53 protein-coding genes and 1 tRNA gene are annotated in these 54274 nt (G+C 35.9%); 11 read left to right on the top strand and 43 right to left on the bottom strand.

Annotation, left to right across the window (positions count from 1 at the left end):
* Positions 1-175: 175 nt before the first annotated feature.
* The 14 genes from J3U73_RS10280 to J3U73_RS10215 form a co-directional block, all read right to left on the bottom strand.
* Positions 176-577: a PTS sugar transporter subunit IIA gene (locus tag J3U73_RS10280; protein WP_103753096.1), complete on the bottom strand. Its 402-nt coding sequence runs from the start codon at positions 575-577 to the stop codon at positions 176-178.
* A gap of 54 nt (positions 578-631) precedes the next feature.
* Positions 632-1450 (bottom strand): PTS system mannose/fructose/sorbose family transporter subunit IID, encoded by an 819-nt coding sequence (locus J3U73_RS10275; protein ID WP_103753097.1) that lies wholly within the window; start codon positions 1448-1450, stop codon positions 632-634.
* A complete protein-coding gene (locus J3U73_RS10270) occupies positions 1437-2363 on the bottom strand; it encodes a PTS mannose/fructose/sorbose/N-acetylgalactosamine transporter subunit IIC (RefSeq protein WP_267410380.1) in 927 nt (308 codons plus the stop codon). The genes J3U73_RS10275 and J3U73_RS10270 overlap by 14 nt, the downstream gene beginning before the upstream one ends.
* A 10-nt stretch (positions 2364-2373) precedes the next feature.
* Entirely contained in the window at positions 2374-2862 is a 489-nt protein-coding gene (locus J3U73_RS10265; RefSeq protein WP_220235165.1) for a PTS system mannose/fructose/N-acetylgalactosamine-transporter subunit IIB, read from the bottom strand.
* 165 nt (positions 2863-3027) lie between these two features.
* Positions 3028-4191, bottom strand: a complete 1164-nt coding sequence (locus tag J3U73_RS10260; protein ID WP_267410379.1) for an SIS domain-containing protein — start codon at positions 4189-4191, stop codon at positions 3028-3030.
* 9 nt (positions 4192-4200) lie between these two features.
* Entirely contained in the window at positions 4201-4920 is a 720-nt protein-coding gene (locus J3U73_RS10255; protein WP_220235163.1) for a GntR family transcriptional regulator, read from the bottom strand.
* 211 nt (positions 4921-5131) lie between these two features.
* Positions 5132-8518 (bottom strand): beta-galactosidase, encoded by a 3387-nt coding sequence (locus tag J3U73_RS10250; protein ID WP_267410378.1) that lies wholly within the window; start codon positions 8516-8518, stop codon positions 5132-5134.
* Positions 8519-8614: 96 nt separating this feature from the next.
* Positions 8615-8860, bottom strand: a complete 246-nt coding sequence (locus J3U73_RS10245; RefSeq protein WP_220232788.1) for a hypothetical protein — start codon at positions 8858-8860, stop codon at positions 8615-8617.
* Between the two features lie 26 nt (positions 8861-8886).
* The gene (locus J3U73_RS10240) at positions 8887-10305 is read right to left on the bottom strand and encodes a PTS transporter subunit IIC (protein ID WP_220269200.1); all 1419 of its coding nucleotides are present in this window, start codon (positions 10303-10305) and stop codon (positions 8887-8889) included.
* Positions 10306-10329: 24 nt separating this feature from the next.
* Positions 10330-10644 (bottom strand): PTS fructose transporter subunit IIB, encoded by a 315-nt coding sequence (locus J3U73_RS10235; RefSeq protein WP_220220761.1) that lies wholly within the window; start codon positions 10642-10644, stop codon positions 10330-10332.
* 16 nt (positions 10645-10660) lie between these two features.
* On the bottom strand, positions 10661-11167 hold the full coding sequence (locus tag J3U73_RS10230) for a PTS sugar transporter subunit IIA (protein ID WP_267393913.1): 507 nt from the start codon (positions 11165-11167) through the stop codon (positions 10661-10663).
* 199 nt (positions 11168-11366) lie between these two features.
* Positions 11367-11942 carry a galactose-6-phosphate isomerase subunit LacB gene (lacB, locus tag J3U73_RS10225; RefSeq protein WP_220269198.1) on the bottom strand — a complete coding sequence of 192 codons (576 nt, stop codon included), beginning with the start codon at positions 11940-11942 and terminating at the stop codon, positions 11367-11369.
* Between the two features lie 13 nt (positions 11943-11955).
* Positions 11956-12384: a galactose-6-phosphate isomerase subunit LacA gene (gene lacA / locus J3U73_RS10220; protein WP_267393914.1), complete on the bottom strand. Its 429-nt coding sequence runs from the start codon at positions 12382-12384 to the stop codon at positions 11956-11958.
* Between the two features lie 24 nt (positions 12385-12408).
* A complete protein-coding gene (locus J3U73_RS10215) occupies positions 12409-13164 on the bottom strand; it encodes a DeoR/GlpR family DNA-binding transcription regulator (RefSeq protein WP_220269196.1) in 756 nt (251 codons plus the stop codon).
* A gap of 394 nt (positions 13165-13558) precedes the next feature.
* Here J3U73_RS10215 and J3U73_RS10210 point away from each other — a divergent pair, with 394 nt between their 5' ends.
* Together J3U73_RS10210 and J3U73_RS10205 are read left to right on the top strand one after the other, a co-directional pair.
* A complete protein-coding gene (locus tag J3U73_RS10210) occupies positions 13559-15145 on the top strand; it encodes an ATP-binding protein (protein ID WP_267410376.1) in 1587 nt (528 codons plus the stop codon).
* 2 nt (positions 15146-15147) lie between these two features.
* On the top strand, positions 15148-15834 hold the full coding sequence (locus J3U73_RS10205) for a response regulator (RefSeq protein ID WP_267393916.1): 687 nt from the start codon (positions 15148-15150) through the stop codon (positions 15832-15834).
* A gap of 42 nt (positions 15835-15876) precedes the next feature.
* Here J3U73_RS10205 and J3U73_RS10200 read toward each other — a convergent pair whose 3' ends face one another.
* From J3U73_RS10200 to J3U73_RS10185, 4 genes are all read right to left on the bottom strand, one after another.
* Entirely contained in the window at positions 15877-16875 is a 999-nt protein-coding gene (locus tag J3U73_RS10200) for an NAD(P)-dependent oxidoreductase (protein WP_220269193.1), read from the bottom strand.
* Between the two features lie 13 nt (positions 16876-16888).
* Positions 16889-17968: an AEC family transporter gene (locus J3U73_RS10195; protein WP_267410375.1), complete on the bottom strand. Its 1080-nt coding sequence runs from the start codon at positions 17966-17968 to the stop codon at positions 16889-16891.
* Positions 17969-18236: 268 nt separating this feature from the next.
* On the bottom strand, positions 18237-19025 hold the full coding sequence (locus J3U73_RS10190) for a PTS mannose/fructose/sorbose/N-acetylgalactosamine transporter subunit IIC (RefSeq protein ID WP_267410374.1): 789 nt from the start codon (positions 19023-19025) through the stop codon (positions 18237-18239).
* Between the two features lie 14 nt (positions 19026-19039).
* Positions 19040-19468 (bottom strand): PTS sugar transporter subunit IIA, encoded by a 429-nt coding sequence (locus J3U73_RS10185; protein ID WP_267410373.1) that lies wholly within the window; start codon positions 19466-19468, stop codon positions 19040-19042.
* Positions 19469-19614: 146 nt separating this feature from the next.
* Here J3U73_RS10185 and J3U73_RS10180 point away from each other — a divergent pair, with 146 nt between their 5' ends.
* The gene (locus J3U73_RS10180) at positions 19615-20325 is read left to right on the top strand and encodes a GntR family transcriptional regulator (RefSeq protein WP_267393920.1); all 711 of its coding nucleotides are present in this window, start codon (positions 19615-19617) and stop codon (positions 20323-20325) included.
* Entirely contained in the window at positions 20318-21091 is a 774-nt protein-coding gene (locus J3U73_RS10175) for a GntR family transcriptional regulator (RefSeq protein ID WP_220269189.1), read from the top strand. The genes J3U73_RS10180 and J3U73_RS10175 overlap by 8 nt, the downstream gene beginning before the upstream one ends.
* 48 nt (positions 21092-21139) lie before the next feature.
* Here J3U73_RS10175 and J3U73_RS10170 read toward each other — a convergent pair whose 3' ends face one another.
* The 8 genes from J3U73_RS10170 to J3U73_RS10135 form a co-directional block, all read right to left on the bottom strand.
* Complete coding sequence (locus tag J3U73_RS10170) at positions 21140-22159, bottom strand: SIS domain-containing protein (RefSeq protein WP_220269188.1); 1020 nt, start codon at positions 22157-22159, stop codon at positions 21140-21142.
* Positions 22160-22183: 24 nt separating this feature from the next.
* Entirely contained in the window at positions 22184-23017 is an 834-nt protein-coding gene (locus J3U73_RS10165; protein ID WP_267410372.1) for a PTS system mannose/fructose/sorbose family transporter subunit IID, read from the bottom strand.
* Positions 23007-23798, bottom strand: a complete 792-nt coding sequence (locus tag J3U73_RS10160; RefSeq protein WP_220269186.1) for a PTS mannose/fructose/sorbose/N-acetylgalactosamine transporter subunit IIC — start codon at positions 23796-23798, stop codon at positions 23007-23009. The genes J3U73_RS10165 and J3U73_RS10160 overlap by 11 nt, the downstream gene beginning before the upstream one ends.
* A gap of 4 nt (positions 23799-23802) precedes the next feature.
* On the bottom strand, positions 23803-24279 hold the full coding sequence (locus tag J3U73_RS10155; RefSeq protein ID WP_220269185.1) for a PTS sugar transporter subunit IIB: 477 nt from the start codon (positions 24277-24279) through the stop codon (positions 23803-23805).
* A gap of 11 nt (positions 24280-24290) precedes the next feature.
* Entirely contained in the window at positions 24291-25418 is a 1128-nt protein-coding gene (locus tag J3U73_RS10150) for an SIS domain-containing protein (protein WP_267410371.1), read from the bottom strand.
* A 387-nt stretch (positions 25419-25805) separates the two neighbouring features.
* Positions 25806-25967, bottom strand: a complete 162-nt coding sequence (locus J3U73_RS10145) for a hypothetical protein (protein WP_220269183.1) — start codon at positions 25965-25967, stop codon at positions 25806-25808.
* Between the two features lie 251 nt (positions 25968-26218).
* Complete coding sequence (locus J3U73_RS10140; RefSeq protein ID WP_267410370.1) at positions 26219-27622, bottom strand: zinc ribbon domain-containing protein; 1404 nt, start codon at positions 27620-27622, stop codon at positions 26219-26221.
* Positions 27623-27633: 11 nt separating this feature from the next.
* Positions 27634-28464, bottom strand: a complete 831-nt coding sequence (locus tag J3U73_RS10135) for a DUF6574 domain-containing protein (protein ID WP_267410368.1) — start codon at positions 28462-28464, stop codon at positions 27634-27636.
* A 294-nt stretch (positions 28465-28758) separates the two neighbouring features.
* On the opposite strand from J3U73_RS10135, the gene J3U73_RS10130 reads away from it, so the two are divergent.
* Positions 28759-29721, top strand: coding sequence for a D-2-hydroxyacid dehydrogenase (locus J3U73_RS10130; RefSeq protein ID WP_267410367.1), 963 nt, complete (start codon positions 28759-28761; stop codon positions 29719-29721).
* 44 nt (positions 29722-29765) lie between these two features.
* Here J3U73_RS10130 and J3U73_RS10125 read toward each other — a convergent pair whose 3' ends face one another.
* The 4 genes from J3U73_RS10125 to J3U73_RS10110 all read right to left on the bottom strand — a co-directional run bounded on the left by J3U73_RS10125 (position 29766) and on the right by J3U73_RS10110 (position 35787).
* Positions 29766-29981 carry a hypothetical protein gene (locus tag J3U73_RS10125; RefSeq protein ID WP_220269179.1) on the bottom strand — a complete coding sequence of 72 codons (216 nt, stop codon included), beginning with the start codon at positions 29979-29981 and terminating at the stop codon, positions 29766-29768.
* 224 nt (positions 29982-30205) lie between these two features.
* Positions 30206-30475 (bottom strand): hypothetical protein, encoded by a 270-nt coding sequence (locus J3U73_RS10120; RefSeq protein ID WP_267410366.1) that lies wholly within the window; start codon positions 30473-30475, stop codon positions 30206-30208.
* Between the two features lie 1765 nt (positions 30476-32240).
* Positions 32241-34604 (bottom strand): family 78 glycoside hydrolase catalytic domain, encoded by a 2364-nt coding sequence (locus J3U73_RS10115; RefSeq protein ID WP_267410365.1) that lies wholly within the window; start codon positions 34602-34604, stop codon positions 32241-32243.
* Positions 34605-34611: 7 nt separating this feature from the next.
* Positions 34612-35787: an MFS transporter gene (locus tag J3U73_RS10110; protein WP_267410364.1), complete on the bottom strand. Its 1176-nt coding sequence runs from the start codon at positions 35785-35787 to the stop codon at positions 34612-34614.
* 143 nt (positions 35788-35930) lie between these two features.
* Between J3U73_RS10110 and J3U73_RS10105 the strand changes: the two genes are divergently transcribed.
* On the top strand, positions 35931-36821 hold the full coding sequence (locus tag J3U73_RS10105) for an AraC family transcriptional regulator (RefSeq protein WP_267393938.1): 891 nt from the start codon (positions 35931-35933) through the stop codon (positions 36819-36821).
* A gap of 622 nt (positions 36822-37443) precedes the next feature.
* On the opposite strand, the gene J3U73_RS10100 is transcribed toward J3U73_RS10105, so the two are convergent.
* The 5 genes from J3U73_RS10100 to rhaB form a co-directional block, all read right to left on the bottom strand.
* Positions 37444-37806 carry a sulfite exporter TauE/SafE family protein gene (locus J3U73_RS10100; protein WP_267410381.1) on the bottom strand — a complete coding sequence of 121 codons (363 nt, stop codon included), beginning with the start codon at positions 37804-37806 and terminating at the stop codon, positions 37444-37446.
* Positions 37807-37915: 109 nt separating this feature from the next.
* Positions 37916-38134 (bottom strand): hypothetical protein, encoded by a 219-nt coding sequence (locus tag J3U73_RS10095; RefSeq protein WP_267410363.1) that lies wholly within the window; start codon positions 38132-38134, stop codon positions 37916-37918.
* Positions 38135-38235: 101 nt separating this feature from the next.
* A complete protein-coding gene (gene rhaD / locus J3U73_RS10090) occupies positions 38236-39057 on the bottom strand; it encodes a rhamnulose-1-phosphate aldolase (protein WP_267393942.1) in 822 nt (273 codons plus the stop codon).
* 30 nt (positions 39058-39087) lie between these two features.
* Positions 39088-40356, bottom strand: coding sequence for an L-rhamnose isomerase (locus J3U73_RS10085; protein WP_220269173.1), 1269 nt, complete (start codon positions 40354-40356; stop codon positions 39088-39090).
* 324 nt (positions 40357-40680) lie between these two features.
* Positions 40681-42153 (bottom strand): rhamnulokinase, encoded by a 1473-nt coding sequence (rhaB, locus tag J3U73_RS10080; RefSeq protein ID WP_220269172.1) that lies wholly within the window; start codon positions 42151-42153, stop codon positions 40681-40683.
* A 237-nt stretch (positions 42154-42390) separates the two neighbouring features.
* On the opposite strand from rhaB, the gene J3U73_RS10075 reads away from it, so the two are divergent.
* Both J3U73_RS10075 and J3U73_RS10070 read left to right on the top strand, forming a co-directional pair.
* Positions 42391-43353, top strand: coding sequence for an AraC family transcriptional regulator (locus tag J3U73_RS10075; RefSeq protein WP_220269171.1), 963 nt, complete (start codon positions 42391-42393; stop codon positions 43351-43353).
* Between the two features lie 190 nt (positions 43354-43543).
* Positions 43544-44308, top strand: a complete 765-nt coding sequence (locus J3U73_RS10070) for a MerR family transcriptional regulator (RefSeq protein ID WP_267393945.1) — start codon at positions 43544-43546, stop codon at positions 44306-44308.
* A 171-nt stretch (positions 44309-44479) separates the two neighbouring features.
* Here J3U73_RS10070 and J3U73_RS10065 read toward each other — a convergent pair whose 3' ends face one another.
* The 3 genes from J3U73_RS10065 to J3U73_RS10055 form a co-directional block, all read right to left on the bottom strand.
* Entirely contained in the window at positions 44480-44785 is a 306-nt protein-coding gene (locus tag J3U73_RS10065; protein WP_267410362.1) for a hypothetical protein, read from the bottom strand.
* Positions 44786-45768: 983 nt separating this feature from the next.
* Positions 45769-45841, bottom strand: a tRNA-Thr gene (locus tag J3U73_RS10060).
* Between the two features lie 119 nt (positions 45842-45960).
* Complete coding sequence (locus tag J3U73_RS10055; RefSeq protein ID WP_267410361.1) at positions 45961-46719, bottom strand: NADPH-dependent oxidoreductase; 759 nt, start codon at positions 46717-46719, stop codon at positions 45961-45963.
* A gap of 147 nt (positions 46720-46866) precedes the next feature.
* Between J3U73_RS10055 and galE the strand changes: the two genes are divergently transcribed.
* Positions 46867-47859, top strand: a complete 993-nt coding sequence (gene galE, locus J3U73_RS10050; protein WP_267393948.1) for a UDP-glucose 4-epimerase GalE — start codon at positions 46867-46869, stop codon at positions 47857-47859.
* A 55-nt stretch (positions 47860-47914) separates the two neighbouring features.
* Here galE and J3U73_RS10045 read toward each other — a convergent pair whose 3' ends face one another.
* The gene (locus tag J3U73_RS10045; RefSeq protein WP_267410360.1) at positions 47915-48457 is read right to left on the bottom strand and encodes a GNAT family N-acetyltransferase; all 543 of its coding nucleotides are present in this window, start codon (positions 48455-48457) and stop codon (positions 47915-47917) included.
* A 191-nt stretch (positions 48458-48648) separates the two neighbouring features.
* Between J3U73_RS10045 and J3U73_RS10040 the strand changes: the two genes are divergently transcribed.
* Both J3U73_RS10040 and J3U73_RS10035 read left to right on the top strand, forming a co-directional pair.
* Positions 48649-50016, top strand: coding sequence for an amino acid permease (locus tag J3U73_RS10040; RefSeq protein ID WP_267393951.1), 1368 nt, complete (start codon positions 48649-48651; stop codon positions 50014-50016).
* Between the two features lie 160 nt (positions 50017-50176).
* Positions 50177-50863, top strand: coding sequence for a B3/4 domain-containing protein (locus J3U73_RS10035; RefSeq protein WP_103753120.1), 687 nt, complete (start codon positions 50177-50179; stop codon positions 50861-50863).
* Between the two features lie 47 nt (positions 50864-50910).
* On the opposite strand, the gene J3U73_RS10030 is transcribed toward J3U73_RS10035, so the two are convergent.
* From J3U73_RS10030 to J3U73_RS10015, 4 genes are read right to left on the bottom strand one after another with little or no spacing between them, the layout of a single operon-like run.
* The gene (locus J3U73_RS10030) at positions 50911-51273 is read right to left on the bottom strand and encodes a DUF956 family protein (protein WP_267410359.1); all 363 of its coding nucleotides are present in this window, start codon (positions 51271-51273) and stop codon (positions 50911-50913) included.
* Between the two features lie 6 nt (positions 51274-51279).
* Positions 51280-52194: a PTS system mannose/fructose/sorbose family transporter subunit IID gene (locus J3U73_RS10025; RefSeq protein WP_220220725.1), complete on the bottom strand. Its 915-nt coding sequence runs from the start codon at positions 52192-52194 to the stop codon at positions 51280-51282.
* A 27-nt stretch (positions 52195-52221) separates the two neighbouring features.
* Positions 52222-53028, bottom strand: a complete 807-nt coding sequence (locus J3U73_RS10020) for a PTS mannose/fructose/sorbose transporter subunit IIC (protein ID WP_267410358.1) — start codon at positions 53026-53028, stop codon at positions 52222-52224.
* A gap of 17 nt (positions 53029-53045) precedes the next feature.
* Positions 53046-54050 (bottom strand): mannose/fructose/sorbose PTS transporter subunit IIA, encoded by a 1005-nt coding sequence (locus tag J3U73_RS10015; RefSeq protein ID WP_267393954.1) that lies wholly within the window; start codon positions 54048-54050, stop codon positions 53046-53048.
* Positions 54051-54274: the final 224 nt, after the last annotated feature.

Raw genomic sequence — 54274 nt, 5'->3', positions numbered from 1 at the left:
AAAGGACTAACTCCGCTTGAATATCGGAAGTTAGTCCTCAGCTAGCAGCTAATACAAAGTGTCCTAATTTTGGGGTTCATATCATAGGCTAATCCTATTTTATTTAGTTAATCATACATAGTAAAAAGCCTAACTCTGATAATTCATCGAATTAGGCTTTTTTACTTTGGTAATTTTATTTATTCATTTTAGCCAACATTTCGGTAACATCGACCATTCCTGCTTTCCCGGCAGTGATATAGTCAGATTCTACCCCGTTCATTTGACTATTTAGCCATTCAATTACAAGTGGAAGATTCATTCCTGAAATCAAATGAATTTTTTGTCCACCCATAATCATTCTACTAACAACATTTGCAGGAGTTCCACCCATCAAATCAGCGAAAACAGTAATATCAGCAATATCCATTCCTGCTATTTCATTCTCAAATTTCTGCTTGAAATCCTCTGGTCCTTCGGATGGGAGTAAACAAACTGTATGTACATGTTCTTGTTCGCCCATTATTAATTCGGCACTGGCTTTTACGCCTTCTGCCATTTTTCCGTGACTAATTAGTATTAATTCTTTTTCAGCCATATAAGTTCTTTCTCTTACTATCGTTTCATGACATTACTGCGTTAAAGCGGCTTGCTAGACTTTAGCAATAATTCCAGCACCGCCTAAGATAATGCACAGAACTAAAACAATTAAAATTGCCTTAGTCGAAGTCATACCTTTCTTACCTAATAACCAGTAGACAAAGCCAACCACTGCAGCTGGGAGCAGTTTTGGAATAATCATATCAAGATTATTTTGAATATTCATTGAAACCTTACCGATTTGTGGTGTCCAAGCAAATTTAATGTTAACCATAGTTGCTACTAATGCACCAACCATGAAGACACCCATAACCGTAGCTGAATCAGTTAATGCGTTTAACCGATCCCGCATATCAGTTACCAATGAAACACCTTTATCATAGGCAAAATGTAATTGTTTCCAACGGAAAACACAGATTAACAAGCAGGCTGCAACCCATATAATAACACCAATTGGGTTTCCTTCATGAGCCATCGAAGCTGCTAAAGCACCAAAAATAGTTGGAATTAGTGAAGCAAAGATTGAGTCACCAATAGCGGCAAATGAACCCATCAACCCAACTTTCATACTCTCAACAGTATCTTTACCGGCAATTCCCTCATTTTCCTCAACCGCAAGGTCGATACCAGTAATAATAGTATTGAAGAAGTTTGAAGTGTTGAAGAATTGCATATGAGTCTTCATCATTTCTCTTAATTCTGGGGTATCGTCACCATAGATTTTTCTTAATTGCGGCAAAATCGTGTACAGATAACCACTGTTCTGCATTCGTTCATAGTTCCAGCCTAACTGGTAACCGAATAATGATCTCCGGTTAATCTGATTAAAGTCCGCATCAGTTAATTTATATTTAGGTTTAGAGTTCGTCATCAGTGATCTCTCCTTCATCATTATTAACACTTGAACTTGCTTCTTCATTGCCTGCACTTTCAGCGCTCTTTGCTGGTGCAGGTCTGCTAATCGAGATGTTCTTGTAATGTAAGATTGCAAAAGCTAAGCCCAACATTGCAATTGCTAACATTGGTAACCCATTGAAGATGGAAGTAAAGCCTTTATTAACAGCAGCAAGACCAGTACCTAAAGTCTGCAGACCAGTAAATAGGACTGAGAATAAGGTAGTAATAGTAAAACCAAGAATTAAGTAAGCCACATGTTTCTTAACTGGTAAGTAGCGAAGCAAAATCGCAAAACCGACTGCTGGAAGCGTAGCACCTGCAACAGTTAAACCTTGACCTAGCCATAAGAACTCGCCATTTAAAGCATTGGCAATGCTTTGAACTAATCCTTGACCAAAGGCTAAGGCGATAAAAACGGGAATCGCACGAGATAATGACCACGGAATTGCACCATAAAGGACATTTCTTTCAACGGCTTTATAGTTAATCTTATCTTGATCAATTAAGTGATCGATTCTGTGAGAGAAGTAAGTATTAGCAAATCTTGCTAATACGTCCAGCTCTACCATGATTGCTGCTACAGGAACAGCAATTGAAGAAATAGCTGTTTGGGGAGTCATGCCCTTAACAGTTGTTGAAAAGGCAGTTGCTAGGACCGTACCAGTAGTTGCATCAATTCTTGAAGCACCACCAAAGGTACCAACACCTAAAACCATTAACTGCATTGAAGCACCGATAAATAATCCAGTAGGTAAATCACCCATAATCAGACCAGCAATTAAGCCGGCGCCGACAGGAGTATTTAAAGATGAATAGATTTGCAATTCGTCAAGAATTTCTAAGCCTGCATACAAAGTAAGCAGTAATATTTGCCACCAAGCTATCATTTTTTTCCTCCTACTTTATCTTCTCGTCAATCAGTTTCATAACATTGGTTGCATCAACACTTGGATTCACCTGTGCGATTATTTCAACACCCTGATTGGCAATTTGGTTAAAAATCTTAACATCATCTGGCGTGACATTTACCTGCTTAGTCAGTTCTGTCGTATTTTCTTTGCGTGACATATTCCCTAGATTGAGCGAGTTAAATTTAACACCAGCATTAAGCAGTTGTAAAAAGTTTTCTGGCTCTTTTGAAACTAAAAATAGTCTCTGCTTGCCATAACGATTTTTTAATAAATGATCAGCAGCAATTTTTGTTGGTAGAACACTTAGCCTCGTCGTCATTGGCGTTGCCATTCTAAGACCACTTTTCTGGATATCATCCTTAGCCGCTTTTTCATCTAAAACAATAATTCGTTCCACTTGCAGCTTCGGTGTCCAAAGATTAGCAACTTGACCATGAACCAAGCGTTCATCAACTCTTGCACCCACAATATTCATATATCTTCCTCCATATCTTCAAGGAAATCAAAACATTTTTAAAACGCTTTCACAATTACATGGTAAGGTACCAACCAATTTTTGTCAACCTGTACTTTTAAATTAATAATAATAACTTTATTGTTATGTTATACAAGCTTTTATTATATAAACAAAGTAATGGCGCTAAAACTTATGAATAGTGACGCCTTTAACGACCCGGTTAACGGTTCCGGTAGGCGATGGTGTATCTGGTTTGTTATTTACTTTAATTGAAGTTAATAATGCAATGGTCTGACCAAACATGACATCTGGTAGAGCTAAATATGCATCTGGCAAGAGTTTCTTTTCCGCAAAAGTAAATGTTTGACCAGCAAAGTCTTGACCATCTTTTTCTTGGCCAACTGCCATTACCAGTGGCACGATTTGATCATCCCTAATTTCATTGAGAATATCCAAATCATATTGTCTGGTGTACGAATTATTGGAAACAAAATCGAAAACAATCGTCTTTTTATCCAAAAACGACTTAGGACCGTGACGTAAACCCATCGATGTGTCAAATAATGCAGCAACTTCGCCAGCAGTTAATTCTAAAATCTTTAACCGGGTTTCTTCAGCAAGTCCACCTAAACAGCCACTACCGATATAGGTAATTCTGTTAAAATCTGTCTTGACAAGCTTTGTAATCTCGTCTTCTCTAGCAATCACGCTCTTGCCCATTACAGCAATTTGCTTAATAATCTGTTCTTTTTCTTGATCACCAAGGGTATCAAAGACTAATAATGCTGCTAAAGTCATACATGAAAATGATCCCGTCATGGCAAAGCCTTGGTCAAGTGATCTTTCCGGCATTAATAAAACTAGCCCCGTTTCATCGCCTTGTAAGTCTTGAGCTAAATGACCTTCAGGAGCACAAGTAATGGCAATTTGGTATAAATTTTTTACCAGCTTTTTGGCTAATTCAACTGTCGCAACCGACTCTGGCGAATTGCCACTACGAGCAAAGGAAACTAAAATGGTAGGCGTTTCCGGCTCAAGGTAATCTTCTGGAGTAGACACGATTTTAGTAGTATCAATTGCCGTAAAATCATATTTGCTGCGATCACCATGTTTTTGTAAATACGGCATAATTGTGTTACCAACGTACGCACTGGTTCCTGCACCTGTAAAAATTACCCGTACCTTGCCACATTCAGCATTAACCTTGGCAAGAAAATCCTTAATTTGGGCTTTATTACATTGGTAAATTGACCAAGTTTGTTGCCATAATTCAGGCTGTTGCTGAATTTCACGGGTAGTAATCTTGGCACCCATCTTTTCAAGTTCTGCATCTGTCTTTGTAAACATTTGTTCTCCTTATTTTGCTAAATCGTTATATTGTCTTGACCGATATATAAACTTATCTCCACGCGCTAAAGAAATAGTGAACTCAATCGGAATATTTTTATCATTAATTGTTTTTCGGTAAATTTTTAAACTAGGCGATCCAACTTTTTCAGCTAGGTATTTACTCTCTAACTCATTTAAACTGACGGCTTGGACATCTTCAAATGCTATCACGGACAACTGATTATATTTTTCTTTTAGCACTCCATAAAGCATTTTATTTTTCAAATCTACTATTTTCAATTTAGGAAATAGTTTTTCTGGTAAATAAGTCGTACTAAGCATTCGTGGATGGCCATTGGCAAGACGCAAGCGAATTAGCTTATATGCCTGTTCTTTTTCAGCCAGATTAAGCTGCTCAGCTATTTTTTTTGACGGAGTCACTAATTCTAAGCTTCGATTCTGCGTAGTTGCTTTTTGACCTTCTCGTGTAACTTCTTCAGAAAAAGAGTAAATTCCACCAATATTCGGTCGATCTAAATAAATGCTCGAGACAAATGTTCCTTTACCATGAAGTCGGTAAATTAGTCCCCGCTCTTCTAAGTTTTGCAGTGCTAATCGAATAGTATTGCGACTGACACGATATTTAACCAATAATTGCCGTTCACTTGGTAGCTTCTCATTGGGTCTCATCTTTTTGATTAACTTTTCTAAGTCGAGAATAACCCGCTGATAAAGTGGCTTTTGCATTAACATCTCCTCCTTTTTAACTGGTTGATACCACTTCGAGTGTAGCAAAGAAAGCGGTTAAATACAATTTGTTTTTAAAAATAAAACTATTTTCCTTAAAAGTTCTAATTTATTACTCTTACTAAGTTTGGACAGATTAGCCAACTAAATAAACACACAATCAATTATGGGTGCGATTAAATTTCTTGCTCTTTTCTCTATCAATCTTTATTTAAGTAAAATTTTTTGCTTTTACAAACTTATTTAGACCAATTACAAAATAAACTTTATTTCTAATTAAGACTTTTCCACCATAAATTAAAATTTTCTCTTTCTTACTTAATATTTTTTTACTTATTTTATTTCCCTGCCTATTATAAATATACGCATTATGTTTTAATTTCTTAAATGTGCCATCAATATTGCTAGCAACAATATACTTGTTTGGACTTAACCTATAAAATTTGCGTCGATGCACTAAAACCTTTCCGTAAGTTAGAACTTTAGTTCCAGCTTTTACATAACTTGATAAGATTTTTTGTCCTTTTTTATCATATAAATATGCATTATGCATAACTCTTTTTAGCTTACTTTGCCACTTCTTAGACTTGCTATTAGTATTATTTTCTCTGTTCTCTGAATATTTTACATTCGAAGTATCTTTAGTTATTTCGTTAACAGCTGAGTTATTTTCTTGGATTTTACCAAAAATATCCTGGTACGTTGCGGCTTTAACTTTTTCAACTTGATTAGATGAATTATAAATTCCGTTGCTAATTAAACTTACTTTCCCTAGTTTTGTACTCTGATTATCTAAACTCCAAACAGCTATCGAAATTAAATTATGTCCCTGTTCATTTAGCAAGCCAGCTGGTAGATAAAAGTCTTTTTGCGGTCCTGCATTATTTATATATTGGCCATATAGCCAACCATTAATATAAATATATGCCCGATATTTAGCCCCATTTGTACCAAAAGTATCATCAGAAATTTCAAGTGAAATTGGTACATCGTAATTTTCTGGCATGTTTAAGTCAAAAGACGTATTATACCAACCTACACCAGCAGATTTTCTGCTATCAGGCAAAGTAACTTTTTCCCATTTTGAATCATCAAAACCAGGTAAATACCAACCATGTCTTTCTCCGTATAGCCCACCAAGGTTGTATGAACCTCGTGATGAATCAAGAACTTTTTCTCCACCTATATTGCCCTGCAATTTCCAAGTAATTTCAGTATCTGTACCATCTTTTCTTTGCAAATTTGCACTTATAAGACCCCGGGCAGTTTTATGTGAGTCTTTATTATTCCCATCTTCATCATGCCCCATATTAGCAACTAAGACAGAAACAACATTATCTTGGTTTTTTCTTAACCAAGCAGGATCTATGCCAAAATCCTGTTCTTTGCTTTCTTCCTTTTCCAAGTCACAACTTCCCAAGAAATGTCCATTCAACCATGCTGAATACGCACCATAGTTACCAGTAATACCGTTTAGTTTTAAATTACTTTCATGACCATTAGATGTAAAATGACCGCGATACCAGACATTACCATGATGGAACCCGTAATCATCAGCAAATAAAACTTTTTTACTAGTAAACTTAGTTATACTGTTGGAAGATTCCTTATCAGCAACTTGCCAGGTAGAATCATCAAAATTGAGGTTGGATTCTGGATTTGCATCATGATACTGCCAATCTTTTAATTCTGGTAATTTGATTTTTGCTTTATCTACGCCTGGAATATTTGTATTAAACCAGCCGGCATCTTCTTTCATCGTTAGCTTTTGGCTATTCCATCGAATTTCATTAATGTCTGCTGGACAATATACTGCGAGATTCGTGTCTGAATTCGTATCACCACTTAAACTTAACGTTTTCCCTTGAACTTCGGCTTTGCGAAGTAAATACGGACCATTCACTAGAATTGTTCCAACAGAAGTCTTTTGCTGCCATAAATTGTTCATTTGCTCATATGAGCCCATGATTAATCTTAAGGAACCACCTTTTGACTTTATTTGAACATTAGCTAAACCATCATACTGATTAGTTAAAGTTAAAGTTTTTTTGGCTTCATCCCACTTTTTATTTACTTTACCAGTTTCAACACTTACTTCTGGCTCTGTGTCATATTTCAAAACCGTTTGATTAGGATCATTCTTATCTGAATAAACAACCAAGGTATCTTCATTATCATTTGAAAACTGCGTAAAAATCTCATTGGTAGAATATACAAGATGCTGCTTGCCAAAATTATAATTTGCAGTAATTATTTTTGAAGTTTGACCATTTATCCGAACAGAAACTTTAGTATTAACTTCATCGGTCTTGATTGGTAAGCTATACGTATCATCACCTGTTGAATTAGTTTTATTATGTCGAACGAAATAGAACTTGGTTTTATTATCTGGATTTTCCCTTTCAATAATGTAAAAAACATTATTAGTTGAAGCTTGCTCTGATATTCTATCTGTTTTTGCTATCGGCTTGACACTTTGCAACATTAAACCAATCTTTTTTTGTTGGGCTGTTTTATCGTCAAGCTGTCTTTGTTCATTGATTGCAGCACCATAATCATAAGAAGTATAACCTCCGGGGAAAGGCAAATATCCCCAAGAAGTACCGCCATATGTCATGTATGAACTTATTATTGTACCTCCTTCTCCTATAATGTGCTTATTAATAATGTTTTCAGAAGAAGTACCGCGTTGATTTCGCCAGTAATCATAACCCCTGCCAGCCCAAGGATCGAACCAGCCATTACCGAGTTCTGCTAAAAATATTGGTGACTTCGCTCCCCAACCTTTTGTATGAGGATCTTCAAACGTATTTGGTAATGCTCCGATGTTACCAATACCGGGATATCTGTCAAAAGCATACATATCTGGTGCACCCTTGCCATTTGCCCAGGTCCCTTGCGGACCACTTTTATCATTATGGAAAGTCGGAACATCGATTCCGTCTGCTTTTACTTTACTTTTTAGATCTTCCATGTACTGAGAATCACGGTGCCATCCAGTATATTCATTTTCAATCTGATACAGAATTACACTACCACCATTGGTAATTTGATGTTTGGCAATAATTGGATCAATATGATCTAACCATTCTTTATAACTTTTAGTATAATCCGCATCTGATGAACGTGCGCGGCCTTTTTGAGTTAAAAGCCAATCTGGAAAACCACCAGCATCTGTTTCCGCATTAATATAAGGTCCTGGTCTAGCAATTACATATATGCCAACTTCCTCGGCAATTGTTAAAAGTTTGTCTACATCTCTAACTCCAGAAAAGTCATAGACCCCTTCTTTAGGTGAATGGTAACCCCAATTAAAATAAATTGTGACAGCGTTGAAGCCTTCAGCCTTCATCTTTTGCATAACATCACGCCATAATGAAGGACTAGGTAAACGCCAATATTCAAATTCGCCAGAATAGATTGGGGTTCTGACACCATCTATCATTAAAGAATAACGATCAAAGGTGACTTTAGCTTTTTGACCTATTGGAGGCAATTCAGATTCTGCAGCCAACAAATTTCGTGTTGGTATTAAGTTAAAAAGGCAGAGAATAAACAGTATTGCTAAAAAGTTTGAAATCTTATAATGCTTTTTCATTATTTATTTTCTCCTATTTAAAATAACTAGTTATCTTAAATTAAACTAATTATGCCATTAGATTTTTTGAATCTAATGGCATAATTTAATACTCTTTTATTTCTTCAATTTTTTACCTTGCCAATTATAATATTTTTGGCTAAGGCGATTTCGGGGATTATCATAAACAACGATTCGGTATAATGCATAAATTGTGCCAACCATGGCCACTATTGTAGTTAACCAGTTTTTGCAGATCAGCTGTAAAAAATTTATTGCAATAACGAATATTGCCCATAATAAAATGCCGTTTCTTCGTGCCTGTTCTTTTGCTGACACCTTTACTTTTTTCAATTTAATCACCTTGAGCAAAAATAACTATTTTTAACCTAAGCTTTTTTAGCTGCTGCAGCATATTCTGCATTTCTCTTCTTCATTTGCTTAGCGTACCAGATGAATAAGAGCAGATAAACGGCTAAAGCAATTAAGGCATAAACGATGAACATTCCCTGTTGTTTCCAAGCATTACCGACAAGATAAGCTAAGAATTTTTCTACTGGGCCTTCCATCGTGGTATCTGAAACTAGAGTATGAGCCGGAATAGCTGCACCAACAGAGTGCGCCATATTAGTGACAAATGGACCAACCATTGTTCCTGCCCAAAGGAAAATTGGTAATTCAATTGTTCCGATAATAATCATCCGAATAATTTTTCCTCTAGTAACTACTAGCAAAGCTGGGGTAACACCCATTGCAATGATACCGCCAAGTGGCATTAACCGATTACCAGGTAAGACCATTGCTTCAAGCATCATAATTGGAGCTAAGACGTTAGCTGCTGCCCAAATCTCTGAACGTCCTGCTAAAAATGGCCAGTCGAGACCAATATTAAAGGTCCGACCAGAAAACTTCTTGGTAGCAAAATCGGCAATTCCTTGTGATAAGGGCTCAACTGACGCAATAAACCAAGAACCAATAACTGAGAACAGTTCAATACAAGAGCCGCCAATAAATGATAGTGTGAACATATCTTTCCAACCCTGTTCGGTAGCAAAATTGTTGCCGGCAAGCAAAGAAACAAAGATACCTAAGTAGACACCGATTGCAAATCGACTACCCCAAAAGCCGATTTTTTCATTTAACTTAGTTGAGTCAAAGTCAAATTTATCAAGCCAAGGTAGGCATTTATCAAAAAACTTATCAAAGAGCATAATGATCGGGTTCATCATGTAGTTCATGTGCGTAGTCGTCATTGGGTTGCCTTCAGGCGCATCCAAGAGGTCGTTAAACGTTGGCTTCATTAAATCTGAATTGATGATTTTCATCGTACCAATAAATAAAACCAAAATAGTTGATAGCCAAAGCGGCGCACCGACATAGACACAAAACAAACCAACAAAGGCTAGGTGCCAGACATCAAAAATATCAACATCTAAAGTGTTAGTTTTATTCAAGAGTAATAAAACAACATTTAAAATAATTAAAACTAATAGATAAAACAGTGTATAAGGTGAGCCCCAAGTAATTGTAGCTAACGGTGCCCAGCCCATATCCTGCATATCCATATGAATTCCCGTATGCTTGACGAATTGCAACATTGGCTTTTGAAAAGCCGTCGTCAGCATATTCATAATATTGCCAATTGCTGTAATCGCAATCGCTAATTTTAGACCACCTTCGAGCGCTTTAGTAAACTTTACCCGAAATAGCACTGCAATCAGTGTTAAAACGATTAGCATGATTGTTGCCGCCCCCATGTCAATTAGGGGTTTAAAAAGAGAATTAGCGAAATTAATTATCCCATTCATTTTTTTCTCCTTTCAAAAAAAGAGTTACTTAGCGTTAACGTCCTTTACAACTTTTTCGACTTCATCATAGACTGGCTTAGCCATCGCAGGGATTCGGTACAAGATTGCACCAGCTTCAATAAGCGGTACTTTTGGCTTAAATGAAAGATCGGTTTTGGCAATTGTCAAATAGCCATCATAATTGGAAAGCAAGTCTTCGTTGACATCTTTCACCATATAAGCATCAACTTTAACGTTGTAGCCTCTTTTTTTCATTTCTTCTTCGACCGCATCCTTGATTTGATGGGACGAATTAACTCCTGCACCACATGCAGCAATAAATTTAACTTCTCTACTCATCAGAAAAACCCTCCTATTATTTAAAATGCTCACTTAGAAACCGGTAAATCTTATCGGGTTCAGTCAGCTTAAATAACTCTTGTAAATTGGCAACAGGTGTTAATCGCAGAAAGTCCATAATTTTCGCCAAAATGTTTGCTTGTCCAGCTGGATCATTATTTAAAATTAAAAATAAAAATTTCACGAGCAATTCCTGATCAGGATCAATCATATTTTTGAATGGTACTGCAGTCATTAGGGAAACTGGAACAATCAAACGAGTATTGACAAATTCACCTTCAGTATGTGGAACTGCAATATTAGGTAAATTTTTATTAACAGGCGAAAGATCAATTCCAGTTGGATACTTTTCTTCTCGCTTAATGATTTCAGGTAAAAATTGCTTTTTAACCAGTTTTTCTGCACTAAGCTGGTTGGCAACTTCATGAAAAATATCGGTCACACTAGTTGAATTACTGACAAAAACAGCATTCGGTAAAAACAAGCTATTCTCACTCACAGCATTAACTCCTTTTGCATTCATGGCAAGCTTTCCTTTTTGTTTATTTATGTTTGAATTTGTTCACTTGCCTATTGCTATTATAGGTAAATATAATTGGAAATGCAAACGCTTTTTTAGAAAAAATAATTATGCTGGGAGTATTAAAAAAGTCATGACAATTGCCGTCATGACTTTTAGTGTGCGATTAATATTTTCTTTTATTATTAACAATTATTTCCACTTAATCGTGGTAAACACCCTCAGCCCACTTTTTATTTTCTTCATCAAAAAAGTGAACATTATCTTTTTGGTCTGGATTTGGTTTAGCAATAGCCGCGATTTTACTAATCAATTGCTTATTTTCTTTGCTTGGCTCATAAGCAGTAGTAAGAAATGAATCGACAATATCAAAAATAAAGTCGCGTCCTAACACTATTCCGCCAAAGCCAAGAATATTAGCATTTAATTCGCGCCGAGCGTACTGCGCTTGTGTAACATCACCAACCATCGCAGCCCTGATGCCTTCATTTTTATCAGCAGCTGTTGAAATACCAATTCCTGTTCCGCAAAGAACAATACCAAAATCAGCCCGGCCAGAAGAAACATCCTCGGCCACCCTTTTGCCGTAAATTGGATAATGCGTCCTTGTATTATCATGGGTTCCTTCATCAATTACCTGGTAGCCTTCCGCCTTTAAGTGATCAGAGATTGCCATTTTAACTGTAGTAACAATATGGTCGTTCCCTAGAGCGATTACTTTTTGCTTATCAATTTTAGGATCAACATATTCTGGTTGAGGTCGATCATTATCTAACATTTGCCTATCCCTCCTAAATCATTTTTTCTAGCATATCGAGCCGAACTTGGTGACGACCACCAGCATAGTCTGTATCAAGGTAATGTTGAACAATTGAGTAAGCTAATTGCTCACCAACTATCCCGCTACCAAGTGCAATTGCCTTTGCTCCATTGTGCATTGCCGTCATATGAGCGGTACGCTCCTCGTTAACATTTGCGGTAACCATGCCCTTAACTTTATTAGAAGCCATGGCAGAACCGACCCCATACTCGTCAAACATAATTGCCTTTTTAATACCATTATCAAGTACTTCATGCGTAACTTTTAAGCTCGAATCAACAAAGTCCTCTGTAGGCTTTCCCGTCACATCCAAAACTTCATAGTCATGACTTTCAAGATACTTTTTAACCTTTTCTTTTAAAACAAAGCCGCCTTTATCGCTGCCAATGACCACCTTCATCGCTATGTCTCCTTTCCCTAACAACTACTTATAAATAGTTGTAAATTGACTGTAATGTTTTTCCAACTCAGGCTCAATTCCATGGTTAGTAATCAGACCGTCGACCTTGCGCAAATCATAAAATTCATGAAAATCACTGTGGTCAAGCTTAGTATAATCAGCTACCACAAATTTTATTTGTGAACGATCCAGCCCGACTTCTTCGGTTTGGCCCTCTTCTAAGTTAGCTGTTGTCAAAGAAGCATCCTTAATGCCATTAACTCCTACAAAGCCAACAGAAAATGACATCGTCTCCAGTTCACTATTAGCCAAAGCCCCCAGAAAGGCACCACTAATTCGGCGATAAGAACCGCCAACCATAATTAAGTCATAGTCATTTAGATTATTTTTGGCTGCTTCAAAAACAGGTAGTGAATTGGTAACAATTCGCAAATGCTTGATCTTTAAATTAGCAACCATCAATTCCAAAGTTGTCCCTGGTCCTACATAAATAGAATCATTTTCATGAATTAAATTACAGGCACGCTTTGCAACTTCAATTTTTTCCTTAATATGGATTTCGCGCTTTTGCTGGTAGCTCTTCTCAATTCTACTTTGGTCTGTTAACTGCTGAGCTCCGCCATGAACTCGCAAAATCTTATTTGCCTTATGCAATTCATTGAGGTCACGTCTAATTGTCATGTCAGAAACTCTTAGCGCTTGTGCTAGTTCGTCAACTGTAACAAATTTTTGTGTGTTAACTATTTGTAAGATATTTTTTAGTCTTTCACTTTTTAGCATTGATTACCTACTTTTTAAACTAGATTATGCAACTAACTTAGTTCACCTTTAGTATAAATGTTCTTTTTTGTTTGTCAATGTTTGAATATGTTTGATAAGTGAATTAAGAGTAATTAGCTGCAAGTTATTTCTTCTTACTAAATCTATTCTAGATCATGTTGTTCAAAAAATTATTAAATCAGTTTCTTCTTTACAAATAAACAGCAAAATTAAGGTTTAATCAACTATTTCTTTTTTAACCAAAATAAAGTCTACAGCAGATCATAAACTTCATTCCGATATTAGTTTTAACAATAGATATTGATAAAATCTTTCTTTAGGTTATTAAGCTTTTTTTCTGATTTAGTAGTTTATACTAGTAGTAATAAGTTGTAACGATATAAAAAGGAAAAACATGCCACGAAAATCACGCTTTAGCTTACGAACTAAATCTGTTTTACTAGTTTTTTTAACAACAGTTATTTTTGTTATTACTGCTGGCAGCATCGCTTCATACCACGTCAAACAGAATCAAAAGCAAATAATCAAAGAGGAAATCGCTGGGGTTGCTAGAATTGCTGCCCAGGATACAACCGTTAAGGAAACCCTAAAAAAGCATCCCCAGCCCACCAAAAATAATTCATTGCAAAAATATGCCAATCAAATTACACAAGCATCTCGGGTTGATTTCGTTGTAATTCTAGACCGGAATTTAATGCGCTACTCCCACCCTGATACTAGTCGGATCGGCAAAAGATTTAGTTCTCCGCAAGATGCTAAAAAGTCAAGCACTGGTAAAAGCCATTATTCACATCGCAAAGGTATTTTAGGAACGGGTTACCGCATCTTTGTTCCTGTTTTCAAGAACAAACAGCAAGTTGGCATTGTCTGCGTTGGCCTAACCGATAGCTCAATTAACCGGGCAATTTTATCTGCTCAAAAAGCGGTTATTCTTGGATCATTATTTGCTTTATGTGCTGGCATAGTTTTGGCACTTTTTTTAGCGCAAAGGATTAAAAAATCTCTTTTTAATATGGAACCAGATGAAATTGCTACCAAGCTGACGGAACTACACGCTATTATTGATAGTATTGATGAAATCTTAATTGCCGTTAATGAACAAAATATCGTAATTACAACCAATTATTTAGCTAAAAAAACATTTCCAGCAGTTAAAGTGGATACTGTACTAGATTCCAATTTAGCTAAACTGATTTTTAATCATAATCATTCACAAAATAAGACCAATGTTCCGCTCTTAATTAACGCTAAAGAATACATTGTATCCACTAGTAGGCTTGTTTATCATGACAAAACTTACGGCCAAATTGCTCTACTGCAAGATCAATCCAAATACCAAAAACTGTCTGAACAATTAGCTGGAAGTGAGCAATACATTCAAGCACTCAGAGCGCAATCGCATGAATTTCGCAATAAATTACAGGCAATTTACGGTATGATTGAATTAAAGCAATATGATAATGTTACTAACTTTATTGGCAAAGTTAACGCTAATTACCAGCAAGAGTTTGGCCAGCTAAACCAGCAGATTGAATCACCAGCTTTAGTCGGGTTTTTAACCGGTAAAATTAATCAAGCTAAAGAGCAAAAAGTGACTTTGACACTTACTCCTGATTCCTATCTGCCAGAAGCAATTGTTTCAGACCAATTAAATCTTGATCTGATCAAGATATTGGGCAATTTAATCGACAATGCCTTAGCTGCCATTGATACCAGTGGTACCATTAAACTCGAACTTAACTATGATTCCGAGAGTACAACCCTGATTATCGAAGTGACCGATAACGGTAGTGGTATTGCGCCTGCTGTCCGTGAACAACTTTTTAAGCAAAAATATTCGACTAAAGGTAAAGATCATGGCTACGGCTTAATGCTGGTTAAGCAGATTGTCGATAATCATCACGGCTATATTGACATTACACCTTGTGACCCACATGGTAGCAATTTCTATCTTGAATTACCGATTAACAGCGAGGAGTAAAAATGTTACAGATTCTCATTGTGGAAGATGACCCAATGGTCAGTTCAATTAATAAACAGTACCTAATGAAAATAATTCCGCCTGCAAAAATGAAGCTTTTTCAAGTAGATAGGGCTGACAAGGCATTAGCACTTGCGCAAAATTTACAGCTTGATTTGGTCTTACTCGATATTTATTTACCCAAAATTTCAGGTACTGAACTTCTTCATTTATTTATTGAGCACAATCTTCATCCGAATGTAATCATGTTATCAGCTGCTAAAGATAGCCAAAGCGTTAACCAGGCGTTAAACTATGGTGTACTCGATTACTTGGTAAAACCATTTTCTTTTGAGCGATTCCATAAGGCAATTGAGCATTTTCTAAAATATAATAAGGTATTAAACCAGGATCGACAATTATCGCAAAATGAACTCGATCAGGTTTTCATTACGCAAGATTTTGCTGGAGAAAAAGAAATGACTTCCTTACCCAAAGGACTATCAAATTTTTCTCTTAACAAAATAAAGGCGGTCATTGCAGAAACACCCGATTATTTTTCTAATCAGGAGATTGCCCGGAAGTCTAAACTCTCGCGGATTACCACGAAAAAGTATTTAGACTATTTAGTAAAAACTAATGAATTAACAATCAAAACACATTACCTAAAAGTAGGTCGACCAATTAAACTTTATAAAGCTAATAAATAAAAGCGAGCTATCAGCTGATAGCTCGCTTTTTTGTGTATTAACTTAATCTAACTTAACATCATTATCGGTCTTGCCGGTCTCCAAAACTTGGTGGAAGTTTTCATAGCTGACTGCAATCATATCGGTTAAAGCTGGACTGGTGTAAGAACCAATATGTGGAGTTAGTAGAACCTTAGGATATAAATCAACTAACTGCTTAGTCAGTTCATTAGTGATATTGCCTTTAAAATCATGTCCCAGCACTTCAACTTCGTCTGGTAAAACATCACTAGCAAAACCAGCGATTTGATTTTGCGTGATTGCCTTAATAATAGCAGGATAATCAGCAAGTTGTGTTCTCGCCGTATTAACCAAAACAGTAGTTGGTTTCATTTTCTTTAAAAAGTCCGCATCGATTAAACGATCATTTTGACCTGGGAAATACGGCACGTGGATTGAAACAATATCTGATTTTGCCAGCAATTCATCCTGCTCAACAAATTCAACATATTGTTTAGCAAAGTCGCTTGGATAAGGATCATAGCCCAAAACCTTGGTTCCCATTCCGCTATACAGCTGCGCTTCAGTCGCACCAATTCGACCTGTTCCGATAATTCCCACAGTACTTGAATGAACTTCCCCAGAAAAAGTGGCGGTCGAAACACTAAAGTTTCCTTGCCTGGTCAAATCGGTTGCCAAGGCGGTATGTCTAAAGAGCATCATTCCTAGGGTCATTGCCAATTCGGCTACAGCGTATGGTGAATATGCCGGAACGCGGGCAACTTTCATTTCATATTTGGCTGCGGCCTTAAGATCAATATGGTTAAAGCCGACTGTTCTAGTAAAGACGTATTTAATGCCCCACTCATTTAATTTTGCCAAGTTTTGTGCGTCTGCCTTACAATTGGCACGTAACAAAACAGCATCCGCACCTTTAGCAGTTTCAATATTATCGTGAGTTAACAATTCAGATTCCAATTGCACATCATAATGATATTTATTTAATTTCTTGAAGTAATCTACTTCATTTTCACGTACGCCATAAGCAACAATTTTAAACATAAAAACCTCCTAATTAATGAAATAATCCGCTTTGACTAAGAACACCGAGAAAGGCGATCCAAAATGGCATTGCCACTACCGCTAAAATTGTCGATACAAAGGATGCATTGGATGATAAGACCGCTTCACGATCAAAGCTAATCGCATAAGACGAAGCAACGGCAGCGGTTGGCGTAGCCATCATAATAATGATTGTACCTAAGGCAACATAGCTAATCGGTAAGATGTTAGTCACATTTAAGATGACCAATATTACCAAGTTAAGCAGTGGTACCAAGACAACCTTATTAAAACTGTAGTACCAAGAAGTCTTGTTTTCCGCAGCTTTTTTAAATGAAGTCGAACCTAAGGTAGCACCGATTGATAACCAAGCAAGTGGTGATGCAAGGTTAGCCAGATATTGCAGTGGCTTGTACAGCCAAATTGCAGTCTGATCAATTCGGTAAAAGGCAACCTTAATTATTGGTGCACCAGGATTAATTACGCCATTAACAGCTTGTCTTACAGCTACCTGTGGCATGTAATTTTGTACAAGCCACATAATCAGTCCCAAAAAAGTAGCAATTACGACCGGATTGACAAACATTTTTTTGATATTGCTTGCCTTCATTTTTAAGCCAGACATCTTAATATAGGCATAAGAATATAAAAAGATCCGGTAGCCAATATTAAAAATCGAGCTATACATTATGCCCTTGGTGCCAAAAACCGCACCAACAATTGGAATCCCAAAAAAGGTTGTCGAACCAAAAGTGGTTAAAATTGCTAGAACATTTCGTTTATCTTTAGGATACTTGGCATAAGAAATTGGGGTTACCAAAATCAAAATAATATAAATTGCAATTCCCCAAATTAACACATTCATCCCTTGCGAAAAAGTTTCGCCATTAATCGGTTGCATAAATGAATTGAATGCCAAAGCCGGAAGCGCAACTGTTAAAACAATCTTAGATAAAAGCTTACCATACTTTTCTGTAAAGATATTACGCTTACGTAAATAAAAGCCCAATAAAATAATAAAAATTGTTGACGTTATTGAGCTAACTATCGCAGCATTGGAAAATGTCACTTGAATTGCTTTCGCAATATTCATCTTTCTCCTCCTACTTAATTACATATTTCACAATATATTTTAGTTTTAACCTAAATTTTTGATAATAATAGTAAATTAATGTAACCTTTTGTAACTTATGTAAGCGAAATCAAGTGAATATAAATGAGAGATTTTACCAGTAAAGTGACTGGCATTTGTCGGAAAATTCAAGCTAATAGAATATGTGAATAAAAAGACAAAGCTAAAGCATCCTATTTTAATCTTCATAAAATAGGATGCTTCTTAACATTATTTTTGTATTAGCTATTTAAAATTCATCAAATCCGTCTTCTTCTTGCTCTGCTACATGGCTTACCTTCTTATGAACTGGCGATTGCTCAAAAAAAACATACATAATTGCTGCCATTACTACAGCAAAAATCGCTACACCTGTTGTGGTAATTCCACTGTAGGCTACTAGGAAAAAACCTAAGAAAAAGAAAGCCGCAACTTTTTTATTCATCATCATTTGTGCTAACATTGCAAAACCTAATAATGGTAGTAATCCTGCCGCGACATTCATTCCATCCTGTACAAAAGAAGGAATAATATTAAGCACTCTGGCTACAGTTGATGAACCAAAGTAAAATGCCAAGGGAATAAAAACAATACCTGGCCAATCTTGGATATAACCTGCTATTAACATGTTTCTCGTTAACGCATGCGTATTTCCTTTTTCAGCAGCACTATCACATTTATGGATAAAAGCTAACATTAACGGTTGCCCCGTTGCCAAACCTAATGCCTGCATAATAGCCGCGATTGGTATACCTAATGTTAATGCTGCTCCAGGTGCTGCATGAGTTTGAATTGCCAAAGATATGCCAATGATTGAACCAGAAACTAAATCTGGAGGATCATAAGCTCCGACTGAGACAGCACCAATCATTGCCAATTCCAAGGTTGCTCCCATAATAATTCCGTCTTGGATATCGCCCAAGACTAAACCAACAAGTGGTCCCAGAATAATTGGGCGTTGTAGATAGCTGGTGCCGAGTAACCATTCAGAATAGCCTAGAAGTCCAACTAAAAATATTAAAAATGTTTTTAAAATCATTATCCTCACACTTATCAAAAACTATCAAAGCCATCTAATTCATCGGTTTGAATAGTATCATCCAAGGTATCATAATTAACAATCCCACTTTTAGCAGCCTGAGTACTTTTAGCAAGATTGTCAGCTACATTATCATTATTTAAAGTTAAAAACTGAATTAAAAATGGTAAATTGATGCCTGCAACTAAGTGTAACCGATTATTTCCGGCCACAAATTCTTGCAAATCGTTATTAACACTGCCCCCAACGATATCCGTACCAAAAATAATATCTTCTTGATCATATTTAGCAATCAAATCTTTAACAACTTTATGAAAATCCTGGCATTCCGAAGTATAGGCACAAATGGCAAAGAGATTCTTCTGCTTTCCTAAAATAAATTCAGTCGACATTTTTAAGCCTTTTGCTAGATATCCATGAGTTGCTATTACAATTTTTGTCATTTTATCCTCCATAAACAAATTTCAGCTCTATTTCAATTATTACCTTGTAACTTGTCTTTAGAATTATTAGCTCACTTCCAATTGCTATCACGCTAGTCTTAAGCTAAGATTAAGTTAATTAATATTGACAAGGAAGAGCTATTAAAATGTTCAATATCATTAATAAAAGTGAACTAATTGCAAAAGATCTTGAGTTTTTGATTTCACAACAAGAATACGTTAAATCTATCCCCTCCGAAAGAAAATTAGCTGTTAAATACAATGTATCACGTAATACGATTAGAGAAGCTTTAGAAATATTACAAAATAAAGGTATCATTTCTTTAGCATCAAATAGTTATCATATAAACAGTCCTAAAGAAGACTATGATTGGCTTGAATTTTTTGGTAAAAAATCTAATCATCGCGTTAAAAACTATTTAATTAAGAATACTGTCACAGAGGCAAACAAGAAAATTGCTCAAAAGTTAAAAGTTCCTTTAGCAACTCCAATTCATTACCTAATTTATAAGCGTACTATTAATGAACAAGAATCTGCTAAGACTCTTTCACTAGATTATATTTATGCGCCAGAGAAATTAGTAGAACATTTACCGTTAAATAAATTATTAGAGCATTCATTTTGGGACTTATTGGTTAAATCTTATCGTGGTACACCTATAAAGGAATATCAAAATCTGTCAATTGAATCAGTTAATTTTGAAGAAGCGAGTCTTTTGGCTATTCCTGTCAGAGCAAAAATTTTGCAACGCACTTCGATTGTTAATCTTAATAACAATTTTATTTATTTTGTTTCAAAGAAAGTTCCAGAAAACGTTTTGTTAATGCAAGTAGATAAGGATAAAAATAATGAGTAATCTTTTTCATGCACCTTTATACATTCAAATTGAAGATTTGCTTGAAAAGAAAATTTTAAGTAAGGAATTCCTCCCCGGAGCAAAAATACCAAGTGAACGTGATCTTGCCCAACAATATGGCGTCAATCGAATGACTGTAAAAAAAGCAATCGATGCTCTCAGGAAAAAAGGTCTTTTGTTTCGCAAACAAGGTAGCGGTACATTTGTTACTGCTAAAAACATTGATAATAGCAACTTATACTTTAATCTGTCGTTTACTGATAAAAACTCAAACTCCGGTATTACTGAACTTTTAACTAAAAATGGAATTAACTTTACTAATGAAGTTGTTGGCACAGGAATTTTAGCTGGAAATTCATTTTTTAATCAGAAATTACAACTTGACGATAATGATTCTGTTTTTGCTCTTCATCGAATTAGAAAGATTAAAGACAAGCCTTTTACCGTTGAATATAATTATCTTCCGGCCAACTTATTTCCTAATGCCGAAAAAATCAATTTTAAAAACGTAAGTTTATATGATTACATGGACTCTGTTGGACATCGACCTATTTATTTTTCTCAATTTATTCAGGTTTTACCTGCTTTGAGTAAAGAAGCTCGCTTATTAAAAGTAAAAAAGGGTAATTTGCTGTACAGCATTATTTATCTTGGTTTTGACGCAGAAAGTAAAGCCGTTGAGTATACCGAAAGCTATCTGGACTCTGACGAGCTCAATCTTCAATTCACTCTCAATGGTATTTTAGGCGAAAAAGAAACCTATTAGTTTAGGCGAAGGAGTAGTATTGATTCTTGTCGATTTCTTGAGGACACTTTAATACTCAAATTGACGGTAATAACGACGAAAATTAAGGTCATGACCAGTGTATTGCTGATACCACGAAGCTAATCTGTCCGTTAAGAGTGACGTAATAATCATTGGTGAACAAATTTGCCGAAAATCATCATCAATTCCTTCAAAAACATAATCTTTTGTATCAAATACTTCAAAGCTATTGGTATGCTTTGGTAAAAAGCGTTCGACTCTCTCATCTAGAGCTCTGTATTCGTCTTCTCCTTTAATTAAGTAAACTGGCAAAGTATCATCAACTAGTTCTAAGGCACCATGGAAAAAGTCGGCTGAAGTTACTGGCCTAGTTCTGACCCACTGCATTTCTTCTAAGATACACATTGAGAACATACAGGTTTCTCCCCACAACATCCCTGAGCCAACCGTCATTGTTAACGGTGCATTATAATATTTACGTGCTATGGATTTTGCTCTTTCTTCAAATTCCTCTCTAAATCTTAGTAAGTTTGGATACAAATTCTGCATTTGATCTGCCCAACGGTTATAATCCTGATAATAACCCCAATCCTGGTAGAGTCTCAGTGTCAACATAAAGTACATTAAGTAAGCATTCTCGCATTCGCTAAGAGAGCCATTAATTGATTCTTCAAGAAGTAGTCCCAATGAAGACTCAGGATTTTTAGTGAAGCCATAGACTGAAATACCACGTTGATTGCAATATTTAACAGCATCTAAGATTTCCTTTGTATCCCCAGAATCTGAAGAAGTTAGCACTAGAGACTTATCGGTCAAGTAATCAAGATCCTTCTTAACCAGTAGTTCTCCCGCATTTTCTAAATATACGGGAAAATTCGATAAATGGCGTAAATATTCAGCTACTGGATACCATTCCATCCAAGTACCGCCGATACCTATTAACACAATGTTTTGATAATCATTTTTAGCTAATTTATCTGCCAGATTTTCAATATTCTTTCTTTGAGAATATACATCACGACCATTTTGTAAATACTTTTCAACATCGAAATTCTTTAATATTGTCATTTTTTACCTCTCTTAATTTTTGACTTAAGCTCCTAAAACTTTAAAGTATGTTGCTGCAATGCTTACAATTAGAATAATTAACATAATCAGCAACGGATTGAGCTTCTTTTTTAGCATCCAATAAGTTATGCCAAATAATGCCAGTGTTGCTATGCCAGGGAAAATTCCATCAAGAAGCGATTGAACGGTTGAAGCACTTTTCCCAATACCGATCTTTGTGATGAACTTTACACTGACCATTTCTTTAGTCATTGCGCCCACCACCATCATGCCGATCATGGACGCGTATTTAGTAATTTTGTCCATTACGCCCGAGTTTTCCACGTTATTAATAACGTTAGAGCCCAAACTATATCCTAAAAATGTACCGTAGTACCGAATAAGATAATGGGGAGTATTGAATACTAGGAAAAACAATATTGGTCCTAAAATACTGCCTTTTAGTGCCAAAGTAGTACCAATTCCAGTTGCTAACACTCTAAGAGTTCCCCAGAAAAATGAGTCACCTATCCCTGACAGTGGCCCCATCAATGCTAACTTAACCGCTGAAATTGAACTTTCATCAAAATCTTCATTTGTCGCATTAGCTTCTTCCATTGCAGCGGATATGCCTAACGGCAATGTAACAATGTAGGGCGTCATGTTATACAATTCCAAATTACGTTTTAAAGCATGCGTAAATCTTTTCTTCTCGGGATAAAGCTTTTGTAAAATTGGCATTAATGCCCAAGTAAAGCCAACGTTACCCATTCTTTCGTAATTCCATGAATGCTCATACGGTATGCTTCGCCAAAATAACTTGACTAAATCTGACTTATTAATCTTTTTGTTGTAAGTTGGTTTTAAATTAAAATTCATCGAATCCGTCACCTTCCTGTTCTGTTGTCTTTTTTTCTTCAACTTTATTTTGGGTGTCATGTTCAAAGAAAACATACATAATGGCAGCCATAACTACTGCAAATATTGCTACTCCAGTAGTAGAAATGCCACTGTATGCCACTAAGAAAAATCCGAGAAAGAAAAACGCTGCTACCTTCTTATTCATCATCATTTGTGCCAACATCGCAAAGCCAAGCAATGGTAATAATCCTGCAGCGACATTCATTCCCTCTTGCACAAAAGGTGGAATAATATTTAATAATTTAGCTACCGTAGCTGCCCCAAAATAAAATGCTAAAGGGTTAAAAATTATGCCAGGCCAATTCTGGGCCCAACCAGCCAAAAGCATATTTCTAGTGATTGCATGAGTATTGCCTTCATCAGCGTTATGATCAATTCGATGAATCAACATTAGCATTACCGGTTGCCCAACCGCAGTATTTAAGGCTAGCATTACTGTTGCAATAGGAATTCCCAATGTTAGAGCAGCTGCTGCATTTGCATGGGACTCAATTGCAAGGGAAATTCCTAAAACGGTTCCCGCAATTAAATCAGGAGGATTATAGGCACCAACAGAAACTGCACCGATCATCGCTAACTCCAGTGTTGCGCCCATAATAATTCCATCTTGCAAATCTCCTAGCACTAATCCCACAAGCGGACCTAAAATAATAGGTCTTTGAAGATAGCTAGTTCCAAGAAGCCATTCTGAATAACCTAAGAAATTAATCAAAAAGATTAATATTGTTTTTAAGAGCAAGGTATTATGCCTCCTTTAAAAACTTTTTGGCATCAATCTTAGTTTCATTAGGTACCATTTGGACAAACAAATCAATTCCAAGATTAGATAAATCTTGCAAGATTGCTACATCCTTTTGATCTAAAAATATGCTTTTTGAGACCTGCTTTTTATCTTCTGCGAACGGCATATTACCTAGATTTAACGCTTTAACGCCAATTGCCTTAACAAGCTTTGCCGCAATTGGTAAAGTTTCACAAATAATAAACAAATGATATTTGTCTGTTATCCCACTTTGTATTTGCTCAATAGCTTCGTCAGTAGATTTAATAACAACTTTTGTTCCCTGTGGTTTGGCCAGGCGCAATGCCTTCATTCTTAAAGGATCATTCTTGACAGTGTCACTTACTAGCAATAATGCATCTGCTCCTATTGCTTGTGTCCAAGAAAATGCAACTTGTCCATGTAACAACCGATAATCAACACGAACCATCTTAATCATTTTGATACCTCCTAATTTGTTTTATTATGATTCTCAAGCTGCCATTTTTGCTTAATTTCAATCAATTCTTGGTCATAATTGGCAGTTTTGATAGCGATTTTCTTATCAAATCGGTCGAAATATGAATGAGGCGGCCAAGTATTTAACTCATCAGCCATTTTAGCTGCAACTAACTGAATAACTGGTAAGGAATAATACAAACTTAGAATCCAATTATTAACGGCGCCCGTTTTGACAACACGCCTATCTTGTTCAATTTGACTTGAACTGGTTATTAAAAATACATTTGGTGTGACCTCTTTTAAAGCAGTGAATACTTCATGAAAGCGTACGTGCTTTTTTTGAACCATATCATCAATTAAAAAAACAGTGTAATTAGGCGTCAGCTGTATATCTGGTCCATGAAGAAATTCTTCAAGTTCATAGTACATAGCCGGTCGCTTTAATGTTTCTTGAAATTTCAAGGCTCCTTCTTTGGCTACACCTAAGTTCGGTCCGTTACCACAGAAAAAAGTTGGATTATTCATCGCTAACGCAAAATGATTCTGTTTCAAAAATTCTTCAGTAGTTTTCAATAATCCAGGCTGATCCTCAATTACTTTTAGCAGTTGTTCACCAAAAGCAGATTTTCGACTCTCCGATAAAGTACTAATGTTATTGGCAAAAAGTAAAAAGTATTCAACCAAGGTCTGGACACCCATAGTGACATAATCGACATACTCATTACCTACACCGTAATCAAAAATATTTGTTGAATAATCAGCCATTGGGCTATGAATATTTCCTGTGAGAGAAACAAATGAAATTTTTCTTTTCAGTAAATATTTCTGACAACTAATAATATTGGTCGACGAGCCACTTTGTGAAACTATTATCACAAATGTATTTGACCATAAAGCACAATTACACTCTTCAACATGCTCCGGAGTGTATAAATAAACCGGAAGACGGGATAACTCTTGTAAAGCATCTTTAACCATCAACAAAGAATTGTACGATGAGCCAGAAGCAATTAAAGTAAAACTTTGATAATTTTCATTTTTAAAAATCCGGGTAATTGGACCAACTAATTCATTTCTATTGTCAAAGTTTTCCTTTAGCTTTGTCGCTGAATATCGGACATAGTCTTGCATTTTCATCTAAGCACCTCCAATTGGTTTCTTATATATACCACTTGTTAATTTAACTATACCATTTAAAAGATGTTTTGCAAGCGGTTTCTTAAAAGAAATAAATTATCATTTTAGATTAAAGTGACAAAATCTAAGCATAATAGGAATTACAAGGATAAAAAAAGTAGATAACTTTTGGTTCAAAGTTATCTACTACTATGTGATAAATATTTATTACTGACTATGAAAGTGCGGTTATTGTTGGGTTGGCCAAATGTTATTTAACCCGGAAACTGAATTTACGTAAAAATCATCTGGTTGAAGCCCGGTTATTTGACAAAATTTTTCAGTTAAACGCGGAAGACCTAAACGAGACCATACCCGTAAATTGGTTTGGTCATTCACCTTAATCCACTACCCCAATTTATTAAGTTCAGGATAGTCTTGAAGATCGAGTTTTCGCCCATTTTTTAATGAAAATATATATGCAGTATTCCAAAAAAGAAAATTTCCGTTAAAAAAAGAATGGAACGATGATTGCTTTTCTTCATGATAATTCTTAAGCAATTTATTCATTTTAAGTCCTCCTAGCTTTTTGAAGTTTAACAGATTGATGATATTTTTATCTTGGTCAGTTTACTTTATGTTGCTATCATAGCACCATTTGAGCCAATTAGATAGCTCTAGCTATTTTGGCAGATTGTTATTGAATAAATATGTGCTAGTCCTAGGCTTAAGTAATAATGAATATTATTTTTTACTTAATTTAATCATCAATGTAATCTGAAACTAAATAAGGCGCATCAAACATGATGCACCTTATTAGTCTAGTTATTATACTTCTTATCGCTAATGATTTTTCCATTACCGATTGATCTGATTTTTTGTGAAGCATCATCGTCATCACCATTTTGGTGGAAGACGCAACCAGAATAAAGCATTACTTGTTTATGCTCATAATCATCATGCTCAAAAGTGTAAGTTATCTTATAGACAACATTACTACTATTATCTGGCGCAGGCGAAATGGAAACAATGCTACAATCCATATCATAAGAAATTATCTCGTCATTATCATTAAAGTTACCGATCTGCTCGTGCAGTTCTTGGTAACCCTTATTCTCCGCGCCACCAACAAATGCATCTTCATCTGGATCTTCGAAGTTGTCTTCCAAGATACTTTCGGCATCATCCTCGCTGATTAAGCCCGGCCATTCAGGCTTAACGACATTGCTACTACTATCACCGTCATCATCAAAGCCTAAATCATCATAATCAATTACCTTTGATCTGATCGCCTTGCCATCAACTTTCATCATGACATAAATCTTCATGTCATCCGTAGCAGGATATTCTTTAAATACTTTTTCACCGCTCTTATCTAGCGTACCAACTTTTTTCTCGTTAATATAAACATCCGCACCAGGAGAGCTTTTAACCGTAAAATTGACAGTCTTGATATTCATATTAATTGCACTATTTGAAAAAATATTGGCGCTTTTATCAGCAGTTAACTTATGACCTGCAGCAGTCGATTTAACTACAATATGGTATTTTCCAGGAAACAATGGTTGTACCTGCTTATAATAATTTTCGCCACTACCATTAACCCCACCAATTTTCTCATCATTAACATAAATTGTCGAATTGGCATGATTGGTCTTAATATGCGGCGTAAAAGTCTTAAATTTTAACGTATATTTAGGGAAAAGCAGTAAATACCGTCCTGACTGTACTAACGAAACGTCTTCATAAGTATCACCATATTTAAAAGCTTCTGCCATCTTATCGGCATCGCTACTATGATCAAAATAATAATTTTGCGTTGGCTTCAAAGCCGCATTAGTGACATGCACACTAGGATTATCCGAAGTAACATAATCTGCTAAATTTTCCCGCGGATTTTTTAAATACGCAGTAATCTGATCAACTTGATTTTTCCGTTGATAATGATTTGATCCCCAAGCATAAAAAGCAATGAAAGCAACAACTAAAACGCCCACAATGCTCAAGATTATCTTAGTTTTCTTTTTCATCGGCTGGCGCGGATTATTCACAGTCTGTACTTGGTTTTGCGAATTATTGTTAGCAGCTTGCCGGTGAGTCTGATCCGTTCGGTATTCTTGCCGGCTTTGCTTATTATTAGATAGCTTTGCACCACAGTTGGAACAAAACTCCTCGTTTTCGTTAACTCGTCGTCCACAATTTGGACAAAATTCATTTTTATTCATCTTTACACCATCTACATTGAACCATTAAAACCTGAAATAATTTGATTAAAAACTGACCGTAAAACGGAATTATAAATAAGCGAGTTCATTATCAAACTACAAACAAAAATAATGCCAAAAGCAAGCAAAGCGCCATATGCTTTGTCCCGTCGAGCACCATCATTTGCTAGTAAGGCAACTTCTTGACCAATAAAGAATAAAACAAATAATAGTAAAACTAAAAATAAAGTAAATCTGATACTGTTAAGTCCTAAAACCATTAATAAAAAGAAAATGACCGTCAAAATCAAATTTAGGTTACTAGCATGAATCCCGCGGTTGACAAAATCTAGTAGATGAACTTGCTCATCATAAATAAATTTATAGGCCGCAAAGTGACTAGCAATCACAATCACTTGGAAAATCAGGACGATTAAAAATACCCGAAAGACAATGCTGAAAGAAATATCAAAATTGCCCCAACCTCTGGTATCGACCCCGAAATGATTGACTAAGCCAATTGCACCGGTAATAACTGACTTGGCAAAGAAATATAATCCAGTAACAAATAAAACATCTTCAATTAAAATTGTTAACCAGCCGTACCAGCTTTGAGCAGTTAAATTACTGTCTGCGGGATGTTTCCATGATTCAACCAGCCATTCCCAATAATTTTGCAAATAACTACCAGAATTAACATGCTGTTGATTAACTTCAGCCACAACTGGTGCAGTTTTTTCAGTTGCAGTATTAGCCTGCTCTGGCTCTTTTTCTAACGTAATTGAACGTAAATCACTACCGCATTTAGTACAAAAATTAACCCCATTTTCCATTAGGGCACCACAATTAGGGCACTTTTTCATTACTTGCTCCTTACATTTATAACAACATTATATGTCTATTAACTACTTTCATCAGCTCCCAAAATCTGGAATAGCAGTACTGGATAGTAAAACACATTCTTCCCACTTTATCTTTTACCCAAATAACTAAACTATATATAAAAAAAGCTAAAAAAGCAGAACACTAATTCATTGTAAAATTATCTATTTTTACTGTCAAATTGTAGTTTTAGACTATAATGAACTGTTTCATAGTTGGTACTTTTTCAAACTGTAGTAAACTAGAGATTAAAAATGAACAAATGAGGTTTAAAAATGAAAATTGTGAATTTGGATAGTTATGCCTTAAACCCCGGTGACCTTGATTGGACACCCCTTAAGCAGTTGGGTGAATGTACCATTTATGATCGAACACCAGTCGATGATGATGCCGAGATTTTGCACAGAATCGGTGATGCTGAAATAGTGTTAACTAATAAAACATCATTAAATCGAAGTGTTATCACCAAAGCACCTAATCTTAAATACATTGGTGTAACCGCTACCGGGTACAATGTGATTGATACTGCAGCTGCACGGGCAGCTAACATCCCCGTCACTAACATCCCAACTTATGGCACGGACGCAGTAGCACAGTTCACTTTCGCCCTTTTACTTGAAATTACTAGCCAAGTTGGTTTGCACAATAAACTGGTTCACGAGGGCCGCTGGAGCAGCAATCCTGATTTTACTTTCTGGGCAAAACCATTAATCGAACTGCAAGGTAAAACAATGGGACTAATTGGCTTTGGTAGCATCGCACAAAAAGTCGCCGAAATTGCTCATGCCTTTTCAATGAAGGTCATTTTTTATAATCATCGGCCAAAAACAAATCTTCCAAACTACGTAAAACAAGTTAGTCTGGATAAATTATATCAACAAGCCGACATTATTAGTCTTCACGTGCCACAAGCACCTGAAACAACCGAAATGATTGACCGAGAAGCAATTACCAAGATGAAGGATGGCGTTCTATTACTTAATACAGCACGCGGGGGCTTAATTAACGAGCAAGATGTTGCCGACGCTTTGAATAATGGCAAAATTGGGGCAGCTGGTGTTGATGTTGCCACCAAGGAGCCAATTCCTACTAACAGTCCGTTATTAACGACAAAGAACTGCTACATCACACCCCATATTGCTTGGGCACCGCGCGAAACACGTGATCGGCTATTAGGAATCGCCATTGATAACCTGAAGGCCTTTTTAGCAGGCAAAGAGCTTAATGTAGTTAATTAAACTGGTAAAGTACTTAATTACTACTACATGAAAAAGGCATAGTCCTATTTTGGACTATGTCTTTTATCTTGATTTTTAACAGTTAAACTAAACGAGCTAATTTGTTTCATATCCATCTTCATATTAGCTGGTTTAATCAAAATATTATATGCACCATATGTAGGGCTACTTGGATTGACATCAATATTTGCCCCAATTTGATAACCCTTAAAGTCATCATAATGCTTCTTAGTTTCCGTTAACTGCAGTAGCCTGTTCACTATAATAAACTTTTTCTGGTAATTTCGGCAGTTCTGCCTTTGGTGGAATCAAATAAACCAGCGTTTTACCATAATTTGTTTTCACTGCGTTAGCAGCCATATTTTTATCTTTGTTAGTTTTCAGTAACACGTAGACGCCGATTTTATAACTAGCAAAATCAGTGAACTGCTTGTTTTGTTTGGTAAGCTCTTTTAATACATATTAGCCAAATGAATTATCGAATTTAAATAGTATTATTATCCTTTTTGCGCGACACAACAAATTTATCAATTAAGAAATAAAGTCCGACCAACAATCCGGCCTGAATAATACCAACAATATAAAATATCAAGCTAAGAGCTGGTACCTTAATAAAGTAGAGTACAATTAACGGACCAGCAATAATCACTAAAGCAGCGGGCAATAAATATTTATTAACTAGTTTCAAATAATCTTTTTCTTGACACTCAATTAAGGCTAACAACGAAAGCAAAATTAAACTGATCCATAACATTTTTCGGCCTTTCTGGCTTTTAACCGTAACATTTAATAAAACAAACAGCCATTTTAGAAATAAACTGGTTGTTAAAAACAAAGTGACCCTAAAAATCTTTACTAATAGCTTTCTGTATTTTTGTAATCGGTTTCATTATAGCATATTTTCTATACAATTTTAATTGAAACAACAAAAATAGTTAAATAAAAAATATCTTTATAATACATTTTCACTTTTATAACCTATTATCAAAAATGATGTAAATACCTAAACTAGGACAAATTAAATGCTTTTATTTTGACTAAATTATCTAAAATCAATATCTTTAATCTTTGGCGAATGACCTGGCTCTGACTATAGATTGGCCTTAAGTTATGGTATTAATAATCTGCTTAATCTCAATAACGCAGCAGCTTAGTTTTTTGAATCTTTCTCATACTGAATATTCGCCTGTATTTTTAAAAATAAGCCTTTATTTTAATATTAGTTCAGCATGAATCTGTTTATTAGGTAGTTCTTAATCTAGATTTAAAAATAGTTACGTATGAATGATTTGGATTCACAGTTACCAGCAAAAATGAATATTATATTCCTTTATCTACTAGGAAAAACAAACAACTACTTGGCCAAAAGAAAACAATGAACATCATAAGATCATAATAAGCGCTTACATTAAAAAACATAAGGCTGAATCTCAAAGAACTTCGTTATGGCTATCACCGGATTATTCTGAGTGCAATTGTATTTAGACGAGCACAAATTGAAGCTTAATACCTTACAATCTTTGTCTTAGTTAACTACAAGCCTAACGCAAGTATCTGACTTTAAATAGCCTTATCTTTTCGTACATATCAGAGCTGGCAGTACCAGCATCCTAATCCTAAATTCTATTCTAGGCTAAACGTTTGCCTAAATTAACAACGACAGCAACTCCGGCTGTTACAGACACAGCTTTTGAAAATGAAGAAGCAGTTTACTATGCTAATCTCCTAAAAAACTTGATGCACAAAGAAAGTCAGTAAGCATCAAAATGTCTGCTTCAGCAAGCCATTTACCTCACTAAAATAGAAGTTTTGGCAATTCAAACGCCCATAATGCCTTTGTCAGCGTTAACTCGCGTTACTATAAATCCGCTAAACCGGTTTTGTCTATCATATCGGTATAAAAGGGGGAGGCATTTTTTTAACAAGTCACTGTATCACGGTATCAGCCAGCTTGAAGCAGTCAGCCACATACAACAACTCTACCGTATGCCGATTATTACGACAGAAGAAAACAATCTTCTCGAGCACAATGTTTTAAGAAGATCACAATCTCAGCTACCCATGAATGCTTAAGATTGCTTACCACCTAAACAGGTTTGACCAAGCTTATAATTACAATACGATTAGTTAACAATTGTACTTTACCCTTACTAATTTGCTCAAGTTCTTTAAATAACAGCATAGCAATAAAATTAGACTCTACTTGTGTTGCACTAAAGGAGCTAGTTAAGAAAAAGGAAAGTAAAACAATGGATAATCAACACTGATTTGAGCAAAATTGTAAGATTAATCAGTGATATTACTTGATCTTATATAAAAAGAGGACTAGCACCGATTAAATATCGGAAGTTAGTCCTTAACTAAACTCCTTAAACTGTCCTAATGATAACATCAGCGTATAAGCTCACACTTTTTATTGAACTAAGAAAACAGTTTTTTCCAGACTGTTAATATACCACCTTATGCATTTTACGTTGTTACATGACATTGTCAGTTTACAATAAACAAACTTTATAAACTTAATAATGCCAGTGATATGTACCCGAATTTATGAAAATTCCTGAATTTTTGGCTTGGGCTTCAGGATAGTCTTTTAAGAACTGAGAAGAATTAGGTGGATAGACTGTTGCGGTACATCCTTCAGGAATAGTAAATTCGTATTTGCCATCCTTAAGCTTGATCAAAAATAATCCATTCTCACTTAAAAACTTCATTTTAAAATCATTAACCAGATTTTTAAATTTTGGTGCAATCTTAACTTCTTTAAAACCTGGCTTGACCACATTTAAGCCGACAACCTGTCTGATAAACCAATCAAGTATACAGCCCATTGCATAATGGTTAAATGAAAATGTACCCACTTTATTATCAGGCTGAATTCCGGCCCAGGATTCCCAAATAGTTGTTGCTCCATGATCAACTTCGTATAGCCACGAAGGACACTTATCCTGCAAAAACAGTTTCTTAGCTAAATCGACTTGTTCATTATCAACTAATACATCTAACAAATAGGGTACAGATAAAAATCCAGTATCAAGGCAATCGTTGTTATTATGAATTAGTTGTACTAACCTTTTTAACAATTGTTTTTTCACTTTGTTGTCAGCAACCATCTCAAATGCTAATGCAAGAACATAACATCCCTGATAATCAGAGGTTAATTTGCCTTCTTTGACAAATTTTTCTGCAAAAGCTTTCTTAACTTTATTAGCATACTCAATGTAGTCGTTACCTTCTTCACCCAAAACACTGCTTATTTTAGCAAGAAGTTCAGAAGTGTGTGCTAGAAATGTAGTAGCAACCAAATCTTTGGTTACTTCGGCTGACTTCATTGGATTTGGATTCCTTATCATCATACTGGGAAACATCCAATCACCATAATGAAAGGTCGTATCCCAAATAAAACGGTCATTGCCCTTTTTATCTGCAGCAGCACTTCTTACGCTATAATTGTGCCACCTTTTCATCGCCTGATAGTTTTCTTTCAGAACTTCCTTATGTCCATATCTTTGATACAAAGTCCACGGTACCATTACGATTGCATCGCCCCAACCCGCTGAACTCAAGGTACCCTTAAAATCTAGCGTACTTTGGTAAAAATCTTCAGGGGCAGGAGAATAATCAATAATTTCTCCATCCTTTTGCTGATCAATCCGCACATTCTTTAACCAGCGACGAATCAAACTTTCTGTATCGTAATAAAAAGTAGAGGCAGGAGCAAAGATTTGCATGTCACCAGTCCAACCGACCCGTTCACGTTGTGGGCAGTCAGTTGGAATTGACAACATGTTACCCCGTTCACTCCATTTAATATTTTGAAGTAAACGATTAATTCGTTTATTTGATGTGCTGACTTCACCCGTTCTTTTCATATCACTAAAAATAATAATTGCTGCCAGTTCCTTAATATCTACTTGGTTAAGATTAGTAATTCTTATATATCTAAAACCGTGAAAAGTAAAGTCAGGCTCAAAAGTTGCCAAGTCGCCACTACCAATTATATGGTCTTCTTGATCTTTATTACGACCAATTATATTCTTAAAGAAATGTCCGTTTTGGTCCAAAGCTTCAGAGTGCTCTATTTTAATATCAGCACCTTTTTTAAAATTAGCTGTCAGTCGAATTCTCCCAGCAATAACCTGGCCAAAATCAGCAATCAGCTTATTGCCTTCCTGCCAAATTTTTTTAACCGTTAATGTTTGCATTTTTTTCACTTGGGGACCATATTGTGAAGACAAGCGATGATAATCTGCATCGATTACTCTGGCTTTTTCAGGAAAAGGATCCACATCAGTTAGCTTATTCTTAATGCGAAGATCTTGCTTTTCACCAATGACAATGTCTGAATATTTCCATTTACCCGTGCCCACCGAGAAGGTTTCATCCGTACCAATTTTCACCTTACTATTATCAGTATATTCAATAGTTAAATCAGCAAGTAATGCTAACTGATTTCCATACTGACAACTTGCTCCTGAAACTGCAACTCGACCGGCATACCAGCCATCAGCAACGACTGCAGTGAATACGTTGTGACCTTTAACTAACAACTCTTTTACACTATATGTTTGATATTGTAAGTACTCCTGGTACTGTGTATAATCAGGAGTAAAAATGGCATCGCCAATTTTTTTACCGTTTAAATATGCCTGATACAAACCCTGTGCTGTAATTTCTAATTTTGCAGATTTGACTGGCTTATTTAAATCAAAAGTCTTTTTAAAAACTATCGGAGCATGCAGTCTTTCTTCAACGGGTTTAGGAATAGGTGCTTTTTTACCGCTAAACATATCTGCCAGTGAAAATTTTGGCTCTTCACTGACCTTAGCAAAACCTGAGCTTATCCATTTCCCTATCCATTCACTTTCACTATTCTTGTTCATTTTTCTCCTATCCTTCTTTTACGGAATTTGACATAATCCTTTTGCCTAGATTTGCCAAAATACAAATTAAGCCAATTACAAAGCAGCAAATGCAACCAAATGTAAAGGAACCTTCACCTGCTTTAATATGTAGTAAATTTAATAAAACTGGACTGATAAAGCCACCGATTGAATTCATAAACTGAAAGACCATCATTGAGACAGCAAGTTCATATTTGTGTGAAACAACTGACATATAAAAGGGTATTGTCGACATGATCATTGACATCGCAAAACCGGATAAGATGCCGCCAATACAAATTAAAACTAGGCTATTTGCAGTTCTACCCAATAGGAAAGTAATTCCTAAAGTAATAAAGCCGCTAGCAATTATTTTATCCTTAAATATCTTGTTTAAATATTTTAAACTAAAGCCGGCAATAAAGCCGCCAGCTGTACCAACGGCATTAACAATACCAGTTATACTTGTACTTCCTAACTGTTTTTGATCAATAACGATTGACAGGTTAGTTGGATAAATTGTATAAAGAATACCCATTAAAAGGGTTACTAAACCTATTAGCCAAATATACCCATTTAAATTGCCTAAAATTCCAAAGACATTGCTATTGACGCTTTTTTCATTATAGTCTACTTTATCAGTAGGCAAAACGAACAATACTAAAAGAAAAACGAAGATGCCTAGCAGAAAGACCCAATAAGAGTTGACCCAACTTTTAGCTCCCAAAAGTCCGCCACCAAACATCATTAAAATAGATCCTAAACTATTCATAGCAGTATTTTTACCCATCATTTCATTTCTTTCTTCTCCTTCAAAGAAGATCGAAATGAGCATAGGAATTAAGGTGTTAACAAAGCCCAAGCCGAAGCCCAGGATAAAAGCACAGCCTATTAAAACGTCGACACTACCATGAATTACTAAGGGCAGCAGCCCACCAACTGTAGTAATTAATAATCCAATTAACGATAAAGATTTTTTGGAATACTTAACACCTAGAATACCAACTACTATTGTGGCAATTAAGGTTCCTAAAGATGGCACTGTTCCTATCATTTGAATTTTTGCTACGGGAACATTCGGAAAAGATTTTGTCATCGCTCCAAATGCATTGGTAATTACTAAAAAGCTCATTGTTAGTAAGCTCATACTTAAAATGCTTATTTTTAGTTTTGGTTTATTCATAACAAATACCTCTTATCATATAAACGCATTCACTAATAGGCCTATTTATTTTGCAAAATCATATTATCAGTTTGTTGTAAGCGTTAACAATATGGTGATATGATAAGAATGTGTGTTTTTATGACATTTGAGGTGTATCATAAATGAAATTAATTGATTCAAAAAAACTACCTAAGATTACAGAAAATAAGTTTTTTCAAATTCCTAATTTAGTCTGTTCGAACAACATTCCTAATTCAGAAAAAATTTTTGTCGTAAGCCATGATTTAAATATTCCGGTACCATTTCATAGACATGACTTTTATGAATTTGTTTTTATTTCTAATGGCATTGCTATCAGCAATATCAATGATCAAGATGTTTATTTGCTTCCTAACTCATTGTTACTTATGAATTTACATAGTTCCCATTCACTCAAAGTAAAAGATCCTAAAGCGATGGTCATTAACATCTGCATTAAACCTGAAATTTTTGCATCGGGTGTTTTTGCTGATTTTCTAGGGCAGAGCAATTATTTATGCGACTTCATTAATAACAAAGGAAATAACAGCTATCTTTACTTTTCTCCTACTCACTTGTCTAGGTATTTGCCAATTATTAACGGAATGTTATCTGAATACGTAAACAATAATTATCACTATAATTATGCAATGCTTGGTTTGTTATTAATCTTCTTTGATCAGTTAAGTCATGAAAATTATTATTCCTACATTGGAATTGATAATCTGTGCTTAAAAGTAATGTCGGCCATCAAAAAAAATGTACAAATTATCACCGTACAGAAATTAGCCAAGCACTTTAATTACAGTCCGGCTTATCTGTCACGTTACATTAAGCAACATACTTCACTGACCATTAAGGAAATAATCATGCAAGAGAAAATGAAACAAGCTAAAAAGTATTTAGCTGAAACTAACTACTCCATTGAGGAAATCTCTAGATTGGTTGGTTATAAAAGTATTAGTTACTTTTATAAAACCTTTAAATTGCAAAATAACGTAACTCCCGACCAATTTCGAAAAACTCTTAACTAAAATACTGCTTATCTTAATTTGGTCCGTACCGTGTCAAGTAGACAGTCGAAATCTATAAAATGAATTGATTAACCAACTTGTTTATTCAAGTTAGTTTTTTCCCTTACTTGGATTTTGTCAAACCATTTTGCATAACGTTTATTCGGCACAATTTTATAAGCAATTATACGTTTGAGATCTGTTTTTGCTTCCGCTCTTACTTGTCCAGTTGTCTTACCATTAAATCTTTCCTGAGGATCATGATTGATGTATTAATCTATGATTTTGGCGAATGCTTCTTTCATTTCATTATAAATCTTGGCTTCTGGATACAATACATCAAGCATCTTTTTTATTAGTCCTTGCCAGCCTTGACCATTTAAGTACACTTTAATGCATTTAAGCTTAAATTCTTTAGTGTAACTCTAATTATGTCTATGTATCTCTAAGGCATCTGGTCCCTTTACCTTGAAGGAATCTACTCATTGATTGATAGTTTTTCTGGACATAAAAAATGATCCTACTTTCATAGGTAGCACTTTTAGATATTTGTGTTGTCTACTTAAGTAGGATCATATCAATTAAAGATAAGCAGTATTTCTTAATATTTTACTGAAAACAAGGCATAGGCATTTTTAAACACTTAATATGCCGTATAAAATAGCCAGCTGGCTAAAATAATAGAAAACCCCAAGGTAATCCAAGATACAATTTTCAACGATAAAAATCTAATACTGTATTGCCCGATGTAGCCACCGATAAATAACCCAATAGCCATCAAAATGACCATCGGCCAATTAACTTGTGCCCCAAGTATAAAGACAATTAGTGCAACTAAATTACCTATAATATCCTTCATTGCATTAATTGTATAAAAATCATCATCTGATAAATAATTGATGCAAAGTAAATGAAGAACACCAGCTGCTGCGCCAAAATAACCCGAATACGCCCCTCTAAAAACAAACCAATATAGGCAAGAATTATCTTTTCTTTTTTCTTTGATTGGTTATCACTATTTTTTCTACAATTGGCGACCATTAATCCGATTGAAGAAAACAGCACTAAGGAGGGCACAACTTTTTCAAATACTTACCCGGAAAGGCTATTAATAATCATCCTCCGGCACCGGCACTCGTAAGCAAAAATAAACAGTAAAAGCTAAATTTCTTCCAATGTCCCTTCAACTTTTTTACTGAAGCTAAAAGCACACTGTTCTCAGTAAAAATCAATGACGCTGTATTCGTAATATTCGCCATACTGGCTACAGCCGAAACAACGCCAGATATAATTCCCACTAAAATCAAAAAGATAATCAATACGGGCATACTCATTTTTTCCCTTAATCAAAGGAGACCGAAGCGTTTGCCTCGGCCTCCTTTTCTAGAATTAAATTTTCGTATTACTTAATTAGGTAGATATTATGCAAAATTAGTTAATCTAAAAATCCTTTTCTCGGGGATACATGGAAATATTCGGCAATTTCTACTAATTGTTTATCAGTAATCTCATCTAGTCTATTTCCTCCTTGTGCTTGAATAGCTGTAAAAATGGTAGCTGCTTTTTCAACCGTTTCAATTAAGCCGAAACACTCATCTGGGGTATCACCTACGGCAAACATCCCATGATGGGGCCACATAACAACTCTAAAACCATTAGCAACTTTTTCAGCAGTGTGCTTGCCAATCACATTTGTACCCGGAGTTTCATAAGGGATAATGCCGATACCTTCCGGCAAAACAGGCATTGATTCAGCCTGCATTTTCCAAATAGTCTTACTGAAGTATTTTTCATTAAGTGGCTGTGTGAATGACATGGCAATTAAGTTAGTAACGTGACAGTGCATTACAACTCTTTGCTTTGAATCAAGCTTTAACCGTGCAATATGGTTCATTAAATGCGTAGGGAATTCACTTGTTGGCAAAGCTCCATCTGTATAACCCCAAACAATTTCACCTTTTTTGCCATCATTACTAATGCGAACTAATCCTAAATCTTGTTCAGTATTTTGAAATACGTTTCTAAAATAACGTCCTGCGCCAGTAACCAAAAAGTATTGCCCAGCTAGTGCGCTGGCATCAAAGCCAAGATCAAATACTCTTTTAACTTCTTTAAGATCAGCGTAATCCTCCATTTCCTCAGGCGTAATACGAATACTCATATTACCTCCGTTACGCTCATCCCAGCCATTATCATAGCTTTGGCGAGTAATATTACACATATCTCTAACAAAAGTTGAATCAATAAATTTAGCCATTATTTAGTCTCCAGTAGAATACTTTCTTAATTAATTTCTCTTAAATTGAACGTTCTTTTCATAATCCTTAAGATCTTTGTACCAGTCCATTCCAATCGGAACATCATTTCTTAAACAAAATTCATCCCATATTGCGCCAAATGGGAATGACTTTAATTCCTCTGTTTCAGCCAAACGAAGAGTAAAGTCGTAATGATCTTCAGCATCTTTTAATTCGTCAATTGGAGCAAGCAAGCCAAGCAACAAAGCTTTTTGAGTTGCGCGGGTACCAATTACCCACGCAGCAACGCGATTTATTGATGCATCGAAGAAGTCCAGGCCAATTATAGTCTTTGATAACAAGTTATCTCTTATCAGAGCACTCATCATCCTAATCGTCCTGTCAGCTAGCGTAGGTACGTGATCACTATCCCAGTGAACCGGACGAGTAATGTGTAAGAACATGCCTTTGCCGAATGCTAAGAATGCTGATAAGTAATCTGAAGGGTCTTCAGATTCATGGAAATGACCAATGTCCATACACCAATCCTTGTTTCTAGTTAAAGCATAGTTGTTGTAGAAGTAGTGTGAACCAACAGTGTAGCTCTCAACACCTGTACCGAACAGCTTACCCTCGTATGACTCTATTGTGTTCTTTTCGTCATATTCTTCTTCATTAATTTGATCTAATGAGTCAATTAAGCGCTCACGCGGAGCTAATCTGCTGATAGGATCATCTTTCATCCCATCCATAATCCAGAAGTTATTGATTGATTGTGAATTCTGTTCTTGACCAAAATAATTTGATATGGCGCGCGAGTTTTTGCCAACTTGAATCCAGTAGTCACGCACACTCTTTTCAGGACTAGCCAAGGTCATATTTTCTTTAACTTTGGGACTTGAGAAGAAGGTTGGGTTAAAGTCAAGGTAAATATCATTTTCTCTTGCCCAATCAACCCAAAACTTGAAGTCTTCTGGACCAACTTCTGAAACATCCTTCTTCTCACCGTTTGTTACTGCATAAATTTGATGCAATTGCAGTCTTTGTTTAGCGGGAATTAACTTAAATGCTTCATTTAAATCTTTGATTAATTCTTCAGGGGTTCTTGCAATACCTGGGTAATTGCCTGAGACACCAATTCCGCCTGATAATGCAGCATCAGGTGTTAAAAAGCCATGAATATCATCACCCTGCCAACAAGGAAGGGAAACTCTAATATTTTGCAGCTTATTTAAAACCGCTTCTGTATCAACGCCAACTTCTGCGTAACGTTCTTTAGCAACTTGATATGCTGCCTCTACTTCTTTTTGACTAACCATTATTTTTCTCCTTTAATTAATCCATATAGAAAACTTCATGCAAATCAAAAGTAACAGGACTTTTACTAAGATTCAGATCCATAAAATAAGTTATATGAAGTACTGCTCTTTTCATTCTTTAGTTTTAAAATTGCTTTATATTTTTCAATTTCATCTTCTATAATAAGCAAGTAAGATTATTGCTTTTTTTGCCGAAATAAATTAGGAATACCTACCATCTTCAAAACTTTCTTTGCAATAGCTTATTTTGCAGACTTCAATGATGCCTTTCATATTCATCAAAATAATTTGGATTCACATGTATCACTTGGCCTAATCTTACCGTCACAACACATCACCTCTTTTAGCTGTATGCAAAAAGTTAACATAGTCGGCAAGTATCCCCTCGTATTTGCCCTTTTCTGGTTCATATTTTTTAATATCAAATGAATCACTAATAATTCTCCGAGCTAAGTAAACATTTAAAATATCATTTCTCGTAATCATTTGCACAACTAGGTTGCCAATCGCCGTAGCTTCGCTTGGACCGGCGTATACAGCAATTCCCGAAATTGTGCTTGTTAATTGATTAAGCAAAGCAACATTTGATCCGCCACCAACTATGTTTAAAGTATCAATCTTGTAGCCAAGAATCTGATTCAGCTTTTCAATTTCACGAGCATAAAACAATGCTAAATTAGCATAAATCGCCATGACAACTTCGCCTGGTGCTTGAGGAACCTTTTGACCAGTTTCGCAACAATACGCTTGAATTTCCTTGATCATATTCTTAGGATTTACAAACCGTTCATCATTAATATTAATAAACTGTTCAAAGGGTTTAACCTCACTGGCCATTTCAGCTAATTCATTGAATGAATACGTATCATTAAGTTCTCGCTTTACGCATTGGATCATCCAAAGCCCCATAATGTTTTTCAAAAATCGATAAGTACCATAAGCCCCCCATTCATTGGTGTAATTTTCTTTGAAGGCTTCTGAACCATTCTCAGGAACATTAAGTTCCGTTCCCAATAATGACCAAGTTCCGGATGAAAGATATGCCCAATGGTGTCCCATTCCTGGAGCACCAACAACAGCTGAAGCTGTATCATGAGTAGCAACAGTAATTACATCTGTATTGGGCAAATCATAATCCGGAAATTTACTCTTATCAAGTTTTTCTAAAGGAGTTCCAGCATCAACCAACTTGGGAAATTGTTCCTGTTTAACATTCACTTCTTTGAGTAAGTGCTTGTCGAACAATCCTTCTCTTAAGCTAAGCATTTGTGTGGTTGAAGCATTTGTAATTTCTAAAACTGCTTTACCTGTTAATACATAACCGATATAATCAGGTATCATCATAATCTTTTCAGTTTTAGCCAGAAGCTCTTTATTTTCCTCAAACAGCTGATAAAGCGTATTGAAACTTAAAAACTGAATTCCGGTTTTTTCATAAATCTGTTCTTTGGATACTTTTGCAGTGAGGTCCCTAATCGCATTGGTAGTTCTTGAATCGCGGTAACTTATTGGATCTTCGAGTTTTTGCCCGTCTTTTCCGACAAGGACATAATCAACTGCCCAAGTATCAATTCCTAAAGAAATATTGTCATACCCAGCTTTTTTGATTTTTTGCAATCCTACTAAAATTTCTTTAATAATATAGTCAATATCCCATCGCTCATGTTTCTTTTTCAAAGTGAACCCATTTTTAAAGCGATGCATCTCTTTGAGTGACATTTTGCCATCTTTGAGTTGACTCAGCATGAGTCGACCACTTGAGGCACCTATGTCAACCGCTACGTAAGTCTTCTTCAATCATATTCACCACGCTTTCAAATCTTACAGTTATATTTATACTTTAATTTGATAGCGTTTACAATGACATTTAAGGAGACATATTGTATCATATTGACAGGTAAATATATTTAGGATATTTAATTAAAAGTGCCTAAGATGCCTTATATAATTCAGCTTTAAATTATTAATTTCTATAGCTTGAAACTTTCGTCTAATAACAATTTGCTAGATAAGTAATAGTAAGGTAGTATCAGTATGAATAAAGAATTATTAAATCAGCTAAAAGAACTAAATTCTGTCGAAAAGATACAATACAATAAACAACTTTTTATAAATGATTTTCACGAAAAAACTTTATTACGAACACCTGATGAGAAATATGTACCAATATTCACAGAAGAATTTTTTAGAGGAAAAAGTATCTATGTTAGCAAACATAATAGATTTGCCGCTTATCCTAAGCATACACATACTTTTTTGGAAATGAATTATATGCTTTCTGGTGCAGCCAAAGAAAATGTCAATGGTCACACAATTTATTTAAAAAATGGCGATATCTTATTACTTGGAGTTGGTACTACCCACTCTATTGCAGCTCTTGGTGAGAATGATATTTTAATAAATATTATTTTTAGAAATAATATTAGCTTTTCTTTAGAAAATTTAAGGTCTATTGGAAAAGCCACGAATGTCCTTTCAGGCTTTATTTTAGCTAATAATTCAGAAGATTTTATGATTTACAGAAAGAAGCATACGGAATCAGCCATTCGATATATTGCCAATTTAATAATTGAAGAATACTACTTCAATCACGAGTTTTCCGACAAGTTAATCGACAGTTACTTAAGATCTTTATTAATTTTATTATCACGAAACACAGATATTCACTCTAACAATGTTTTAAAAGAAAATACACCCGATATTATTCTTTATGTTTTGAAAGAAATTTCTCTAAATAGTGCCAATATTTCGTTATCGTCTATCGCTAAAGAAACTAATTACAGTCGTTCATATTTAGGAAGTTTATTTAAAAAAACAGTCGGAAAGTCATTCTCGGACGCCTTAACTGAACAGCGATTATTGGATGCGTATAACCTACTAAATTCAACCAAATTATCAATTTCTGAAATTATCCAAAAAGTTGGGATTTCTAATAAAACATTTTTCTATAAGAAGTTTAAAAGCAAGTTCAATGCGCTACCTAGTGAAATTCGATAAATTTTAAGTAAAAAATATTTCTCTTTTTTATCAGGCTACGACCTAATCTTCTTACTAAGTAAATGTTTATAATGTGTACTATTAAATTTGTATGGTTTAACTTACTTAATTGTTTAAGCACTTTTATTTTTTCTTGACCTTGACGTAACGTCAAAGATTATACTTTGTTTTGCAAGTGAGGGATTTAATCATGTCATATTCAATAAACGACTTAGCCAAGTTAGCAGGTATTTCTACCAGAACATTACGTTACTATGATAAGTGTGGTCTTTTAAAAGCGCGAAGAGATCCAGAAAACAATTATCGTTATTATGAAGAAACCGAAGTTGATCAACTACAAAAGATAATGTTCTTAAAATTGTTTGATTTACCGTTAGCACAAATTAAACAAGTAATGGTAAGCTCACAAAAACAGCAACTCGTGACTCTGCAAAGTCAGCGGCAAAAGCTTGTTAATGAACAAAAGCGGTTGAACGATCTGATTATTTCCTTAGACAAAACACTTGCAGTAATGAAAGGAAAAACTCAAATGAACGATGTAGAAAAATTCACAGCGCTTAAGGCCCAAGCAATTGTTGACAATGAAAAGAAGTACGGCAAAGAAATTCGCTCTAATTATGGTGATGAAACAATCGATGCTAGTAAAGAAAAATTCTGTTCATTTTCAGAAAAAGATTTCAATCATGTAGAAGATATTAAGAAGCAAATACTAATAGAGTTAAAGCCTTTAGTTGGGAACCTGGATGTTACGAAAGCAGCTGCTCAACATCTTTTTAATCTTCATCAAAAATATTTGTTAGCCATGTGGCCAACCGGACAATACTCATCTAAAGCCCATAAGGAGCTGGCAAATATGTATGTAGGGGATGCGCGATTCAAGCGATATTACGAAGAAGGCACTGGTAAAAAAGGCGCCGCCAAAACTTTAAAAGCAATCATTGACTATTACGCTTAATTTTTTACCACTCAGTCAATGTTATTGAGAAAAAAGTAAAAAGACTAAACTATTAAGAAGTTATCTGACAAACAGCGATTAAAGCTGTGTGTTTTTGTACTAAGTTTGCTCTTAAAACAAAAAGCCCATAATTAGAAGTCCTAATTATGGGGTTTATTATCTACAAATTATTTAATACAAATACCACAAACCAGCGATTGATCCGATATCAAAATCCGACTGTTTTAGTCCCGTTATTTCACAAAACTTATTCGCTAATTCGGGCTGGGCCTTTGGTGACCAGACACGCAAATTGGTGCAATCTCCAGGTACGATCCAATATCCCAACTTTTTTAATTCAGGATATTTACTTACATCCAGTGTTAAACCGTTTTTCAACGAAATCAAGTATGTTGAATTAGCAAAATGACCCCTCTTATCAAACAGTGCCGGTAATTTTTGCTCTACTGTAACTGGTTTAATTGACCATTTCATCATTCAAGCCCCCTATCTAGCTTGTTAACTCTAACGAAATAACTTTTATGTAGTTACAGTAACACTTTCCCTGATTTGTGTAAACACTTACATTATATTCTAAACTTCTTTGTCGCTCTTCAACTTTGCTAATAAAGTATAGTTAAGTGCACATTCCTGCACACGTAAAAGTGACTAATAACCTTGATATACCAGCTTTTATTCTATCCAAAAGTTTTTTCATGGAACACGCTATTTTGCGTGTTCCGTTTGTGTTCTTTACTTTCTTTTAAAAGCGAAGACTATCAGGCACTTGGTATTTTAATTTTCTTAAACTCAGATTTTTTTAATTTATATTAGTTGTGATTTGGCTATCTATTCCCGATTTTCTCTAACGTATCTACATTCACCAAACTAAATTTTGTTTAACATTTTTATGTAATTATCTTTAATAGTCTCAAAGCGGTATAAATGGTTGTACAATTATCATTTTAAAATAAACAGCTCAAACTCTTAATATTTACCCATTTGCTTAATTATCAAAAAAGCGATTAGACTTTAATCTAATCGCTAATATTATGGTCAATAATTAAGCAAATAATTATATCTAGACCATTAGGTCGGTTACCCACACCTGCATACTTTGTATAGGCTTGCAGAAATATTAAAAACTACAATTTGCGTAGATACACTCCTAAAAGTAATTAGAACGCCTTTTACGACCGTAAACCTTAACAACGGTCGGCAAACTATGTTAACCGCTTACAATTAATATTGTAACACCTTTTATAAAAAATTCAATATTCAGACACAATATTATAAGCAATATTTGTAGGCATTTAATCCGTATCTTGTTCATTTTCACTCAAATATTTAGTTCTTATAATCGTTACGGATGTTGTTCTTTTTTAGTAAAATTTCAACATACTAGTCACAATATGAATTATACTATTCAAAAATTTACCAACGACCCCTATAATAATACCCATCTTTGTAATTCTTCTTAATGCTGATTGCCAGAATCGAACTGGCGACCTTTTCTTTACGAGGGAAACGCTCTACCAACTGAGCTAAATCAGCAATTTTTGCAACATTCAAATTATACCAAAACTAAAAAAAACGTGCAATTAAATGTCAGACTTTCTTTAATATTGCTAGACAAAAACCTATTGCTGTATACAAGCAATAGGTTTAATTGCCTACTTCCAATCTAGGCATAAGCCTTGTTGATGAAGCAGTTCTGGCAGTTGGTCCCGGTCAGTCGTTTTATTATCTAACTTTGCACCAGTGATTTGCTTGGTAAACGAATCAATTCGCTTGTTGGAATCACGCAAATCATAATAAGTGGTGACAATTTGGTCATAGTCGCGCAATTTGTCCACTTTAAAGTCCCGAGGATATTCGTTCTCAAAAGTAGTAAATTCTAGAGGCAAACGCGGTTTTAACTGCGGTTCTTGATCTGGAATACCGACCTGCATCCCTAAGACTGGAAAAGTTAACGGTGGCAAGTCAAGTTCAGCAAGCATTTCAAGAGGATGATCATTAATTGTCCCCAGCGGAACATAACCCAATTCCATGCTTTCAACCGCATTAGCAACATTTTGCCAAGCCAGCAGCGTATCTTCCATTGCCTGGAAAAAAATATCCGTCGTATGAACGCGGCCATCGTCCTTATTCAGCTGTTGACGAATTTGCTGGTTTCGGTAAAGGTCAACAATAAAAATAAACAAATCACCTTCAGCACCAACATATTTTTGACCACAAAGTTCCCTAATCTTTTCCCGCTTAGCTTGATCAGTAATATGCAGTAAACTAGCGTTTTGCATAAACATACTAGTTGCCGTGTGTTGAAAAACTGTGTACAAAGTTGTTAATTGCTCAGAATCTAAACTTTCATCCTTAAATTTTCGGATCGAGCGATGATTAATTTGCTTATTAATTGTTGAATTATGAATCATTTGCCTGCTTCTTTCTATTCATCTTACTAAAAGTGAGTCTATTGCAAATTTTTTTTGCTGTCAATTAACTCATTTAGATAAAAACTGAAATTCGCTCCTATTCTATGCTAAAATCAAGTTAACTACATATATTCAATGGAGGTAATTATGCGCATATTAGTTATTGGTGGTGCTGGCTATATTGGCTCTGTGGCAGTCAGTGAATTGGTTAAGCAAGGCTATGAAGTAGTCGTTCTTGATGCTTTATATACCGGACACAGAAAAGCAGTTAACCCTCAAGCCAAATTTTATCAAGGCGATATTGAAGATAAGTTCTTAGTTAGCCAAATTTTACGTAATGAAAAAATTGACGCAGTAATGCACTTTGCCGCTTACTCTTTAGTCCCTGAATCAGTGAAAAAGCCCCTCAAATACTATGATAATAATGTTGCGGGAATGATTGCCCTGCTTGAGGCAATGAAAGATGCCGAGGTTAAGTATCTAATTTTCTCTTCAAGTGCAGCCACTTATGGTATTCCGGAAAAGTTGCCGATCACTGAAGAATCACCCCTTAACCCAATCAATCCATATGGCGACACTAAAGTAATGATGGAAAAAATCATTCATTGGGCTGATCAGGCTAATGGCATCAAATCAATTGCTTTACGTTACTTTAATGTTGCTGGTGCTGGTAATAACGGCGAAATTGGCGAGGATCATCACCCTGAAACCCATCTGGTACCTAATATTCTGCGCAGCGCCATTTCTGGTGACGGGAAGTTCACTATCTTTGGCAATGACTATAATACTAAAGATGGCACTAATATCCGTGATTACGTTGAGGTTAATGACCTAATCGATGCGCATATCTTGGCCTTAAAGTACTTAATTAAAAACAAGCAATCTGATGTATTTAATATCGGAACCGCTCACGGGTACTCCAATTTAGAGATTTTACAAGCTGCACGCCAAGTTACTGGTATCGATATTCCTTACACAATGGGACCAAGGCGTTCCGGCGATCCTGATAGCCTAGTCGCTGACTCAACTAAGGCAAGAACCGTTTTACACTGGCAGCCTAAGCATGAAACAGCTGAAGATACGATTGCAAGCGCATGGCAATGGCACCAAAAGCATCCAAACGGTTATGAAGATAAATAAAAAAATTCACTGATCAACTAAATTTAGTTTGGTCGTGAATTTTTTATTTACCATCTTATTGTTTAATCATAGTGTATAAATCCATATCGCAAAACTTACCGTGATACTTAACTTCATCCTTTAAAAGTGCAACATGCGTAAAATTTAGTCTTTCAGCAATTGCTCTACTGGCAAGGTTGTTGTGGTCCGCTAGAAGCTTGACTTGATGTAATCCGAGTTCGTTAAAAGAAAAAGCAACTAGTCGCTTAACTGCTTCAGTCATGATACCCTTTTTTTGATAAGCTTGAGACAACCAGTAACCGATTTCGGCACTTTCATTCTTCCATTTAATAGTATGTAAATCGACCATCCCGGCTGGCTGTTCATTGACCAAGATGACTAGTGGCAACTTACGGTATTGCGCGAAATCATTACGCATGCCTTTAATAAAATCGACCTCATCTTCAACCGCTGACATTTTTCCCGCCCAAGGTAAAAAATGAGCTAGCTCAGCACGATCATGAGCAATTATGTCATAGAGCTTGTCCGCATACTTTACTTCAGGTAACGCCAATTTAACTTCGTAACCATTAATCTCAAATTCACAGCAAGTAAACATCCAGCATTCCTCCTTAATTATAATTTAATATAGTTTATCATACTACAATAACAAGGCATTCGGCCATTTTTACTAGCAATAAACAAATTAAATTTTAGAATTTTTTCAGCTTTTAGCAGTCAAACTTCTCATACTAATGCTATAATCGAATATTGTAATATAAAAAAAGAAATAGAATTTGGAGTGATTTGATGAACGATGAAGACGAAAAAAAAGGCTCGGGTTATGAACGAACTCTAACCAATGCCCACATTCAGCTGATTGCGCTGGGTGGAACCATTGGGACCGGGCTTTTCCTAGGAGTTGGTAACAGTATCCGCCGAGCTGGTCCAAGCGTTATTTTGATTTACATTATTGTTGGTATTTTCTTATTTTTATTAATGCGTGCTTTGGGTGAATTAATCGTTTCAGACTTATCCAAACATACTTATATTGACTTTATTAAAAAATATCTTGGCAAAAATATCGGCTTCATCTCAGGCTATCTTTATTGGATTAGCTGGGTCACTTTAGGAATGGCCGAAATGACGGCACTTGGAATTTATTTTCAATACTGGTTCCCCCATCTGCCTACATGGGTGCCAGGACTTGTTACGATCGCGGTTTTGCTTTGCATCAATTTGCTGTCAGCGCGCCTTTTCGGCAACCTCGAGTTTAGTTTTGCCATTATTAAAATCGTAACTGTGATTGCTTTCGTCATTTTAGTCGGTTATTTATTGTTAACTGGGGGCAAAACCAGTTTTGGCCCTGTCACCCTAGCTAATTTAACGACCAATGGTGGTTTTTTTGCCCAGGGAAGCAACGGCTTTTTCGCTGGTTTTCAGATGGTTATCTTCAGCTTTGTCGGTGTTGAACTTGTTGGTTTAACTGCAGCCGAGGCACAGAACCCTAAGGTAACGATTAAAAAGGCAATCAATGAGGTGCCAATGCGAATTATTTTATTCTATGTTTTGGCCATTATTGCTATTTTAATCGTTATCCCATGGAATAAGGTGTCGACCAATTCAAGTCCTTTTGTGCAAACACTCGCAGCTACGGGTATTCGCAACGCTGGTTCAATTATTAACTTCGTTGTTATTTCCGCAGCCGTCTCTTCAACTAATAGTATTTTGTATAGCGCAGGACGTTTACTGTTTTCCGTCACTTTTAATGGCAAGGGAAAATGGAATCAGACATTTGGCCATTTAAGACGGCAACTACCCCAAAATGCGCTGCTTTTATCAGCAGGATTAATGGAACTGGCCCCCTTTGTTATTATTATTATCGGTAAAGAGGCCTTTAATTTTATTTCATCAACCTCTACAAGTATGTTTCTTATTATTTGGTGCTTGATGCTTTTAACCCATATCTCTTACCGCAAAAAGACTAATTCCGCTGAATTAACAGATTTTAAAATGCCGGGCTTTCCATTCTGGGATTATGCAACCTTAGCATTTTTCATTATCATGATTATTCTGTTATTAATTCTCCCAAGCAACCGTATCTCAATGATTGCCGCCCTATTAACATTCATTATTTTGTTTAGTCTTGCCAAATTCTGGCGCAAAGAAGCAGCCTAACTGGGCAAAATAACCTTAGGGGAAACTTGAATTACCATTATTTTTATAATAAAATTTAGGTTAATTAAAATATTTAATCACCACCGGGCGATAGCACTTAGTGAACTCTTTAGGTCTTAGTAGAGTTTGCTAGGTGCTCTTTTTTTTAGGAGGAACTATTATGGAAACATTCGTCGTTGATCAAAAGTTTTGGGAAATCTTTCCTGAAGCTAAAATTTTCACGCTAGTTGTCAATGGTATTGATAATCACATCCCTAGCGATGTCTCTAGCTACCAACAAATATTGAATCAAGCCGAAGAAAAAGCACAAGTATATTTAACTGAACCTGACTTTAAAGATAATCCTGTAATTGCCCAATGGCGGGAAGCTTTTAGTCAATTTAAAAAGAAAAAGGGCGCTCGTGCATCTATTGAAGCATTACTCAAACGCGTAGCCCAGGGCAGAACATTTACCCCAATTAATCCACTGGTTGATCTCTACAACAGCGTTTCACTGGAATATGGCGTTCCTTGCGGTGGCGAAGATCTTGCTAAAATTGCTGGAACCATGCATTTAGGTCTTGCCAGCGGTAATGAAGAATTTTATCCTATCGGTGCTACTAAAAATGAACCGCCTCGGACTGATGAAATCATTTATTATGATCAAACTGGTGCGGTGTGTCGTTCACTTAATTGGCGTGATGGTGAAAGGACCATGTTGACTGAAGACACAACTAGCGCAATCTTAATCATGGAAGCAGTAAATGAGGAGCAAAAGGATAGAACTAATACTGCCATTAATGCACTTCAAGACAAAATTGCCACTAAGTTAGGTGTTAAAGGTACTATTCAAGAATTTACAAAATAGTAAAAAAAGAAGCTTTAAGTAATTTCATACTTAAAACTTCTTTTTGTTTATTTACTTAAAAATCTTCTTTTGAGATTTTGCCACAGACTCAGCGCTTGTCGCATATGGTCAGCAGGGACATATTTGCGAATTGCTCGCAGCGTTTTTTTATTGTTCTTAGTTGTAAAAATAAATGTTCCGCTAGTCCGCGTTCTGATTTCAAAACGTGGTATATAATGCCCTTTAAAGTGAACATCAGCTACAACATAAGTCACTTCATTCCACGGTATCTGAACGTAATCAGATAAATTATGTTCATTGTAAAATTCAAACGACTTATCGCCCACCATCGCTTTGCCATATACAGCAACTGCACGAAACCAAGTGGCTTCAGCTGTTAAATCGACTTTAGTATTTTGTGATTCAACCATTTTATCCTAAATAACATGTAAAACGTGTAATAATACACCAACAATAAAGATAGCAATAATAATTACAATTGGTGAAACTTTCTTCTTCAAAAGCCACATGCAAAGGAATGTTAGCAGTAAACCAGCTAAACCTGGAATCAACATATCCAAGTTATTTTGCAAGGTAGTTACCTTAAACTTAGTCAAGGATAAACCATTTGCCTGTCCTAGCAGAGCTTGTTGAATTCCCTTGGCACCAGCAGGAAGCGAGTTCCAATCAATATAACCACCCTTTTGGACCGGTGTTTTCGAAACAATCGGCGTAAACTTAATGTTTACCCAACGCTCAATTAATGATCCTAAAACAAACATCCCCATCATGGACGCACCACGGGTTACCTTTTGTAAAAGACCACCAGACATATCATTAGTAATTGCTGAACCGGCTTTATAGCCAAATTCTTGGGTGTACCACATAAAGGCAATTCTAATTACATTCCATAAAACAAAGAATAGAATTGGCCCTAAGATGTTACCTTGGATAGCCATCGATGCACCTAGGGCACCTAAAATTGGCCGCACAGTATACCAGAAAACTGGGTCACCAACACCAGCTAGTGGTCCCATCATTCCGACCTTAACACCTTGAATAGCTTCATCTTCAACTTTAGCTCCATTTGCCTTGTCCTCTTCCAAAGCCAAAGTAACACCTAAAATAGGTGAAACAAGGTATGGGTGGACGTTGAAGAATACTAAGTGACGCTGAAGCGCAGCAGCCATGTCATCTTTATTTGGATATAATTTTCTTAATGCCGGAATAAGTGAGTATGCGAACCCACCGTTTTGCATTCTTTCGTAGTTCCATGAAGCCTGCAAGAATTGTGAGTGCCACATAACATTGAAGCGGTCGGCTTTAGTTAATTTGATTTTTTGATCAGCCATAATAAAATCCTCCTCTTAAATATCACTTTAATAGTCATCAATGATATCGCCGAGCGGATCGCCGGTACCTTCATCATTTGAACTAGATTTGCCATTGCCACCCTTTGATTCAAGAGCAAGGTACATCAGAGCCATAGCAAGACCGATTGCACCTAAGGCAATTAAAGTTAAGTCCTTGATTGCTGCCAAGGCAAAACCAATTGCGAAGAATGGCCATACTTCACGACTAGCCATCATGTTAATAACCATTGCATAACCAACGGCTACGACCATGGCACCACCAAGTGACATTCCTTCACTCAGCCATGCTGGCATTAGTCCTAGCCAATACTTAACCGTTGAAGCTGGGATTGCTAATAAGAGTGCTGCCGGAATAGCAATTCGCAGCCCCTGTAAGCAGACATCGATCCATTGCCACATATTAATCTTGCGCCAGTTGCCCTTTTTAGCTTCGGCATCCATGATGTGCACAATAGCAGTTGAAATGGTCCGAACGATCATGGTTAAAAATAGTCCGGCAACAGCTAACGGCATCGCGATACCTGTAGCCATACCGATTCCTTTAGTTCCTTGTCCACTCTCAACCAGGATAATTGCTGAAGCGACTGATGCCAAAGCAGCGTCTGGAGCCACGGCAGCACCGATATTAGCCCAACCTAAGGCAATCATTTGTAATTGACCACCTAAAATAACACCCAAGTCCAAGTGACCAGTAACTAAACCAATCAACGTACATGCAACAAGGGGTTGGTGGAATTCCCATTGATCTAAGATACCTTCCATACCTGCAAGAAAGGCAACTAGAACAACTAAAATCATTTGAATAGCATTCATTTTTTGCTCCTACTTCCTTATTTCTTTTGCTCGTCAAGCAAACTCTGGGCCTTATTTAAAATAGCGTCCATATTGCCCTCTTTGTCAGTTGGCACTTTCCGCACGTCAAACTTAACTCCTAATTTAGCAAGTTCGTGGAAAGTGTCTACATCTTCTTGGTTCATTGATAAAACATTGTTAGCATTAACATCACCAACTGAGTAAGACATAGAACCGACATTAACCGTTTTAATATCAACCCCTGCTTTAATAACAGTTAAAACATCTTCAGGGTTTTCAAATAAAAGCAGCGCGTGAGTATTGCCAAAGCGTGGGTCTTTAGCAATCTCAATCATCTTTTTAATTGGCACAGTGTGAGCCTTAACACCAGCAGGTGCGGCTTCACGAATCATGCTTTTACGCATTTCGTCTTTAGCAACACTGTCAGACACAACTATTACCCGATCAGGGTGCATCGTTGGAATCCAACCAGTCGCAACCTGACCATGTAATAGACGTGAATCAATTCGGGCTAAAACAAACTTAATGTGTCCATCACCAACAACTGTTCCTTCTGGAATAGTCTTCTTTTTGACAGTTTCCTGAGTTTCAGAAACTACCTTACTCTCTGACTTCGGCATTAATTCAGCTGGCTTTGTTTTAATACCATCTTTTGCTGGTTCAACAATTGCTGTCGCAATTTCATGAGCTGTAGCATCAGGATTAGTCATTCTTTGCGTTAAAGCTTCAACAACCATCGGTAAATTCATACCAGCTACAACAGCCCAGTTGGGATGATTTTCAAGCAAGCCATTTGCCTGATTAAACGGTGTACCGCCCCATAGATCAACTAGTAGCAATACTTCAGCTTGATCATCAAATGAAGCAATCGCCTGGTCCATTTTGCCCTTAATATCATCTGGCCCCTCTTCGGGTGTCAAAATTACATGAGCAAAATTGCTTTGTTCACCAAATAACATTTGCGCTGACTGCGCAATGCCATCGGCAAAACCACCATGGCTGGCTAATACAATTCCTACCATGAGATTTCCTCCTTTAGATAAAACGTATCCTTCATTATTGTACATTGAAAGTGCGTTCAAGTCACGCCACCTAACAATTTTCTAATATAATAAGACTAATCTTTTAATCATAAGTAAATCAAAAACCGCACAAAAAAAGAGGACTATCATTAGTCCTCTTTCTTACTTGCTCCGGCTGTCAGACTCGAACTGACGACATCTTGATTAACAGTCAAGCGCTCTAC

This window comes from Lactobacillus sp. B4005 (assembly GCF_026536045.1).
Taxonomy (GTDB): Bacteria; Bacillota; Bacilli; order Lactobacillales; family Lactobacillaceae; genus Lactobacillus; species Lactobacillus panisapium.
This window is presented reverse-complemented; position numbering and strand designations above follow the sequence as displayed.

Bases quoted from the DNA above. Each gene is read 5' to 3' on its own strand.
- J3U73_RS10195 (WP_267410375.1), bottom strand. From the start codon at position 17,968: ATGAATATTGCGAAAGCAATTCAAGTGACATTTTCCAATGCTGCGATA.
- lacA (WP_267393914.1), bottom strand. From the start codon at position 12,384: ATGAAGGTGGTCATTGGCAGCGATAAAGGCGGCTTTGTTTTAAAAGAA.
- J3U73_RS10150 (WP_267410371.1), bottom strand. From the start codon at position 25,418: ATGAAAATGCAAGACTATGTCCGATATTCAGCGACAAAGCTAAAGGAA.
- J3U73_RS10175 (WP_220269189.1), top strand. From the start codon at position 20,318: ATGAGTAATCTTTTTCATGCACCTTTATACATTCAAATTGAAGATTTG.
- J3U73_RS10135 (WP_267410368.1), bottom strand. From the start codon at position 28,464: ATGAAAAAGTGCCCTAATTGTGGTGCCCTAATGGAAAATGGGGTTAAT.
- J3U73_RS10025 (WP_220220725.1), bottom strand. From the start codon at position 52,194: ATGGCTGATCAAAAAATCAAATTAACTAAAGCCGACCGCTTCAATGTT.
- J3U73_RS10020 (WP_267410358.1), bottom strand. From the start codon at position 53,028: ATGAATGCTATTCAAATGATTTTAGTTGTTCTAGTTGCCTTTCTTGCA.
- lacB (WP_220269198.1), bottom strand. From the start codon at position 11,942: ATGTTAGATAATGATCGACCTCAACCAGAATATGTTGATCCTAAAATT.
- J3U73_RS10190 (WP_267410374.1), bottom strand. From the start codon at position 19,025: ATGATTTTAAAAACATTTTTAATATTTTTAGTTGGACTTCTAGGCTAT.
- J3U73_RS10260 (WP_267410379.1), bottom strand. From the start codon at position 4,191: ATGTTTACAAAGACAGATGCAGAACTTGAAAAGATGGGTGCCAAGATT.
- J3U73_RS10130 (WP_267410367.1), top strand. From the start codon at position 28,759: ATGAAAATTGTGAATTTGGATAGTTATGCCTTAAACCCCGGTGACCTT.
- J3U73_RS10070 (WP_267393945.1), top strand. From the start codon at position 43,544: ATGTCATATTCAATAAACGACTTAGCCAAGTTAGCAGGTATTTCTACC.
- J3U73_RS10205 (WP_267393916.1), top strand. From the start codon at position 15,148: ATGTTACAGATTCTCATTGTGGAAGATGACCCAATGGTCAGTTCAATT.
- J3U73_RS10270 (WP_267410380.1), bottom strand. From the start codon at position 2,363: ATGATAGCTTGGTGGCAAATATTACTGCTTACTTTGTATGCAGGCTTA.
- J3U73_RS10280 (WP_103753096.1), bottom strand. From the start codon at position 577: ATGGCTGAAAAAGAATTAATACTAATTAGTCACGGAAAAATGGCAGAA.
- J3U73_RS10065 (WP_267410362.1), bottom strand. From the start codon at position 44,785: ATGATGAAATGGTCAATTAAACCAGTTACAGTAGAGCAAAAATTACCG.
- J3U73_RS10180 (WP_267393920.1), top strand. From the start codon at position 19,615: ATGTTCAATATCATTAATAAAAGTGAACTAATTGCAAAAGATCTTGAG.
- J3U73_RS10230 (WP_267393913.1), bottom strand. From the start codon at position 11,167: ATGAATGCAAAAGGAGTTAATGCTGTGAGTGAGAATAGCTTGTTTTTA.
- J3U73_RS10145 (WP_220269183.1), bottom strand. From the start codon at position 25,967: ATGAATAAATTGCTTAAGAATTATCATGAAGAAAAGCAATCATCGTTC.
- J3U73_RS10265 (WP_220235165.1), bottom strand. From the start codon at position 2,862: ATGAATATTGTGGGTGCAAGAGTTGATGAACGCTTGGTTCATGGTCAA.
- galE (WP_267393948.1), top strand. From the start codon at position 46,867: ATGCGCATATTAGTTATTGGTGGTGCTGGCTATATTGGCTCTGTGGCA.
- J3U73_RS10040 (WP_267393951.1), top strand. From the start codon at position 48,649: ATGAACGATGAAGACGAAAAAAAAGGCTCGGGTTATGAACGAACTCTA.
- J3U73_RS10165 (WP_267410372.1), bottom strand. From the start codon at position 23,017: ATGAATTTTAATTTAAAACCAACTTACAACAAAAAGATTAATAAGTCA.
- J3U73_RS10255 (WP_220235163.1), bottom strand. From the start codon at position 4,920: ATGCAAAAGCCACTTTATCAGCGGGTTATTCTCGACTTAGAAAAGTTA.
- J3U73_RS10055 (WP_267410361.1), bottom strand. From the start codon at position 46,719: ATGATTCATAATTCAACAATTAATAAGCAAATTAATCATCGCTCGATC.
- J3U73_RS10085 (WP_220269173.1), bottom strand. From the start codon at position 40,356: ATGGTTAGTCAAAAAGAAGTAGAGGCAGCATATCAAGTTGCTAAAGAA.
- J3U73_RS10170 (WP_220269188.1), bottom strand. From the start codon at position 22,159: ATGACAATATTAAAGAATTTCGATGTTGAAAAGTATTTACAAAATGGT.
- J3U73_RS10240 (WP_220269200.1), bottom strand. From the start codon at position 10,305: ATGAATGGGATAATTAATTTCGCTAATTCTCTTTTTAAACCCCTAATT.
- J3U73_RS10075 (WP_220269171.1), top strand. From the start codon at position 42,391: ATGAATAAAGAATTATTAAATCAGCTAAAAGAACTAAATTCTGTCGAA.
- J3U73_RS10185 (WP_267410373.1), bottom strand. From the start codon at position 19,468: ATGACAAAAATTGTAATAGCAACTCATGGATATCTAGCAAAAGGCTTA.
- J3U73_RS10115 (WP_267410365.1), bottom strand. From the start codon at position 34,604: ATGAACAAGAATAGTGAAAGTGAATGGATAGGGAAATGGATAAGCTCA.
- J3U73_RS10105 (WP_267393938.1), top strand. From the start codon at position 35,931: ATGAAATTAATTGATTCAAAAAAACTACCTAAGATTACAGAAAATAAG.
- J3U73_RS10030 (WP_267410359.1), bottom strand. From the start codon at position 51,273: ATGGTTGAATCACAAAATACTAAAGTCGATTTAACAGCTGAAGCCACT.
- J3U73_RS10110 (WP_267410364.1), bottom strand. From the start codon at position 35,787: ATGAATAAACCAAAACTAAAAATAAGCATTTTAAGTATGAGCTTACTA.
- J3U73_RS10015 (WP_267393954.1), bottom strand. From the start codon at position 54,050: ATGGTAGGAATTGTATTAGCCAGCCATGGTGGTTTTGCCGATGGCATT.
- rhaD (WP_267393942.1), bottom strand. From the start codon at position 39,057: ATGGCTAAATTTATTGATTCAACTTTTGTTAGAGATATGTGTAATATT.
- J3U73_RS10045 (WP_267410360.1), bottom strand. From the start codon at position 48,457: ATGTTTACTTGCTGTGAATTTGAGATTAATGGTTACGAAGTTAAATTG.
- J3U73_RS10155 (WP_220269185.1), bottom strand. From the start codon at position 24,279: ATGATTAAGATGGTTCGTGTTGATTATCGGTTGTTACATGGACAAGTT.
- J3U73_RS10120 (WP_267410366.1), bottom strand. From the start codon at position 30,475: ATGTTATGGATCAGTTTAATTTTGCTTTCGTTGTTAGCCTTAATTGAG.
- J3U73_RS10035 (WP_103753120.1), top strand. From the start codon at position 50,177: ATGGAAACATTCGTCGTTGATCAAAAGTTTTGGGAAATCTTTCCTGAA.
- J3U73_RS10140 (WP_267410370.1), bottom strand. From the start codon at position 27,622: ATGAATAAAAATGAATTTTGTCCAAATTGTGGACGACGAGTTAACGAA.
- J3U73_RS10215 (WP_220269196.1), bottom strand. From the start codon at position 13,164: ATGCTAAAAAGTGAAAGACTAAAAAATATCTTACAAATAGTTAACACA.
- J3U73_RS10095 (WP_267410363.1), bottom strand. From the start codon at position 38,134: ATGAGTATGCCCGTATTGATTATCTTTTTGATTTTAGTGGGAATTATA.
- J3U73_RS10235 (WP_220220761.1), bottom strand. From the start codon at position 10,644: ATGAGTAGAGAAGTTAAATTTATTGCTGCATGTGGTGCAGGAGTTAAT.
- J3U73_RS10210 (WP_267410376.1), top strand. From the start codon at position 13,559: ATGCCACGAAAATCACGCTTTAGCTTACGAACTAAATCTGTTTTACTA.
- J3U73_RS10200 (WP_220269193.1), bottom strand. From the start codon at position 16,875: ATGTTTAAAATTGTTGCTTATGGCGTACGTGAAAATGAAGTAGATTAC.
- J3U73_RS10275 (WP_103753097.1), bottom strand. From the start codon at position 1,450: ATGACGAACTCTAAACCTAAATATAAATTAACTGATGCGGACTTTAAT.
- J3U73_RS10250 (WP_267410378.1), bottom strand. From the start codon at position 8,518: ATGAAAAAGCATTATAAGATTTCAAACTTTTTAGCAATACTGTTTATT.